The sequence below is a fragment of the Flagellimonas sp. genome (genome assembly GCF_965233845.1).
Lineage (GTDB): Bacteria > Bacteroidota > Bacteroidia > Flavobacteriales > Flavobacteriaceae > Flagellimonas.
Map to the genome: position 1 here is coordinate 3766886 of NZ_OZ247584.1, position 57671 is coordinate 3824556.

54 protein-coding genes (2 of these 54 running past the window's edge) are annotated in these 57671 nt (G+C 42.5%); 29 read left to right on the plus strand and 25 right to left on the minus strand.

The features are described 5' to 3' along the window. Positions 1-999, plus strand: the end of a protein-coding gene (locus ACO6S0_RS16770) for a PD-(D/E)XK nuclease family protein (protein ID WP_422349458.1). The gene continues 1728 nt to the left of window position 1, outside the view; only the last 999 of its 2727 coding nucleotides appear in the window; its start codon lies beyond the left edge, outside the window; its stop codon occupies positions 997-999. Here the strand turns inward: ACO6S0_RS16770 and ACO6S0_RS16775 are convergent, their stop codons facing one another. Then, positions 1000-1710: an SDR family oxidoreductase gene (locus ACO6S0_RS16775; protein ID WP_422349459.1), complete on the minus strand. Its 711-nt coding sequence runs from the start codon at positions 1708-1710 to the stop codon at positions 1000-1002. A 172-nt stretch (positions 1711-1882) separates the two neighbouring features. Between ACO6S0_RS16775 and ACO6S0_RS16780 the strand changes: the two genes are divergently transcribed. Together ACO6S0_RS16780 and ACO6S0_RS16785 are read left to right on the plus strand one after the other, a co-directional pair. Beyond that, on the plus strand, positions 1883-3703 hold the full coding sequence (locus ACO6S0_RS16780) for a sensor histidine kinase (RefSeq protein WP_422349460.1): 1821 nt from the start codon (positions 1883-1885) through the stop codon (positions 3701-3703). Next, positions 3700-4104, plus strand: coding sequence for a response regulator (locus ACO6S0_RS16785; protein ID WP_422349461.1), 405 nt, complete (start codon positions 3700-3702; stop codon positions 4102-4104). The genes ACO6S0_RS16780 and ACO6S0_RS16785 overlap by 4 nt, the downstream gene beginning before the upstream one ends. A 2-nt stretch (positions 4105-4106) precedes the next feature. Here ACO6S0_RS16785 and ACO6S0_RS16790 read toward each other — a convergent pair whose 3' ends face one another. Further along, positions 4107-4862: a sulfite exporter TauE/SafE family protein gene (locus ACO6S0_RS16790; protein WP_422349462.1), complete on the minus strand. Its 756-nt coding sequence runs from the start codon at positions 4860-4862 to the stop codon at positions 4107-4109. A gap of 75 nt (positions 4863-4937) precedes the next feature. On the opposite strand from ACO6S0_RS16790, the gene ACO6S0_RS16795 reads away from it, so the two are divergent. Beyond that, positions 4938-6746, plus strand: coding sequence for a sodium:solute symporter family protein (locus ACO6S0_RS16795; RefSeq protein ID WP_422349463.1), 1809 nt, complete (start codon positions 4938-4940; stop codon positions 6744-6746). A gap of 6 nt (positions 6747-6752) precedes the next feature. Then, complete coding sequence (locus ACO6S0_RS16800) at positions 6753-7841, plus strand: acyltransferase family protein (protein WP_422349464.1); 1089 nt, start codon at positions 6753-6755, stop codon at positions 7839-7841. A gap of 72 nt (positions 7842-7913) precedes the next feature. On the opposite strand, the gene ACO6S0_RS16805 is transcribed toward ACO6S0_RS16800, so the two are convergent. Beyond that, positions 7914-8504, minus strand: coding sequence for a riboflavin synthase (locus tag ACO6S0_RS16805; RefSeq protein WP_422349465.1), 591 nt, complete (start codon positions 8502-8504; stop codon positions 7914-7916). A 58-nt stretch (positions 8505-8562) separates the two neighbouring features. Between ACO6S0_RS16805 and pdxA the strand changes: the two genes are divergently transcribed. The 7 genes from pdxA to ACO6S0_RS16840 all read left to right on the plus strand — a co-directional run bounded on the left by pdxA (position 8563) and on the right by ACO6S0_RS16840 (position 14832). Beyond that, on the plus strand, positions 8563-9615 hold the full coding sequence (pdxA, locus tag ACO6S0_RS16810) for a 4-hydroxythreonine-4-phosphate dehydrogenase PdxA (protein WP_422349466.1): 1053 nt from the start codon (positions 8563-8565) through the stop codon (positions 9613-9615). Positions 9616-9724: 109 nt separating this feature from the next. Further along, positions 9725-10258: a YceD family protein gene (locus tag ACO6S0_RS16815; RefSeq protein ID WP_422349467.1), complete on the plus strand. Its 534-nt coding sequence runs from the start codon at positions 9725-9727 to the stop codon at positions 10256-10258. Positions 10259-10266: 8 nt separating this feature from the next. Then, positions 10267-10467 carry a 50S ribosomal protein L32 gene (gene rpmF, locus ACO6S0_RS16820; RefSeq protein WP_138837132.1) on the plus strand — a complete coding sequence of 67 codons (201 nt, stop codon included), beginning with the start codon at positions 10267-10269 and terminating at the stop codon, positions 10465-10467. A 174-nt stretch (positions 10468-10641) separates the two neighbouring features. Next, the gene (locus ACO6S0_RS16825) at positions 10642-11637 is read left to right on the plus strand and encodes a beta-ketoacyl-ACP synthase III (RefSeq protein WP_422349468.1); all 996 of its coding nucleotides are present in this window, start codon (positions 10642-10644) and stop codon (positions 11635-11637) included. Positions 11638-11664: 27 nt separating this feature from the next. Further along, on the plus strand, positions 11665-12156 hold the full coding sequence (gene accB / locus ACO6S0_RS16830) for an acetyl-CoA carboxylase biotin carboxyl carrier protein (protein WP_422349469.1): 492 nt from the start codon (positions 11665-11667) through the stop codon (positions 12154-12156). A gap of 80 nt (positions 12157-12236) precedes the next feature. Then, positions 12237-13589: an acetyl-CoA carboxylase biotin carboxylase subunit gene (gene accC, locus ACO6S0_RS16835; protein WP_420401289.1), complete on the plus strand. Its 1353-nt coding sequence runs from the start codon at positions 12237-12239 to the stop codon at positions 13587-13589. 127 nt (positions 13590-13716) lie between these two features. Further along, positions 13717-14832, plus strand: a complete 1116-nt coding sequence (locus tag ACO6S0_RS16840) for an NAD(P)/FAD-dependent oxidoreductase (RefSeq protein ID WP_422351843.1) — start codon at positions 13717-13719, stop codon at positions 14830-14832. A 141-nt stretch (positions 14833-14973) separates the two neighbouring features. On the opposite strand, the gene ACO6S0_RS16845 is transcribed toward ACO6S0_RS16840, so the two are convergent. The 10 genes from ACO6S0_RS16845 to ACO6S0_RS16890 form a co-directional block, all read right to left on the minus strand. After that, the gene (locus ACO6S0_RS16845; RefSeq protein WP_422349470.1) at positions 14974-15636 is read right to left on the minus strand and encodes an ABC transporter ATP-binding protein; all 663 of its coding nucleotides are present in this window, start codon (positions 15634-15636) and stop codon (positions 14974-14976) included. A gap of 20 nt (positions 15637-15656) precedes the next feature. Further along, positions 15657-17912 carry an ABC transporter permease gene (locus ACO6S0_RS16850; RefSeq protein WP_422349471.1) on the minus strand — a complete coding sequence of 752 codons (2256 nt, stop codon included), beginning with the start codon at positions 17910-17912 and terminating at the stop codon, positions 15657-15659. 61 nt (positions 17913-17973) lie between these two features. Then, complete coding sequence (locus ACO6S0_RS16855; protein ID WP_422349472.1) at positions 17974-20388, minus strand: FtsX-like permease family protein; 2415 nt, start codon at positions 20386-20388, stop codon at positions 17974-17976. 10 nt (positions 20389-20398) lie between these two features. Next, entirely contained in the window at positions 20399-22798 is a 2400-nt protein-coding gene (locus ACO6S0_RS16860) for an ABC transporter permease (RefSeq protein WP_422349473.1), read from the minus strand. A gap of 25 nt (positions 22799-22823) precedes the next feature. Further along, on the minus strand, positions 22824-25196 hold the full coding sequence (locus ACO6S0_RS16865) for an FtsX-like permease family protein (protein ID WP_422349474.1): 2373 nt from the start codon (positions 25194-25196) through the stop codon (positions 22824-22826). A gap of 61 nt (positions 25197-25257) precedes the next feature. Next, positions 25258-27693: an ABC transporter permease gene (locus tag ACO6S0_RS16870; RefSeq protein ID WP_422349475.1), complete on the minus strand. Its 2436-nt coding sequence runs from the start codon at positions 27691-27693 to the stop codon at positions 25258-25260. A gap of 50 nt (positions 27694-27743) precedes the next feature. Then, positions 27744-30128: an ABC transporter permease gene (locus tag ACO6S0_RS16875; protein WP_422349476.1), complete on the minus strand. Its 2385-nt coding sequence runs from the start codon at positions 30126-30128 to the stop codon at positions 27744-27746. A 98-nt stretch (positions 30129-30226) separates the two neighbouring features. Continuing rightward, positions 30227-30922 (minus strand): ABC transporter ATP-binding protein, encoded by a 696-nt coding sequence (locus tag ACO6S0_RS16880; RefSeq protein WP_422349477.1) that lies wholly within the window; start codon positions 30920-30922, stop codon positions 30227-30229. 72 nt (positions 30923-30994) lie between these two features. Further along, on the minus strand, positions 30995-32245 hold the full coding sequence (locus tag ACO6S0_RS16885) for an efflux RND transporter periplasmic adaptor subunit (protein ID WP_422349478.1): 1251 nt from the start codon (positions 32243-32245) through the stop codon (positions 30995-30997). Positions 32246-32253: 8 nt separating this feature from the next. Beyond that, positions 32254-33594: a TolC family protein gene (locus tag ACO6S0_RS16890; RefSeq protein WP_422349479.1), complete on the minus strand. Its 1341-nt coding sequence runs from the start codon at positions 33592-33594 to the stop codon at positions 32254-32256. Positions 33595-33798: 204 nt separating this feature from the next. On the opposite strand from ACO6S0_RS16890, the gene ACO6S0_RS16895 reads away from it, so the two are divergent. Genes ACO6S0_RS16895 through ACO6S0_RS16905 form a run of 3 tightly spaced genes read left to right on the plus strand, consistent with a single transcriptional unit; the run spans position 33799 to position 36973 of the window. Continuing rightward, positions 33799-35163 (plus strand): sigma-54-dependent transcriptional regulator, encoded by a 1365-nt coding sequence (locus ACO6S0_RS16895; protein ID WP_422349480.1) that lies wholly within the window; start codon positions 33799-33801, stop codon positions 35161-35163. Then, complete coding sequence (locus ACO6S0_RS16900) at positions 35163-36512, plus strand: sensor histidine kinase (RefSeq protein WP_422349481.1); 1350 nt, start codon at positions 35163-35165, stop codon at positions 36510-36512. Before ACO6S0_RS16895 ends, ACO6S0_RS16900 begins: the two co-directional genes overlap by 1 nt. An 8-nt stretch (positions 36513-36520) precedes the next feature. Beyond that, positions 36521-36973 (plus strand): 3-oxoacyl-ACP synthase, encoded by a 453-nt coding sequence (locus ACO6S0_RS16905; RefSeq protein WP_422349482.1) that lies wholly within the window; start codon positions 36521-36523, stop codon positions 36971-36973. Between the two features lie 15 nt (positions 36974-36988). Here ACO6S0_RS16905 and arfB read toward each other — a convergent pair whose 3' ends face one another. From arfB to ACO6S0_RS16940, 7 genes are all read right to left on the minus strand, one after another. After that, complete coding sequence (gene arfB / locus ACO6S0_RS16910; protein WP_422349483.1) at positions 36989-37393, minus strand: alternative ribosome rescue aminoacyl-tRNA hydrolase ArfB; 405 nt, start codon at positions 37391-37393, stop codon at positions 36989-36991. Next, positions 37356-38366: a sulfate/molybdate ABC transporter ATP-binding protein gene (locus ACO6S0_RS16915; RefSeq protein WP_422349484.1), complete on the minus strand. Its 1011-nt coding sequence runs from the start codon at positions 38364-38366 to the stop codon at positions 37356-37358. Before ACO6S0_RS16915 ends, arfB begins: the two co-directional genes overlap by 38 nt. Positions 38367-38425: 59 nt before the next feature. After that, positions 38426-40579: a prolyl oligopeptidase family serine peptidase gene (locus ACO6S0_RS16920; protein ID WP_422349485.1), complete on the minus strand. Its 2154-nt coding sequence runs from the start codon at positions 40577-40579 to the stop codon at positions 38426-38428. A 73-nt stretch (positions 40580-40652) separates the two neighbouring features. Continuing rightward, entirely contained in the window at positions 40653-41666 is a 1014-nt protein-coding gene (locus ACO6S0_RS16925) for an aspartate-semialdehyde dehydrogenase (protein WP_422349486.1), read from the minus strand. Between the two features lie 186 nt (positions 41667-41852). Continuing rightward, positions 41853-42254: a large-conductance mechanosensitive channel protein MscL gene (mscL, locus tag ACO6S0_RS16930; RefSeq protein WP_422349487.1), complete on the minus strand. Its 402-nt coding sequence runs from the start codon at positions 42252-42254 to the stop codon at positions 41853-41855. A 78-nt stretch (positions 42255-42332) separates the two neighbouring features. Continuing rightward, the gene (alr, locus tag ACO6S0_RS16935; RefSeq protein ID WP_422349488.1) at positions 42333-43439 is read right to left on the minus strand and encodes an alanine racemase; all 1107 of its coding nucleotides are present in this window, start codon (positions 43437-43439) and stop codon (positions 42333-42335) included. Beyond that, positions 43432-44076, minus strand: a complete 645-nt coding sequence (locus ACO6S0_RS16940; protein ID WP_422349489.1) for a thymidine kinase — start codon at positions 44074-44076, stop codon at positions 43432-43434. Before ACO6S0_RS16940 ends, alr begins: the two co-directional genes overlap by 8 nt. A 157-nt stretch (positions 44077-44233) precedes the next feature. Here ACO6S0_RS16940 and ACO6S0_RS16945 point away from each other — a divergent pair, with 157 nt between their 5' ends. The 13 genes from ACO6S0_RS16945 to ACO6S0_RS17005 all read left to right on the plus strand — a co-directional run bounded on the left by ACO6S0_RS16945 (position 44234) and on the right by ACO6S0_RS17005 (position 52161). After that, positions 44234-44908 carry a hypothetical protein gene (locus ACO6S0_RS16945; RefSeq protein WP_422349490.1) on the plus strand — a complete coding sequence of 225 codons (675 nt, stop codon included), beginning with the start codon at positions 44234-44236 and terminating at the stop codon, positions 44906-44908. Between the two features lie 60 nt (positions 44909-44968). After that, positions 44969-45325 (plus strand): DoxX family protein, encoded by a 357-nt coding sequence (locus tag ACO6S0_RS16950; RefSeq protein WP_422349491.1) that lies wholly within the window; start codon positions 44969-44971, stop codon positions 45323-45325. A 9-nt stretch (positions 45326-45334) separates the two neighbouring features. Beyond that, entirely contained in the window at positions 45335-46009 is a 675-nt protein-coding gene (gene rsmI, locus ACO6S0_RS16955) for a 16S rRNA (cytidine(1402)-2'-O)-methyltransferase (RefSeq protein WP_422349492.1), read from the plus strand. Positions 46010-46020: 11 nt separating this feature from the next. Further along, entirely contained in the window at positions 46021-46578 is a 558-nt protein-coding gene (locus ACO6S0_RS16960) for a Crp/Fnr family transcriptional regulator (RefSeq protein ID WP_422349493.1), read from the plus strand. Between the two features lie 108 nt (positions 46579-46686). Continuing rightward, on the plus strand, positions 46687-46887 hold the full coding sequence (locus ACO6S0_RS16965) for a tautomerase family protein (RefSeq protein WP_422349494.1): 201 nt from the start codon (positions 46687-46689) through the stop codon (positions 46885-46887). A gap of 1 nt (position 46888) precedes the next feature. Next, a complete protein-coding gene (locus ACO6S0_RS16970) occupies positions 46889-47632 on the plus strand; it encodes an SDR family NAD(P)-dependent oxidoreductase (RefSeq protein ID WP_422349495.1) in 744 nt (247 codons plus the stop codon). Positions 47633-47643: 11 nt separating this feature from the next. Further along, complete coding sequence (locus tag ACO6S0_RS16975; protein WP_422349496.1) at positions 47644-48012, plus strand: nuclear transport factor 2 family protein; 369 nt, start codon at positions 47644-47646, stop codon at positions 48010-48012. Beyond that, complete coding sequence (locus ACO6S0_RS16980; protein WP_422349497.1) at positions 48002-49063, plus strand: NAD(P)H-dependent flavin oxidoreductase; 1062 nt, start codon at positions 48002-48004, stop codon at positions 49061-49063. The genes ACO6S0_RS16975 and ACO6S0_RS16980 overlap by 11 nt, the downstream gene beginning before the upstream one ends. Positions 49064-49141: 78 nt before the next feature. Beyond that, positions 49142-50209, plus strand: a complete 1068-nt coding sequence (locus ACO6S0_RS16985) for a helix-turn-helix domain-containing protein (RefSeq protein ID WP_422349498.1) — start codon at positions 49142-49144, stop codon at positions 50207-50209. 77 nt (positions 50210-50286) lie between these two features. Then, positions 50287-50637, plus strand: coding sequence for a hypothetical protein (locus tag ACO6S0_RS16990; RefSeq protein WP_422349499.1), 351 nt, complete (start codon positions 50287-50289; stop codon positions 50635-50637). Between the two features lie 9 nt (positions 50638-50646). Beyond that, positions 50647-50997 (plus strand): SPW repeat domain-containing protein, encoded by a 351-nt coding sequence (locus ACO6S0_RS16995; protein WP_422349500.1) that lies wholly within the window; start codon positions 50647-50649, stop codon positions 50995-50997. A 26-nt stretch (positions 50998-51023) separates the two neighbouring features. Next, entirely contained in the window at positions 51024-51497 is a 474-nt protein-coding gene (locus ACO6S0_RS17000; protein WP_422349501.1) for a YHS domain-containing (seleno)protein, read from the plus strand. A gap of 88 nt (positions 51498-51585) precedes the next feature. Beyond that, on the plus strand, positions 51586-52161 hold the full coding sequence (locus ACO6S0_RS17005) for a uracil-DNA glycosylase family protein (RefSeq protein ID WP_422349502.1): 576 nt from the start codon (positions 51586-51588) through the stop codon (positions 52159-52161). A 272-nt stretch (positions 52162-52433) separates the two neighbouring features. Here the strand turns inward: ACO6S0_RS17005 and ACO6S0_RS17010 are convergent, their stop codons facing one another. Beyond that, positions 52434-53018 carry a Crp/Fnr family transcriptional regulator gene (locus ACO6S0_RS17010; protein ID WP_422349503.1) on the minus strand — a complete coding sequence of 195 codons (585 nt, stop codon included), beginning with the start codon at positions 53016-53018 and terminating at the stop codon, positions 52434-52436. A 379-nt stretch (positions 53019-53397) separates the two neighbouring features. Continuing rightward, positions 53398-53619 carry a hypothetical protein gene (locus tag ACO6S0_RS17015; protein WP_422349504.1) on the minus strand — a complete coding sequence of 74 codons (222 nt, stop codon included), beginning with the start codon at positions 53617-53619 and terminating at the stop codon, positions 53398-53400. 268 nt (positions 53620-53887) lie between these two features. On the opposite strand from ACO6S0_RS17015, the gene ACO6S0_RS17020 reads away from it, so the two are divergent. Continuing rightward, positions 53888-54373 carry a hypothetical protein gene (locus tag ACO6S0_RS17020; RefSeq protein WP_422349505.1) on the plus strand — a complete coding sequence of 162 codons (486 nt, stop codon included), beginning with the start codon at positions 53888-53890 and terminating at the stop codon, positions 54371-54373. Between the two features lie 36 nt (positions 54374-54409). Here ACO6S0_RS17020 and ACO6S0_RS17025 read toward each other — a convergent pair whose 3' ends face one another. The 3 genes from ACO6S0_RS17025 to ACO6S0_RS17035 all read right to left on the minus strand — a co-directional run. After that, on the minus strand, positions 54410-54982 hold the full coding sequence (locus ACO6S0_RS17025) for a DinB family protein (RefSeq protein ID WP_422349506.1): 573 nt from the start codon (positions 54980-54982) through the stop codon (positions 54410-54412). Positions 54983-55381: 399 nt separating this feature from the next. Continuing rightward, the gene (locus ACO6S0_RS17030) at positions 55382-56911 is read right to left on the minus strand and encodes a dienelactone hydrolase family protein (RefSeq protein WP_422349507.1); all 1530 of its coding nucleotides are present in this window, start codon (positions 56909-56911) and stop codon (positions 55382-55384) included. Positions 56912-57261: 350 nt separating this feature from the next. Then, on the minus strand, positions 57262-57671 hold the 3' portion of the coding sequence (locus tag ACO6S0_RS17035) for a carboxymuconolactone decarboxylase family protein (RefSeq protein WP_422349508.1). Its footprint extends 193 nt past the window's final position; 410 of the gene's 603 nt are visible here — the last part of the coding sequence; its start codon lies off the right edge, out of view; its stop codon occupies positions 57262-57264.

The window sequence follows — 57671 nt, forward strand, 5'->3', positions numbered from 1 at the left end:
CTTGTCTATAATACAGAGCCCGATGTACTGGAGGGTGGTGAAAAAAGCCGATTGATTTCCCAGCTTTTAACGGATAAGAATATTTCGCGCTATATAAGCCACTCCATTGCCTCGCCAGAATTGAAAATCGATGCTTCCCCCATCCCACAAATTGAAAAAAGCAACTTATTGGTGGAAGACATCCGAACCTTTGCCAGTAATGGATTTTCCCCAACGGCAATAACAAACTATATCAGAAATCCCATGGATTTCTACAAGAAGAACATTCTTAAAATCTATGATACCGAGGAGGTGGAACAATCCATTGCGGCCAACACCTTTGGCACCATAATTCACGATAGTTTGGAGGTGCTGTACAGTCCATTGATCAACAAGGTGCTTGAAAAAGCGGACATGGAATCACTCCAAGACCAAATTCCAAAAGTGGTGTCTTCCCAATTTGCAGCAACGCTTCCAGGGGTAGATATCAACAAGGGAAGATACCTTCTAGTTTACCATGTGGTTTTAAAGTACCTTCAGAATTTCGTGGATATGGAAATGGTACAGCTTCAAAAACATGAGGTTAAAATCTTGGCGTTGGAAGAAAAGTACGAGTCAACCTTGCACATCCCCGCTCTTGATTTTCCCGTCAAACTAAAAGGGACATTGGATAGGGTAGATCAAGTGGACGGCACCATTAGGATTGTGGATTACAAAACCGGAAGAGTTGAACCGTCCCATGTAAAAATCAAGGATTGGGACACCCTCATTTCCAATTATGACAAAAGCAAAGCTTTTCAACTGCTATGTTATGCCTATTTATACTTTAGCAAACACGGTACAGAAACTCTTATTGCCGGACTGTATTCCTTCAAAAATTTAAGACATGGGTTTCTCCAATTTTCTACCTCAGATACTTTAATCAATCCAGAGACCATGCGCACCTTCGAAAAGTACCTCCATCAGATTATTCTTGAAATCTGTGATCCAAAGGTGGCCTTTGCAGAAAAGGAATCCTGATTATTTTAGGTCGGGACGAGTTGGTCTTACCTCAATTTTACTAGGCAAGGTTCTCGGATGCATTTGAAGCAGGTCTACCACTAATTTTCCTATGTCCTCAGCCTGAATCTTCCAAGCGTCTTTCTCCGAAGGTTCATTTCCATTAAAATAGGTGGCCACCGAGCCAGGCATAATGGTGGTTACTTTGACATTATATTTTCTAAGATCCAACATGGCAGCCTGGGTAAAGCCCACTACACCAAATTTTGTGGCATTATAGCCAGCTCCTTGAGGGAAAAAGTTAGTACCTGCCAAACTGGCCAGGGTCATATAATAACCTTCAGACTTTTTTAGTGCCTCCACGGAAGCCTTTAACGAATAAAAAACACCATTGAGATTCGTGTTGATCATCTGCTCCCAAGCTTTTTCAGAAAGTTCATCCACAGGTGCAAAATGACCAACCCCGGCATTCGCCAAAGTCAAATCCAATCGGCCCCACCGTTCCAAAATCTGTTCTACCGCCTGCTTCTCATCCAGCAGCTTGGTCACATCAGATGTAACTCCCAAAACATTTTCACCATCTCCCAATACCTCAACGGCCATTTTAACCCCTTCTTGGCTTCTACCACTTATTGCTACCTTCATTCCCTCTTCCAAAAGGCATTTGGCAACGCCAAGTCCTATCCCCTTGGTTCCACCCGTAATGTAGGCCACTTTCCCTTTTAAATCCATAATCATTAGTTTCAACCTTAAAATTAGGACTTGTAATCAAGTTGGAAAAACAATGTTCTTATAAATCCATTCCGCCAAAAATTTAAAAAGGTGCGGATAGGTTTTTAGCAAAGCCCAAAACACAATATTCAGATTTTTCTTACGTTTGAATTTTAATGCTTTTTCCAAGCCAATGAAAATCTCTAAACAGCTTGTATCCACCATCCAAAATCTACCTTTCCCTATTGTCATGGTAGACCAATGCTTGACTATTCAAGATTGTTCCGATAGATTCTATGAATTTTTTGGAATGGATCGCCCCAAGGAAGGCTTTTTGGATTTGGAAACGGTAATTGGCGAACTTCCACAATCCCTACTTGAACTTAAAAAGACGAAGCGCTTTCAAAAAACTCAGGTTAATGAATTCATAACCCACATCACCAGAAAAAACGAATTGAAATGGTACAAGATGGTGTTAAATCCGTCTTCCAAATCTACCCATTACTACATATATTTTGATGATGTCACCAAAAAGAAGATTGCACTAGACCTGTCATTGCAAGCGGAAAAGACCGCAAGAATAGGAAGTTGGGAAGTGGATTTAATCAATAACCAAATATTTTGGTCCGAAATGACCAAGGAAATTCATGAAGTTTCCACGGATTTTGTTCCCGACTTGGAGACCGGCATCAATTTCTATAAAGAAGGGGAACACAGAGATAAAATAATCCAGGTTGTTTCCGAGTCGATTGAAAATGGAACACCTTATGACGTGGAACTGATTATAGTAACGGCCAAAGGAAATGAGAAATGGGTAAGGGCCATAGGCAAAACCGAGATGATCAATGGAAAAGCTGCACGCATGTTTGGTGTATTTATGGATATTGATAAATCCAAAAGAAGCAATGACAAAATCAAAGTGCTTACTGATCGCATGAGGGTAGCCGTTGAAAGTTCCAACATCGGTATTTGGGACTACGATATTGTAAACAATAGTTTGGTTTGGGACGATAATATGTATGACCTCTACCAAATAGATAGAAACGAATTCAGTGGAGAAGTTGCTGCCTGGGAACAGACCATTCATCCAGATGATAAGGAGAAAAGCCTAAAGGAGGTAGAGCTTGCCATAGCCGGTAAAAAGGAATTCAATACTGAATTTCGGATTATCACGGCTGATGGGGTGGTTAAACATATCCATGGTCGTGGTAAGGTTTTTAGGGATGAAAATGGAGCGGCCTTACGAATGATAGGTGCCAACACCGATGTTTCACAAATTAAAAAGGCGGACAATCGGCTTAGACAATTATTGAATACCACGGAAAAACAAAATAAAAGCTTGTTGAACTTTGCCCATATTGTGTCACACAACCTTAGGTCAAATTCCAGTAATCTTTCCATGCTTACCGGAATGTTGTTGGATGATATAGCACCTGCTAAACAACAACGTTTCCTGGAAATGATCCGAATATCCTCTGAGCGGCTGGATGAAACCGTAGTTCAGCTCAACGAGGTTATCAAAATTCAAGGAGATCATAACCAAAAATCCCAATGGGTTTCCATTAAAACAACCTTGGACAATGTGTTACAAAGTATAAATGCCCACATTGCCGAAATCCAACCCAGCATTGAAATAGCGATACCAAAAGACCTCAAGGTATATGGCATAAGCGCCTACATTACCAGTATCTTCTTAAACCTATTGACCAATAGCTTGAAATACCGGGATCCTAAAAAGAAACTGATCATAAAAATAAAAGCCAAGGCCAAGGCCGATCAGACCGTCATTTCTTTCCAAGATAATGGCAAGGGAATCAATTTGGAAAAACATGGATCAAACTTATTTGGTATGTACAAAACGTTTCATGGAAACAAGGATGCAAAGGGTATAGGGCTGTTCATTTCCAAAAATCAAATGGACGCAATGAATGCACAAATATCTGCACAGAGCAAGGAAGGTCATGGAGCCACCTTTACACTAACTTTTCCAAAAACCAAAAACAACAAGCAATGACAAAACCCAAAGTGTTTGTGGTAGATGACGACTTTGTATTTCGTGAAGTTGCGGAGGTATTAATCAAAAGCTCAGGATTAACTGAAGAAATTTCGCATTTTGAGAATGGGCTCCAAGTGTACCAGGAACTGGTACAATTAGCAGAAACGCCTTCAAATTTACCCGAGTTGGTTTTATTGGATATCAACATGCCGGTAATGAATGGCTGGGAATTATTGGAAGAATTGAAAGATGGTCCGTCTGCAATTAAAACGGGAGTCCAAATCCATATCCTAACATCTTCAATTGCCCCTGAGGACCTGAATCTTTCCAAACAGTACGACTTTATCAAGGGATACATAACCAAACCTTTGACCAAAGCAGATTTGGAAAAGCTTTCCGAAGAGTTGAACAACGGGTAATCCTATCTGATCAGCATAACTACAGCACCAATCCCGGTAACAATCAAAATAAAACGTTTGTAGTTTTTGTCATTGATTCTTTTTACCACCAAGACCCCGGTAATGAGCCCTAGTGCAATAGCCGGCACCAACTTTATGTCTATAAGTATGGTTTCCCAAGTGATGGTTTTCCAAACAAAAATATGAAAGGGAAGTTTAAAGAGATTGGTGATGAAAAACAGCCAGGCAGCTGTTCCAACAAATTCGTTTTTTGGAAGTCGCATGGCCAGAAAAAATATGTTGGTAAAGGCCCCTGCCAGATTCCCTATCATCGTACAAATTCCCGCCATAATTCCTATAGGTCCCGCAAACAACCAATGTGTTGGTATTTGGCTCGATTTACGTTTGTCCCACCAAATCAAGAGTCCCAAACTGATAAAAATGACGATGACCATTCCCAGTTTAAATTCTTCTTCCGGCAAGTCCTTCCCAAGTACGGCCCCAATCAAAATTCCAGAAAGCATCCAAGGCAAGAACTTTACAATGTACTTCCATTGGGTGTGCCTATTGTAATAAATGACCGCAAAAATATCTCCTACTATCAGTAAGGGGATAATCAATCCCGTGGACATCCGTGCTCCAAACGCTAGTGCAAACAAAGTCACGTTAAAAGTGGCAAGTCCCTTGAGCCCTGCTTTAGATGTTCCCATAAGGAAAGTGGCACTAAAAGCTAGGCTCCAAGCCATTAAAGAAGGCTCCAATGTTGTCGATAGGGTCAAAGTTGATGTTTAGCGAACAATGGGCAAAGGTATCCCAAAAAATCATACCTTTAGTGGTTAACCAACTTTAACCAAATGGACATACAAACATTAGATTATTTCATAATCTTCGGATTTTTCGCAATTGTACTTTTCATAGGTGTGTACGTTTCCAAAAAATCTGGGAAAAACTCATCAGAATACTTTTTATCGGGTCGGAGCATGCCTTGGTGGCTTCTGGGAATGTCAATGGTGGCTACCACTTTTTCAACAGACACACCCAATTTGGTGACCGACTTTGTCCGGGACACAGGGGTTTCCGGCAACTGGGGTTGGTGGTGCTTTTTGCTCACAGGTATGTTGACGGTTTTTGTTTATGCCAAACTATGGCGTAAATCAAATGTCAAAACGGATCTTGAGTTTTATGAGCTGCGATATGGAGGAAAGCCTGCTAGCTTTTTGCGAAAATTTAGAGCCATTTATCTCGGATTGATATTCAATGTGATCACCATGTCGGCGGTAACCCTGGCAGCTATAAAGATTGGTGGGGTTATGTTGGATTTGGAGCCTTGGGTAACGGTGGTTGGTGCAGGATTGATTACCGTTGTTTTTAGTGCGCTTGGTGGATTTAAGGGGGTTGTTTATAGCGATTTCCTCCTGTTTTTTGTCGCCATGGTTGGTGCTATCGGTGCGGCCTTTTATCTTGTGAACCTTCCAGAAGTGGGAGGAGTCAGTGCCATGATGTCCAATGACTTGGTAAAGTCCAAAATGGATATCCTGCCTGAACTTAGCGATACCAAAATGGTAATTACCTTGTTGGTTATTCCACTGGCAGTGCAATGGTGGAGTTCCTGGTATCCTGGCGGGGAACCCGGCGGGGGTGGATATATTGCGCAACGTATGTTGGCGGCTAAAAATGAAAATCATGCCATTGGTGCTACCTTCTTTTTCAATATCATGCATTATGCGCTAAGACCTTGGCCGTGGATTTTGGTAGCCCTGGCCTCCCTGGTAGTATATCCAGACATCGCCAGTATTGCTGAGGCCTTTCCAAACGTGAGTGAAGATAAACTGGGTCATGATTTGGCGTATTCAGCTATGCTGACCAAGTTGCCCAGCGGGCTTTTAGGTCTGGTTTTGGCCTCCTTGGTAGCCGCTTATATGAGTACCATTTCTACCCAATTGAATTGGGGATCATCCTATATCGTTTTTGATTTTTACAAGAAACAAATCAATCCAGACGCTACTGAAAAACAAATGGTAAACGTAGGCCGTTTGTCCACCGTAATATTGATGGTGTTAAGCGCTTTTTTGGCCTTGGCCATGCAAAACGCCATGCAGATTTTTGATATGCTTTTGCTTTTTGGGGCAGGAACGGGGCTCATTTTTATCCTTAGATGGTTCTGGTGGCGAATTAATGCCTGGACGGAGATTTCGGCCATGTTCGCATCAGGAATCTTGTCCATCCTTTTGAAAGTGACCCCATTGGGTCCCATGTTGTTTGCCACAGATGGTGGTGTTTTTCCTGATTGGGGAGAAATTCCATTTGTAATGATCGTTACCAGTATCATCTGGTTAACGGCCACCTTTGTAACACAACCGGAATCCAAAGAAGTCCTGCAATCCTTCTACAAAAAAATACAGCCAGGAGGCCCTGGTTGGAGTAAGGTGGTTGAGGAAGCAAAAGATTCAGGAATTGAGATTGACAAGGGAGAAAAGTGGACCGTGCCTTCAGGAATAGGCGCCATGCTGCTTGGGGTAGTTTTGATTTACTCCCTAATGTTCTCTACAGGACATTGGATCTATGGCAAAACCACTTCCGCAATGATCATGTCCGTCATCGCATTGGTTTCTGGACTCTTGCTTATTCGAGTCTGGAATAAAATGAAAGATAACATATTATAAGACGGTATGAAGAACAGGATTCTGGCAGTAGATATTTTTAGAGGTTTGACCATTGTCTTGATGATTCTGGTGAACACTCCTGGAACTTGGTCCAATGTATATGCCCCTCTTTTGCATGCTAAATGGCATGGATATACCCCAACGGACCTGGTATTCCCATTTTTCCTGTTTATTGTGGGAACCTCAATTGTGTTCGCCTATAAAAACAAAAAGGCGGAAGCCGCTACGTATAAAAAGATTACCATTAGAAGTCTTAAGCTTATTGGATTGGGATTGTTCCTTGGCGCTTTTACCATAAGTTTTCCTTTTATCAAGGAATTTGCAGCTATCCGTTTTCCAGGCGTGCTCCAACGTATTGGGGTTGTTTTCTTTTTTGCTGCCATCCTGTTTTTAAATCTTGATTGGAAAAAACTTATTGGGCTTTCGGTTGCCCTGCTGTTGGGATACTGGGCCCTGATGACCCTTGTTCCAGTTGAAGGTGTTGCTTCTAGCTTGGAAAGGGCTCCCAACAATTTTGCCAACTATTTGGATGTGCAAATTTTTGGCACCCATAATTACAAACCGGACTATGACCCTGAGGGATTATTGAGTACCATTCCTGCCATTGTAAGTTCGTTGTTGGGAATTTTTACGGGTTTGATCTTGACTTCAAAAAGGGAGGGCAAAACCAAACTCATGTTGATTTTAGGTGCCGCATTGGTAGTTTTGGGACACCTTTGGGATCTTTCCTTTCCTATCAACAAAGCCCTTTGGACCAGTAGTTTTGTACTAGTAACCGCAGGTTGGGCCAATTTGTTTTTGGCTCTGATTTATTTCCTGACCGATGTAAAGAAAATCCAGTTTGGTAGTATTTTCAGATATGCGGGCGCAAACGCAATTGTCGTTTACTTTTTATCCAGCTTTATCACCAAGTTGTTTTATTTGATCAAGGTGGATGGCGAAAACTCTATTCATGGGTGGTTGTTCAACACCGTCTTTGTGCATGATTTCATGTCCATGAAATTCTCGTCCATGCTGTACGGTCTTGCCGTGGTTTCCTTCTACTGCCTATTGGCCTATGTAATGTATAAAAGGAAAATCTTTATTAAGGTCTAGATTTAAGAATCGAAATCTTTAATGGCTCCACTAATAGATGGTGGACTTAGTGTTCTGTCTCTTGTCTTGAGTCTAGCGTCTTACCTCTAACAGACGAGCCACATACTTTCCAATCACATCAAACTCCAGGTTAACTTTGGTTCCTTTTTTATAGGCATTAAATCTGGTATGCTCGTGGGTGTAGGGAATAATGGCCACGCTAAAGCTGTCCTTTTTTGAATCGACAACGGTTAAACTCACTCCATCAACCGTAATGGATCCTTTTTCAATGGTAACATTATTCAAACCGGAATCGTATTGAAAGGTAAATATCCAGCTTCCGTCTTTTTCTTCGGATGCCAAGCACGTGGCCGTTTGGTCCACATGGCCTTGCACAATATGTCCGTCCAATCGGGCACCTAATACCATGGCCCTTTCAAGATTCACCTGATCCCCAACCTTTAGTTCCCCCAAATTGGTCTTGTTCAGGGTTTCCTCAATGGCGGTTACCGTATAGGCATTCCCTTCTTTTTTGACCACGGTAAGACACACTCCATTATGGGCCACACTTTGGTCAATTTTTAGTTCTGGTGTTATTTTGGAGGATATTGTAATATTCAAATTATTGCCCTCGCTTTCCAACTTTTCTACCCTTCCCAAGGTCTCAATAATACCTGTAAACATGAATCTTTTTAATTGAGTAGTTTTGTAGCGTAAATGTAGCCATAACGGCATAAATTATATGAAGGAAAAGGGAAAAATAAAACTTGGAATCTCCATAGGGGATTTAAACGGGATTGGCTGTGAGGTAGCCTTAATGACATTTTTGGATCCCCGTATGATGGATTTTTGCACCCCTGTAATCTTTGCCTCCAACAAGACCATTTCCCAACAAAAAAACGAATTGGGATTGAATGTCGGTTTCAACGGGGTTAGGGATGCTTCCCAAGTAATTGAGGGGAAAATCAATATCGTAAATGTGTGGAAGGAAGTTCCCAAAATTGAGTTTGGAAAGGCAACTGAAGAAGGGGGCAAATATGCAATCAAGTCCCTTCGGGCCGCCGTGCAAGCCCTAAAGACCGATAAAATTGATGTGCTGGTCACAGCGCCCATCAACAAAAATAACATCCAAGCTGAAGATTTTAAGTTTCCCGGCCATACCGATTTTCTGGCCCAAGAGTTAAATGGGGAGAGCCTGATGTTCATGGTGGCAGATTCGTTACGCGTTGGATTGTTAACGGACCATATCGCCGTTAAGGATGTTGCCGAGGCCATAACCCCAAAGTTGATCAGGGACAAGGTTTCTACCATGGTCAATTCCCTTAAAATGGATTTCGGAATCAGAAAACCTAAGATTGCGTTGCTTGGAATCAATCCGCATAGTGGCGACAATGGGACCATAGGGGAGGAAGACGATAAAATTCTTAAACCTGCGGTGCAGGAACTGTTCAACAAAGGAATCTTGGTTTACGGACCCTATTCGGCGGACAGCTTTTTTGGCTCCAACACCCACCAAAATTTCGATGCCGTGTTGGCCGCTTACCATGATCAAGGGCTTATTCCATTTAAAACACTTTCCTTTGGCAAAGGGGTGAACTACACCGCAGGACTGTCCAAGGTGCGTACTTCCCCAGATCATGGAACCGCCTATGAAATTGCTGGGAAGGGAGAAGCAGATCAGAGTTCTTTCAAAGAAGCCGTGTTTACCGCCATACAGGTTTTGAGGAATAGGGAGGAGTATTTAACGCTCAATAAAAACCCCCTGCAAAAACAAAAGACAAAAAAGGCAAGTTAAAATTTACAGAACAAGGCCACAAATATGGTTTTGGAATTGTAGATTTATAAATAAGTAGTATCTTTGCCCCCGCCTTTATAGGGCTGGTACACAAACCTTAAGTGTATATATGATGGAGCTAAAGGAGTTTTTTATTCCTTTTTCAGGATTGAAGTTGGGTAAGCACACGTTTGAGTACAAAATTGACAATACGTTCTTTGAATCTTTTGAATACCAAGAATTTAATGATGCCGCAATAGCACTTACCGCCATATTGGACAAGATGAACAATATGATGGAGTTGGAACTGGAAGCGGAAGGAACAGTTAATGTGGATTGTGATTTAACAGGCGAACCTTTTGATTTGCCCATTGCATCGCATTTAAAACTGGTCATCAAATTTGGGGAGGAGTACAATAATGAGAACGATGAAATATTGATTATTCCCCACGGTGAGTACCGTATCAACATAGCCCAATATGTATATGAAATGTTGGTTTTGGCGGTACCTCCCAAACGCGTTCATCCCGGAGTTGCAGATGGGTCATTGAAATCAGAAATCTTGGACAAGCTGGAAGAGCTCCAGCCAAAAGAAATCAAGGAAGAATCAGATAAAACAGATCCCAGATGGGACGACTTAAAGAAGTTATTAACGGATAAATAGGTTACATAATGGCACATCCTAAAAGAAAAATATCAAAAACCAGAAGGGACAAGAGAAGAACCCACTATAAGGCCACTGCCCCTACCATTGCAAAAGATTCTGTAACAGGAGAAATGCACCTGTACCACAGAGCGCACTGGCATGAAGGTAAATTGTATTACCGTGGTCAAGTGTTGATTGACAAAACCGAAGAGGAAACTGCTGCCTAATGGCAGATTTCTTACAAAGAAACTACGACTCCCGTTGATGTACAGCGGGAGTTTTTTTATGGACCGCACTTAAATCCAAAAAAACCCTTTTTTGCCTAAAAAGTCATATAAAATGACTATTTTTCACAGCTTTTGGGTCAAATTTGGACGTTTTTGACAAAAAAAGACACTAATATGAAGAAAACTACGGCAGCTATTACAGCTGTGGGGGCGTATGTTCCGGAGTTTGTATTGTCCAACAAGGTGTTGGAAACCATGGTGGACACCAATGATGAATGGATTACTACCAGAACAGGAATCAAAGAACGTAGAATCTTAAAAGAGGAGAACCAAGGCACATCCTTCATGGCCATTAAGGCCGCTGAAGATTTAATTGCAAAACGCGGGCTGGATCCATTGGAAATTGATTTTGTGTTAGTGGCTACAGCCACCCCTGACCTCCCCGTTGCAGCAACAGCCGCTTATGTAGCATCCGAAATTGGGGCTACCAATGCATTCTCCTATGACCTGCAAGCTGCATGCTCCAGTTTTTTATATGGTATGTCAACCGCCTCTAGTTATATAGAGTCTGGCAAATACAAGAAAGTACTATTGATCGGGGCAGATAAAATGTCCTCCATTATAGATTATACGGACCGCACCACATGTATCATTTTTGGTGATGGTGCAGGGGCCGTACTTTTTGAGGCCAATGACGAAGGTTTGGGGCTACAGGATGAACATTTGCGTACTGATGGTGTAGGGCGTCAGTTTTTGAAAATTGAGGCAGGTGGGTCCATACTTCCAGCTTCCGAAGAAACGGTGCGGAACAAACAGCACTTTGTCAATCAAGATGGGAAATCGGTTTTTAAGTTTGCTGTGTCCAACATGGCCGACGTTTCTGCCTTGGTTATGGAACGCAACGGACTTACCCATGAAGATGTAAACTGGTTGGTGCCGCATCAAGCCAACAAAAGAATTATAGATGCCACGGCCAAACGAATGGGCTTGGAGCACGACAAAGTAATGATCAACATACATAAATACGGAAATACCACTTCGGCAACGCTACCCTTGTTGTTGCACGATTATGAAAAGCAACTTAAGAAAGGCGACAATTTGATTTTCGCTGCTTTCGGGGGTGGTTTTACCTGGGGGGCCATTTATCTAAAATGGGCGTACAATTCATAAATTGCACAACTAACTAAATCATATTCCATGGACATTAAGGAAATTCAAAGTTTAATCAAGTTCGTAGCCAAATCTGGTGCCAGCGAGGTAAAGCTGGAGATGGAAGACGTTAAAATTACCATCCGAACAGGTAGCACAACCGCTACTCCAGAGACCACCATTGTTCAACAAATTCCAATGGCACAGGCTCCAGCAGTACCTGTTGCTCCTGCTCCTGCAGCGCCTGAAGCATCCGCTCCTGCAGCCAGTTCTCCGGAACCTGCAGTGGATGATTCAAAATACATCACCATCAAATCTCCTATCATAGGAACCTTTTATAGAAAACCTGCTCCGGATAAACCAGCATTTGTTGAGGTAGGTAGCTCCATTAGCCAAGGAGATGTTCTTTGTGTTATTGAAGCCATGAAACTCTTCAACGACATTGAATCCGAAGTCTCCGGTAAAATTGTGAAGGTATTGGTGGAAGATTCCTCACCAGTTGAATTTGATCAGCCTTTGTTTTTGGTTGACCCATCTTAATTTAAATCACAATACCCAAGCTCCAAATACCAATAAACGTTTTGGAATTTGGAATTTGAGCGTTGAAAATTCAAGGTATTATGTTTAAAAAGGTATTGATTGCAAATAGGGGAGAAATCGCCCTTCGAATTATTCGAACTTGCAAAGAAATGGGAATCAAGACCGTAGCGGTTTATTCCAAGGCGGATGAGGAAAGTCTTCACGTGAGATTTGCGGACGAAGCTGTTTGTATAGGACCCGCGCCAAGTCATGAATCATATCTGAAAATTCCCAATATTATAGCGGCTGCGGAAATCACCAATGCCGATGCCATTCACCCTGGATATGGCTTCCTTTCTGAAAACTCCAAATTCTCCAAGATTTGTGCTGAGCACGAGATTAAGTTCATAGGGGCGTCAGGTGAACAAATTGACAAAATGGGTGATAAGGCAACCGCCAAAGAGACCATGAAAAAGGCAGGTGTACCTTGCGTCCCAGGGTCTGACGGTTTGTTGAAAGATGTGGATGATGCTAAAAAGACGGCCAAGAAAATGGGTTATCCTGTTATGATCAAGGCCACTGCCGGTGGAGGTGGTAAAGGAATGCGCGCCATTTGGTCCGAAGATGAGATGGAGAGCAACTTTGAAAGTGCTGTTCAAGAAGCCACTGCTGCTTTTGGCAATGGCGGCATGTACATGGAAAAGCTTATTGAAGAGCCTCGACATATTGAAATTCAGGTTGTGGGTGATCAATTTGGAAAAGCCTGCCACTTATCGGAGCGTGACTGTTCCGTACAGCGCAGGCACCAGAAGTTAACGGAGGAAACCCCATCGCCATTTATGACAGATTCCCTCAGGGAAGCTATGGGAGCAGCTGCTGTCAAGGCCGCTGAATTTATCAAGTATGAAGGCGCAGGAACTGTGGAATTTTTGGTGGACAAACACCGAAATTTCTATTTCATGGAGATGAACACCCGTATTCAAGTGGAGCATCCCATTACGGAACAAGTGGTGGATTACGATTTGATTCGAGAGCAGATTTTAGTAGCTGGAGGTGTACCAATTTCAGGTAAGAACTACTTGCCAAAATTACATTCCATTGAGTGCAGGATCAATGCGGAAGACCCTTATAACGACTTTAGGCCATCCCCAGGTAAAATAACCACCTTGCATACCCCAGGAGGCCACGGAATACGTTTGGACACCCATGTATATAGCGGATATATGATTCCGCCGAACTACGATTCCATGATCGCCAAGTTGATTACCACGGCCCAGACTAGGGAGGAGGCCATCAACAAAATGCGAAGAGCTTTGGACGAGTTTGTAATCGAAGGTGTGAAAACCACCATTCCATTCCATAGACAGCTTATGGAACATCCAGATTACTTGGCGGGTAATTATACCACCAAGTTCATGGAAGACTTTGAAATGGATCCAAAATATCAAGATTAAACCCAACCCCGATGTACATCGGGGTTTTTTATTAATATCAAGGGATAGTGTTTTTTAGATTAACTCTGGGAAGCATATAAAATTGATTCGAGAAAATTTGTGAAATTCGTGTCAAACAGTAATGGGCGTGCAACTTAGTTATTGGGAACATAAAACATGGTTTTCTAAAGTAGACTTTACCATTGTGGGAAGTGGTATAGTGGGCCTTAACTGTGCCTTGCATTTGAGGGAAAAATATCCGCAAAGTAAAATTTTGGTGTTGGAAAAAGGGAGCCTTCCTCAAGGAGCCAGCACCAAGAACGCCGGATTTGCCTGTTTCGGAAGCATCTCCGAAATCCTGTCAGACCTAAAATCACATACAGAGGAGGAAGTGTTTACCCTGGTTCAAAGACGCTACCAGGGCATCCAATTAATGCGAAAGCTTTTAGGGGATGACAATATAGGTTTTCAACAACAAGGAGGGCATGAACTCTTTCTGGACAGGGATTCCGCCTTGTTTGAACAATGCCTGAAAGAAATGGAGAACTTGAACAAGCTGCTTAATCCCATTTTTGGACAAGATCCCTTTGTGAAAAATGACAATCTTTTTGGTTTTGGACAGATTCAATCCAATTACATTACGCAGCAGTTTGAAGGACAGCTGGACACGGGTCAAATGATGAAGACCCTACTTCAAAAATGCCTAAAAAAGAGCATTCATATTCTCAACGGAATCACCGTTAAAGAGTTATCTGATTCAGGGACTTCCGCAATGGTGGGAACAAGTCATTTTGAGTTTAAAAGCAAAAAAGTGCTTGTGGCCACCAATGGGTTTGCCTCAAAACTGCTTCCAACCGAAAACGTGGTTCCTGCCCGGGCACAGGTATTGATCACGGCCCCAATCAAAAACCTAAAAATCAAGGGCACCTTCCATTTTGATCAGGGATATTATTACTTCAGGAACATAGATGACCGAATTTTGTTCGGGGGTGGCAGAAACTTGGATTTAAAAACTGAGGAAACTTCCAGTTTTGGTCAAACCAAACTGGTTCAAGACCATCTTGAAAAATTATTGAACACCGTTATACTGCCCCATCAACAAGTTGAAATCGCCCAAAGATGGAGTGGAATCATGGGTGTTGGAAAACAGAAATCGCCCATAGTCAAACAGCTCTCGAACAACATAAGTTGTGGTGTCCGTTTAGGTGGTATGGGAGTTGCATTGGGAACTCTGGTAGGAAAAGAGCTAGCGGAACTGGTATAGGTCTCATGTTTTTACCAAGGTTAATTTATAAGTCACAGCTTGACACGAATTTCTCGAATTTGCTCGAAGAGTTTAAAACAAGATTGTTGTTGTTTTCCGTGCTTTACCAGATAGATAAGTGTATTCTGCCAGCTTCTACTTTCAAATCATTCTTCCATCTAACAAATTGATGATCCTGGAGCCATAGGCCGCATTTTTCTCGGAATGTGTCACCTGAATGATGGTAACCCCTTCCTCATTCAACTGTTTGAACAAATCCATGATTTCTTCCCCTTGTTTGGAATTTAGGTTTCCCGTAGGCTCATCTGCTAGAATCAATTTAGGATTGGAAATCAAAGCCCTGGCTATCCCCACCAATTGTTGTTGACCTCCACTCAGTTGGGCAGGAAACAAATCCTTTTTACCAACAATATTAAATCGGTCCAACATATCCGCAACCTTGGCCTTACGTTCGGCCCCTTTTAATTTTTTGTACAGTAAAGGCATTTCCAGATTTTCCTGAACAGTAAGGTCATCCAACAAATGGTACTGTTGGAAAACGAACCCAATATATTCCTTGTATAGGTTGGCCCTGTGCTTCTCCTTAAGGCTATGCACCGACTCGTCCAAAAAATGGTACTCCCCTTCTTGAAACCCGTCCAACATTCCGATAACGTTGAGCAAAGTGGACTTCCCTGAGCCAGAAGGACCCATCACAGAAATAAATTCCCCTTCCCGTACTTCAAGGTTAATGTCCTTCAACAGAAAGATACGTTGGCCTCCAGAGTTGACCCATTTGAATATGTTGTTTAGTTGTAATAACATGATTTTATCTTTAGTAATTCTTATTCATCCCTAAGTGCCTCAACAGGGTTGACCGCCGCCGTTTTTATACTTTGCCAGCTAACAGTCAATAAGGCTATGCATAGCGCTGCCAATCCACTCAGGGCAAAAACCCACCAGCTGAGTGTTGTTTTGTATGCAAATCCCTGCAGCCAATTTTGCAGTGCATACCACGATATGGGTACGGCTAAAACAAATGCCACGCCCACCCATTTGATATAATCCTTGTTCAACATGGACAGAATTTGCGTAATTGATGCGCCGTTCACTTTCCTGATTCCCACTTCTTTTCTTCGTTGCTGCATATAAAAAACAGACATTGCCACTATCCCCATTACGGAAATAATAAATGATAATAGGGTAAAATATCCAATGATCTTGCCTGTTCGTTCTTCTTTGAGGTACCAATTGTTGATGGTTTCATCCACAAACTTGACTTCAAATGGAGTTTTGTTCAACAGACCATCGTATGTGGACTTTATCTCCTCCAAGGTTTTAAACATTCCCTTCCCATTAATCCGGACAAAGATGTTTTGGGGGTAAAAGGACTCCCCCAAATGCCTAAGCATTAATGGCCCTATATTCTCGCGCAGATGATTGAAATTAAAGTTGTTGGTAACTCCAATAATGGGGACAGTCAATTGCTCCATCTTGAAGGACACTGGATCATCCGTAATTTCCAATGCACTGATTGCGGCCTCATTGAGATACACTCCATTTTCCGCTTTTGCGACCTGGGTAGGGGTCATTTTAATATTGAAAACATTGAAAAAAGAAGAATCAATAGCGAATTCTTGAAAACTCATGGGCTTTCCATTGTAATCAAAAGTCTGATTGCTGCCTCCATCCAGAGGGCTTTGCCAGGTCAGCGAAACATCTTCAACCCCAGGAATGTTGAGCAGGGCATTTTTAATGGTCGTCTTTTCGTTCATCGTCCCTAAATATTCAATTTGTACGATGTTGTCTTTGGAGAATCCCAACTCCTTGCTGCGCAAGAAATTGGTTTGCTTGACGATGATCCAACTACAGATCAGCAGACCAATGGTAACGGTATATTGAAAAGTGATGAACACTTTGCCATAAACTGTTTTGGCTTTTTTCCTTAGTTGGCCCCGTACAACTTCAATGGGTCTAAAACTTGATATTTTGAGTGCCGGGATAATACCAGAAAATGCCCCAATAAGTCCAAAAACAGATACGATTTTGAGCAGATTCCAAAAACCAATTTTGGCATCCAGGTCAATTTGGGTGTTTAAAAGGGAATTGAAAACCGGTTCCACCAATTTCAATAAAAACAAAGAAAGTATTAGAGCAACGCCAGTGAGGAGCATAGATTCCCTAACAAATTGAAGCAGCAAACTTCCTTTGGAGCTTCCCAACAGTTTTTTAATGGCCACTTCCTTCCCCCTAAACGTTGCCTGGGCTATGGTAAGGTTGATGTAGTTGCCGATGGCCAATATCAGGATGAGCAAAACAATAATGGACAAAACAACTACCAAGGTTTTGCTGTTGCTTTGGGTCCCGTTGCCTTCTTTAGAGCTAAAGTAAAGCTCTTGGAGTGGGGTAAAAACCAGGGAGTGTGCCCAACCATCCTTATAAAGCCAATACTCCTTTTTGAACCTTTCCAAGATTTCTGGCGCTTTGGCTGGAAGGTTAGTGTTGGGTTTTGCCAAAAAATACATGCTCACGGAAGCAAATCCGTATTCTTCCAAAATGTTCTCAAATCCCCATAGCGTTTTGAATGCCTTGAAGTTAACAATGGCATCTTGGGGTTTAAAGTGTGTGTTCTTTGGAAAGTCGTCCATGATTCCAGTAACCATAAACTTGTGCTCTGTGTTAATGGAAACCTGCTTATCAACAACATCAAGGGTTCCAAAAAGTCGCAACGCCAAAGACTTGGACAAGACAATACTATTGGGGGTCTGCAGTACCTCTTTGGGTCTTCCTTTTATTAAGGGAAAGGAGAACATCTCAAAAAAAGAGGCATCAACTCCTAAATAATCAAACTTCATTTTTTGGCTATCCGTAGTGGAAATTCTGGCATCGCTGTCAAGAACCCTGGTAAAACTTTCAATTTCGGGAACACTGTTTTTCAGGTCTTGGGCAATGGGAGGTGAAAAATCAACCGCTTCATTCTCCATTCTATAAATGCGGTCTTTATTGACATGAAATTGATCCACGGCCAACTCCTCTTGAATATAGATGCTCAGAAGCAAAACAAAGGTCATGGAAATGGCAAAACCAAGTACGGTTACCATCCCATATAGTTTATTCTTCAGAAGATGTCGTATGTAAGATCTTATTCCCATCATTAGGTTTTTATTCGGTTCGTAAACTTTTAACCGGGTTTTGCGAAGCAGCTTTAATGGTCTTTGCACTAATTGTCAATAGCGCAATAAGCGTGGCCAGTACTCCCGACGCCAGAAAAAACCAGATGCTTAAATTTATTTTGAACGGATAGTTTTGTAGCCATTCGTCCATAAACCACCAAGCTATGGGCGAGGCAATTAAAAATGCAATAAACACCAGTTTTAAAAAGTCCTTGGTCAATAAAAATGTTATGTTGGCAACGCTTGCCCCAATAACTTTTCTCATACCAATTTCTTTGGTACGTTGCGTTACGATCAACAATGAAATGGCAAAAAGCCCAATACAACTTAGGACTATAGCAATGAAAGAGCCCGAGGTAATCATCGTGTTTATTTTCTCCTCCTTTCTAAAGGTGCGATTGACATTTTCGTCCAAGAAAGAACCTAAAAATTCAGCATTCGGTTCTATTTTGGCCCAGGCGTTCTTTATGGCGTCAAAGGATTTGGCTATGTTTTTTGGAGCGACCTTGACGTAAGCATAGAACAAAGGATAGTCCCTGCTCATCATCATGGATATGGGCTGAATGTTTTTGTCCAATTCTTCAAAATGGTAGTCTTTGACCACCCCAATCACTGGAAATCGTATGGAATCATTAAAACTTATGTAGGCCGTCAACGGGTCTTTTTCGCCAAACTCTTTGGCCATGGCCTCATTGATGACCACCCCTGAGCGGTCACTTGAATAGTCCCTACTAAAATTCCGCCCGGTAACAAGCTCTAAATCCAAAGTTTCCACATAGTCATAGTCTACGGTCAGGTAGTGGGTATTTATGACCCTGTTCTTGTATTCAAAGCCAAACACACTTTTAGAAACACTGCCGTCTTTTCCATAACCCAGATTGTTATCCGCCCCTGATATTTCCAATATGTCTGGATTGCCCGCTAGTTCATGGCGAAGGAGATCTAGGGCATCATAACTATTTTTCTTTCCATCCATGGGAAAAGAAACTACCTGTTCCTTGTTGAAACCCAAATCTTTATTTCGCATGAAATCAAGCTGGCTCCTTAGCACCAATGTCCCCGTAATCAGGAGGATGGCAATGCTAAACTGAACTACCATAAGGGTGTCCCGAACCCGATTTTCGCCTGAAATTTCAATTTTGCCCTTTAGGGACTGTAGGGTTCCCAACTTGCTCAACAGCATGGCCGGATAACCTCCAACAAGTAGTGTGATCAATATAACTGCCCCAGTAAAAATCAAGATAATGGTCGGGGTCATGATGACATCAAATGACACTTCGGAATCAAAAATGGTTTTGAACTGTTCTAGAAACAGGACGCTCAGGAATGCTCCAATACCTAGGGAAACCAAAAAGACAAGAAGACTCTCATTCCAGAATTGAAAGAAAAGATGTTTTCGTTTGGCTCCCAGCGTTTTTCGCATACCTATCTCCTTCAGGCGTTGCCCACTTTGGGCGACACTCATGTTTATAAAATTGACACAGGCAATAAAAAGAATCAAAAGGGCTATCCCTAAAACCAATAAGGGGCCACTTCGAACCACTTCCAAGGCACCATTTTTGAATCTTACGAAATTTTCATCTTTCAATGGTAAAAGTTCAAAGCGATAAAACCTGCCATCTGCATCCGGTAATGCACCGTCGCGTTTGGCATTGGCTATCCGCTGTGCAAAATTGATGTCTATGAGTGAACGCGTGGCAGGGTCAAATTGCCCGGGAGTCATGTTTTTGGATAGTTGTAGATAAACACTATGATATCTGGAATCCCATGCATCCATATTTTCTTGGTAGGAAGCTTCTTCTTCAAATCGCATTGCCACTTCAAAATCAATGCTGCTGTTTTCTGGGATATTGGCAACCACAGCACTAATGTTGAAGGGTTTGTCCTTACCATCAACAAGTACTTGGACCGTTTTCCCCACAGCATTTTCCTGGCCGAACAACACATGGGCCATATCTTCGGTAAGAACAATATCCGAACGTTTTTCCAATGGATTTTCCATTTTCCCCTTGACAACGGGAAAGGTGAACATTGAAAAGAAATCGGCATCCACCCAACTAACCTCCATATTCATTTCTTTCTCTCCATAGGAGATGATAACCTCTTCCTCTAAGTGGCGGGTCGCTTTTTCAATGCCCGGAACTTCCTTTTTTAAGGTTGGCATTAGCGGTACCCCATGGCTTTCACTAACCTGTTGCCCTTTTGGGTTTTGCCATATGGAGTACACTTTATAAATAGCGTCACCGTTCTCATGGAATTTATCAAAAGAGAGGTCAAAAAAACCGGCCATGGACAATAAAATTGCCACTCCGAATGCAACGGACAGACCTAGGATGTTCAATAAGGTGAAGACTTTGTTTTTAAGGAGACTTCTCCACGCGATTTTTAGATAGTTCTTGATCATAACGATGCACTTACTCTGTTCTAAGACTCTTTATAGGATTGGATTTTGCCGCTCTAATAGCTTGAAAACTGACCGTGACCACCGTGACCAGCATAGCCCCAATCATGGCCAAAGCAAAAATCCACCACTTAAGGATCACCCTGTACGGATACTCCTGCAGCCAACCATTCATCACGTAATACGCAATGGGAACCGCAATAAAACAGGAGATGATCACCAGCTTTAAAAAGTCTTTGGAGAGCATATTCCACACGTTGAAAACTGTGGCACCAAGCACTTTGCGCACCCCGATCTCCTTGGTACGCTGTTCGGCCACAAAGGAGGTAAGCCCAAACAGTCCCAAACAGCTGATCAAAATGGCTAGAGCCGTAAAAATTCCCGAAAGCCGTCCCACGCGCTCCTCCGCGGCAAACTTTTTGCCATATTCCTCGTCTATAAACTGATATTGGAAAGGCAACCCCGGAAAATGCTGATTGAATGCCCGCTCAATAATTGCCAGGTTTTGACTTGTGCTTTGTTTGGGATTGAGTCGAAGGTTATAAAAATTGGTGTAATCCTCTTTATTAAAGGCATATACTGCTTGTTTGACCGGCTTGTATGGAGATTGGGCAACCATATCTTCCACCACCCCTATGATCTTTACTGGAGGAGCTGGGTCTGTAGGTGCACTGTCCTTTAAAAGCACTCCAATAGGATTGGTGAGTCCCATATATTTCATGGCCGTTTCATTGATGAGAATAGCAGCGGAGTCAGAAGCAAATTCACGGGAAAAATCCCTGCCCTTGATAATCTTTAGATTAAGCGACTTGGCGTACTCAGGCGAGACGTCCGTCCACGCCAAATCTTCTTGAAATCCTTCAGGTTTGCCTTCCCAATCAAAACCGTTTCGGTTGGACCATACTCTTGTAGTGGGAGAGCTGGAGGATGACATTTCAATTGCTGCACCCGACGCCAAAAACTCACTCCGCATTAAATCGTATTTGCCCGTAAAATCTTCACTAAAAGTTGGGATTTGAATCAATCCTTCCTTGTCATACCCCACTGGTCTGTTCTTGGCAAAGTTGATTTGCTGCATAACTATTACGGTTCCAATGATAAAGGCCACGGAAACCGTAAACTGCAATACCACAAGAATTTTTCTGGGCATACTGGCATACTTTCCAGCCTTAAATGTTCCCTTCAATACGCGTACCGGCTTAAATGAAGACAGGTACAGGGCAGGATAACTTCCAGCCAAAAGAGCGGTCAAAAGCACAAAAATTAGTGAGAAGCCCCAGAAATTGATACTGCCCCATGGAAATTCTATGCTCTTGCGGGATAGATCATTGAATCCATCCAAGGAAATCAAGACAATAAAAACAGCCATGAGAAAGGCCAACATAACCACCAAAAAGGATTCACTTAAAAACTGGGAAATAAGCTGCCCTCTTTGGGAGCCAATGGATTTGCGAACACCTACTTCCTTGGCTCGTTTCTCGGATCGGGCCGTGCTCAGATTCATGAAGTTGATACAAGCCAAGAGCAAAACAAAAACACCGATAATGCCAAAAAGCCAAACATATTTTATTCTTCCACCAACCTGCTTGCCGTTTTCAAAATTACCGCGTAAATACCATTCTTGCATGGGAAAGAGAAAAAGCTGGGGGTCAAACTCGGCAATGTCTTCGCCGCTTTCTTTCTTTACATCCCTGATGGCGGCACTAATGGACGACATCGTCGTATTTTCTGCTATCTGCACAAACATTTGAAAAGAATTGTTCCCCCAATTATCCTCAGAATTCTTCACCCATTCCATGGAGGCCACATACTTGTCCCAGGGAACAATATAGCTTAGGTGTTTGAACGAATTGTTTACTGGAATATCTTCATACACAGCGGTCACGGTCATTGGGGACTCGCTATTTACGGTGATGATTTTACCTATGGGGTCCTCATTTCCAAACAAAACATGCGCTGTGGATTGGTTCAGCATGATGGAGTTTACATCCCTCAACCCATCTTTTTCGCCCTTTAGGATGTTTAGGTCCAGCATTTCCGGAGCCTCGCTTTGCATGAAATTCCCATCCCTGGATATGCTAGTTTCCATGTATTCCAAATACTGGGAAGTGCTCCAGGAAGACATTACAATATGCTTGAAATTTGCTCCGTACTCTTCGCGCAAAGCCTTTTCCAAAGGACGGGGAATGGCTGGCCCCGTGCCAATGGTGCCGTTGAAGTTTTCCGATTGGTAGATCTGTGCAATTTCCTCCCTGTTTGAAAAGTAACTGTTGTACGTAAGTTCATCTTCCATCCAAAGGCCGATGATCAATGTAACTGCCATCCCCAAGGCCAATCCTCCAATATTGATGATGGTATAGGCCTTGTTCTTTAAAAGGTTCCTCCAAGCAATTTTGAGATAGTTCTTTATCATGACTGACTGGTTTTGATTGATTGATTTATTCGGTTTGTATACTATTTACAGGGTTTGCGGTAGCTGATTTAATCGCCTGAAAACTTATGGTGAGCAAGGCCACGAACAAGGTTAGTCCGCCAGCAAGGATAAAGGCAAACATTGGAATGTTTATGCTATAGGCAAAACCATTTAACCAGTTGGTCATAAAATAATATGCCAGTGGTGAGGCAATTAGAATGGCGATGGCAATTAGTTTGAAAAAGTCTTTCGAGACCAACAAGGTTATATTATGCACACTTGCCCCAAGCACTTTTCGAATCCCAATTTCCTTGGTACGTTCCTTGGCAGTGAATGCTGCTAACCCAAATAGTCCTAAACAGGATAGCAGGACAGAAATCAACGCAAAATATCGCGCCAGGGTTCCCGTTAATATTTCCGCGTTGTAATTGGCGGCATATTCCTCATCCAGAAAGTCGTAATGCAACGGATTATCCGGGAGCACTTTGTCAAAAACTGCATGCACCGATGCTAAAGCCGCCTTGGTTTGGTTTCCATCCAATTTTATCATCATCTCTCCGGCATCATTGGGGTCCAAAAGAAATACGGTAGGCTGAATGGGTTCAAACAGCGAGCGGTTATGAAAATCTTCCACAACTCCAATAATGTGCCTTTGACTACCCCATAACTGTACCGTCTTTCCAATGGGACTGTCACCCAGATTCATTAGCTGGGCTGCAGTGTGGTTGACAACCAAATTAAGCGTGTCCTGGGTTCCTTCCCGATAATAGGCTCCATGTTTTATGGGAATTTCAAAAGCTTCTGGAAAATTGTGGGCCGTCCATAGCAAAGCAAATTCAATATTTTCCTGTTCCTGGGTTTTTCCTGGCCAACTTACCCCACTGCTAGAGGCTGGGGTTGATAACGGGGATGGTCCTACCAAGGTTACGTCCGCTATGCCTTCTGAAGCCATGAGTTCATTCCTTAAAGCTTCATATTTTTGGGTCAGGACCTCGTCTTGATGAATGGATATGATATGGTTCTTTGCAATTCCCAAATCCTTCTGATTGACAAAATCCACCTGCTTTTGGATGACCAGTGCCGAAATAATGAGCAACAGGGCCAGAGAGAACTGCAGCACTACCAATCCCTTTCGGAATGAGGTGGTGCTCTTTTGCTCTTTTCCCAATCCCTTTAAAGCGGCCACCGGTTTAAAAGAGGAAATAATGAATGAAGGGTACACTGCGGACAAAAACGTGGTCAAGAGAAAAACGCCTAGCAGAGTGAGCCAAAGCTGAGGCTCGGAAATATCAAGGCCAAGATTCTTATTGGTCAGTACATTTACAAAGGGTAACAGCAGCAAGGTAATCACAATGCCCACCAAAAAAGATGTTGCGGTTATCAATGAGGTTTCCGTGAAAAATTGCCCTATCAGCATGTTCTTTTTGGCGCCAATGGCCTTTCTGACCCCAATTTCGCTGGCTCTCTTGGTGGCATAGGCCGTGGAAAGGTTTATAAAATTGATACAGGAAATGACCAAAAGAAAAATAGCAGCCCAAGTGAAGATTCGAACATATTCAATACGACCTCCAGAGACTTGCGCTCGTTCATCAAATTGGTTGTGTAGGTAGTTATCTGAAAATTTTTGAAGTAAGATCCCTTCCTTAAACTCCCCAGAAATGTTTTCCTTGAACAAGGCCTCCACTTTGGGAACGACCTGTGCAATATTTGAATCTTCTCGCAACAAAAATGCTCCCTGCATGCCATTGTTGCCCCATTCCAATAGCCAATCGTTCTGACTAAGGTGGCGGTTGAATCCGTAGTAGAAATCGTTTTGGATGGAAGATTGACTTGGAAAATCCTCATAAACCATGGCCACCGCATAATCGCCATTGTCATAAATATGCACCGGACTTCCCAACGCTTGGGTCGCCCATTCATCTCCCCAAAATCGTTTGGCCAAACTTTCGGAAATAGCTATGGATTCCGGTTTGTTATCCAAATCATCCACATTTCCCAAAAGGATTGGAACTGTAAAATGTTTAAAAAATGCAGCATTGGTAAATGCGCCTGGTGCCCTAAAATCGGTATCCCCTATTCTCAGGTTGTCTTCAAAGGTGGCACCCAAAGTAATATAGTCCTCCACCTCTGGAAACTTTTCTTTGGCTTCGTTTAGCAACGGATAGGAAATGCCAGCGTACACATCCAAGATGCCATCTTCCAAAGGAATGGTTCGCTTCACGAGATAAAGTTGATCATCCTTTTCGTGATATTTGTTCATGCTGTATTCGTCAAAAACCCAAAGCAGCATGAGCACGGAAACGGCGATGGCGATTGATAATCCCACCGTGTTGATCAAGAAATAAACCTTGTTCTTTAAAAGGTTCCTCCAGGCAGTTTTTAAATAATTCCTAAACATGATTGTCCGATTTTAGACCCTTCGACTACACTCAGGGCTGGTTGATGATATTTTTTCTATTTCATTCGGTACGTAAACTGTTTACGGGGTTAACAATAGCTGCTTTAATACTTTGATAGCTCACGGTAAGCAGCGATATAACCACTGCCAAGACTGCCGCAAGTACCAAAACCCACCACTTAACTTCTATCCGATAGGAGAAATCCTCCAACCATTGGTTCATGGCATACCATCCTATGGGTAACGAAATCACAATGGCTACCGCTACCAATTTCAAGAAATCGGCGGAAAGCTTGTAGGTGATTTGACCTACACTGGCACCCAACACTTTACGAACCCCAATCTCCTTGGTGCGTTTTTCTGCATTAAATGCCGCCAGGCCAAACAAGCCAAGACAGGCAATTAAGATGGAAAGAGTGGTAAAGATGAAAAAGATTCTGCCCAAACGTTGTTCTGCCTTATAGGTCTTGTTAAAGGAATCTTCCATAAAGTAGTAGTCAAATGGCTGGCCCGGGGCCAATCTCCTCCAGATGTCCTGTACGCTGGTCAAAGCTCCTTGAAAATCTGCAGTTTCCAGCTTGATTGCCATAGAACCCGTATCGTTCCTCAGAAAAAGGCTGAGAGCCTCTATATCCTCACGGAATGGAGAGAAATGAAAATCCTTGACCACCCCTATTACAGCATAGAACTTTGGATTTTCCATTCCCCAATCGCTAGTGAAACGCTTTCCAAGTACTTCTTCTGGAGAAAGACCTATAGTGGCCAAAGCGGATTCATTAATGATGATGCTGGTGGAATCATTTTTGAACCGTCTGTCAAAGTCACGCCCGGCAATCAGATCAAATCCCATGGTGTTGACATAGTCTTGGTCCACATACCAGGTCTGCATACTTACGGCGCGTTCTTGATCGGTTACTCCATCTTCCGGGGCAAAAGTGCTATCGCTCCTAGAGGAAGGGGTCGGGAAAAAGCTTGTTAAGGTCGCATTTTTTACAAATCCCAATTTTTTGACCTCCTCCTTAAAGGACTCTGCCTGATCACCTACGGTATATACATCATTTACAACGAGTACCTGTTCTTTGGAGAAGCCCAAATCTTTGTTTTGAATGTACTCCAACTGTTGATAGACCACAAGGGTTCCAATGATTAGGAAGACAGATATGGCAAATTGGAAAATAACCAGTCCATTGCGCACCTTACTTCCGCCAAGGCTATTGCTGTTGGAGCCTTTCAATACTTTTACAGGGATAAACTTTGACATAAAGAATGCCGGATAACTTCCTGAGAAAACACCAAGCAGGATTCCCGCGGCCACAAGACTAAGCCAAAAAGCAGGACTCGCGTACGGGAACACAATTGCCTTGTCTGCCAAATCATTGAAAAATGGCAAAGCAATAACAGCCACCAAAATGGCCAAGAGCAAAGCTCCAAAAGATACCAGTCCCGACTCCACCAAGAATTGACGGATCAAATCAACTTTGTTGGATCCCAATGTTTTTCTCACTCCTACCTCCTTGGCTCTTTTCAGCGATTGGGCGGTAGAAAGATTCATGAAATTCACGCAGGCCAACACCAAGAGGAAAATGGCGATAAAGGATAGGATATAAATACTCTGGATATTGTTGTTTGGGCTTATTTCCGCAACCCGATCCGAATTCAAGTGAATATCCGTAAGCGGAATGGAATGATAGAACAGATGATTTCCCGCGGCCAAAAACTGTTCTTCAGTAATCCCGGGCATAAATTGTTGAACTCCCGGAATAACATATTTTCCTAAAAATGCACGGAGTGGGTTCTCCATATCAGAAGCTTTGGCAGACGGAATCAGCTTAAAAAATGTTTGGTAATTATTGCTGCCCCAATTTACCTCTCGGGAATCCTCATACCCCGACATTGCCATAAAAACAGAGTGATCTCTTAAAAACGAATTTTTGGGCATGTCTTCAACTACCCCAGCCACGGTAAAGGTCTGGGTGTTGTTCAGTTCCAAGGTCTGGCCCACAGCTGCGTTAATATTAAAGTGCTTTTCTGCTGCAGTTTTGGTGAGCAATAGCGTGTTTGGCAATTTTAGAGCGGTGTTGGGGTCTCCTGCCAGTAGTTTTAACCCAAACATTTTTAGAAAGGTGGAATCCACAAAAGTTGATTGCTGCTCTTTTACGTTCACCTCGGTTCCCGTGCGTTTGATCAGGACACTTCCTCTGGTACGAAACCTCGTAGTCAGTTCCACCTCAGCAAAATCATTGTCCAAAGCCTCCGCCAAGGGCGCCGGGGCTACAGCAAACTTGCGGTCCTCGCCTCCAAATTTGATGTCGGCATTTATCCGATGAATGCGATCAGCATCAGCAAACATGGTATCATAACTCAGCTCATCTTGAATGTAAAGGCCAATCAGGAGCGCACCTGCAATCCCAATGGCCAATCCAAACAAATTCAGGAAAGTAAAAAAGGGCTGCTTTTTTAAACTTCTCCATGCGATTTTTATATGATTTTTAAACATGACTGTTCGTTTTTCTATTTGGCCCTTCGACTTCGCTCTGGGCAAGTTGTTTATTCTGTTCTTAAACTTTTAATCGGGTTGGCTATGGCCGCCTTCAACGTTTGGTAACTTATGGTAAGCAGGGTAATCACCATGATGGAGAAAATAGCCAGGGCAAAAACCCACCAATGAATCTCTGTTCTATACGTGTAGCCTTGTAGCCACTGTTCCATTAAATACCAGGCTATTGGGGTTGCAAACAAGCCCGCAATTAGGATAAGCTTAAAGAAGTCCATCGAAAAAAGTGCCAGTATATTGGCAACATTGCTCCCTAAAACTTTTCGAATCCCAATTTCCTTGGTCCGTTGCCCCACATAGAATAGGATGAGACCATATAGACCCAAACAACCTATTAAAATGGCCAATGCCGAAAAGACTTTGGATAATGATAGGTAACGTTGTTCCGTTTCGTATTGTTCTGCCACTCGCTCATCCAAAAAGCGATACTCGTAGATATATCCCGAAAAAGCGTTGGACCATTCTTCTCCTATTTGCTCCAAGGTAAGCGCGGTATTGGTATTATTTATCTTGATGGCCAGTTCAGAAAACCAGGAGTTTTTGGCACCAATAAAAACTGGATTGATCGCATGGGTAAAATCGGTGTCATGAAAATCCTTGACCACACCAACAATGGTAGCTTTTACACTTCCTCCACTGGCTTCAAATTTTTTGCCCAACATCTCCTCGGGCGAATTCAAGCCCAGTTTCTCTCCCAATCTCTCATTGACCAAAACTTCTGCAAGGGAATCGCTTTCAAAGAAGTTACGTCCAGCAATTAAAGGAATGTCAAATGTGTTCAGGTAATTGGTGTCACCCGCCTTAATCTCAATACTAAATTCCTCTGGCTCTGCTTTGTTATGATATCTTATACTGGTTCCCCAATTGCTGTTGGACCCCCCAGGGCTGCTTAAACAAGCCGAAACATTTTTAACTCCCGTAATTTGACCAAGACGTTCCTTTAACCCATTCAGCTGAACCGGATCCAACTCGCTGGGAATGTCCACCATGACAACAAAATCTTTGTCAAACCCTAAATCAGTATTTACAGCATAGTCAATTTGTCTGGAGATGATCAAAGTAGCCGCAATCAAGGTGATGGAAATAGCAAACTGGGCAACTACCAATATTTTTCGGGTAGTTGCTCCCCCAGTATCATTGTGATCTAGTTTTCCTTTTAGGGCAAGGACGGGAACAATGCGCGACATGAGAATGCCAGGATAACTTCCGGAAAGGAAGGAAACTATCAATAATACCAAGGTCAAAAAGACAATAAATTGTGTGTTCAAAAGATTATATGCCGATAACTCAATCTGAAACAATGCATTAAACGACGGTAGAAACAGAATGGCCAATCCTATACCGATAAGGAGTGCAAACAAACCAATTACAAAAGTCTCAGAAAGAAACTGCCAAAACAGATGTTGTTTAAAGCTTCCCAAGACCTTTCGCACACCTATTTCCTTTGATCGGTAGAAAGCTTGGGCCGTTGATATGTTGATGAAATTGATGGAGGCTATGATGATCAAGAAAAGCCCGATAATCCCAAACACCCAAAGAAGGGTTGGATCTAAACCTCCATAGGCTGGATCTAAATGGGCTTCCGCTAAAGGCTGCAACCTATAAATATGTTTGTTTTTACTTTTTGCCCTATGCTTTATTGGGAGTTCCAAAAGCGCTGTTTCAATAGTACTTATATCCTGATTGGGCCTAAGCAGGGAGTAGCACTGAAGATTGGTAGTGATCCCGCCCCAGCTTTCCGAGCCTGCAAACTCAAAGAAATCCTTGACATTGTCGAAGGAAACAAACAGCTCACTTTTAAGGAAGGTTGTTTTTGGAAGGTCTTTTAAAATCCCTGTGATTTGGATTGTTCTATCATTTTCAAGCACAAAAGTTTCGCCAACAATGTCGGTTTTCCCAAATAGTCTGTTTGCAGCAGTTTCCGTTAACACAGCAGTATTGGGCGCTGCAAGGGAGATATTATTACTTCCGTCTACAAGCGGGAAATTGAAGATTTTGAAGAAATCTTCCTCGGCAAAAACAATGTCTTCCTTAAACTTGCTTTCCACCCCATTGATTTCCATGTCCACCACCAACCCATCATAGTTGACAATTTTTGCCACTTTTTCTGCATAATCGTATTCGTTCAAAAAAGTCTTTGCAAAAGCGGGAGGAACACTGGGGTCATATTCAATATCATCCCTGTGTTCCTCTGTGACCATCCTGTAGATCCGATCCGAATTTGCATGAAAATTGTCAAATGAAAGATGGTAGTTTAAGAACAGGTAGATCAGGATACTACTACCAAATCCTACCGCAAGTCCAAGGATGTTGATTGCGGTAAATACCTTTCTCTTGATTAAATTTCTCCAGGCAATTCGGAAATGGTTCTTAAACATGGTTCTCGTTTTTTGATTGTACCTGTGGTTTAACACAGGCTGATTTTTGATGCTGAATCAAGTTCAGCATAGATTGATGAATAAACTCGGGAGCACTTTTAAACCATAGCTCCCATTGGTTTGTTTTGACTTTGGGTTACAATTTGCCCATCGAAGAGGTTGATGACCCTGTGCGCATAATGCGAATCACGATCGGAGTGCGTCACCATAACGATGGTGGTCCCTTCTTGATTCAATTCTGTTAACAGGTTCATGACCTCTATCCCATTTTTGGAGTCCAAATTACCCGTGGGCTCATCCGCCAAGATCAACTTTGGATTGGTCACAACGGCACGGGCAATAGCGACTCTTTGTTGTTGTCCACCGGAAAGCTGCTGTGGAAAGTGTTTTTCGCGGTGCGCAATTTTCATTCGTTCCAAAACCTTTTTCACCTTCTCCCTGCGTTCACTTTTGTTCATCTTTAGATAGATGAGCGGTAGTTCCACATTTTCATAGACGGTAAGCTCGTCAATCAGGTTAAAACTCTGAAAAACAAATCCTAGGTTTCCTTTTCGCAATTGGGTGCGTTGGCTTTCCTTTAGCCCACCCACCTGATGACCAGCAAATTCATAGCTCCCCTCTGTGGGATTGTCCAACATACCAATGATGTTGAGCAAAGTTGACTTTCCGCATCCAGAAGGGCCCATAATGGCAACGAATTCTCCTTCGGCAACGTTGAGGTCTACCCCGTTTAGGGCCAGGGTCTCCACTTCTTCGGTTCTAAAGCTCTTTTTAAGTTGTTGTATTTGTATCATTTTTTGATTGTTATCTGATTTGACTTCTGTATGTAAAGACACCTCGCTTTAGCTTGATGTGACACTTCAACTTTATTTTAATACAATTCTTTCCGCGGTTCCAAAACTGTCATAGTTGGAGGTGATGACCCGTTCCCCCGGCTGCAGTCCTTCCAGCACTTCAAAATATCTCGAGTTTTGTTTTCCTATTCTGATATTACGCTTTAAGGCTTCGTTTTCATTTTCATTGACCACAAAGACCCACTGTCCTCCAGTACTCTGGAAAAATCCGCCTTTGGGCAAAAGCAAGGCCTCATTGGATGCTCCCAACTGCAATCGGATATTATAGCTTTGCCCCGTTCTTATGGTTTCTGGCTTTTCTCCTGTGAAGACCAAGTCCACCTGGAACCTTCCGTTTCTCACCTCTGGATAAACTTTGCGAACTCTAAGCCCATATTCGTTTCCATTTCGTTCCAAGGTGGCGGACAATTCCCGCTTCACCCGATCAATATAATGTTCGTCAATTTCAGCTTCAATCTTGAAATCTGTCAAAACATTGATTTGCCCAATACGCTGCCCTTGTGTAATGTTCTGCCCAATTTCGGCATCCAGAAAACCCAACTGCCCATCTGCGGGAGCACGCACGTTTAAATGATCCAAGCGTTCATAAACCATGGACAAGGTTTGTCGCATACGCTGCAAGTCCGCATCCAAGCTGGTCAAAGAGGTTTTGCGCAATTCATCATCTTGCTCGGTTTGTAGCTTAACAATATCAAATTGTCTTTTGGAGAGCTCATAATTTTCTTTGGACAACAAATACGCTTCTTTCGAAACCAATTCATCTTGATAGAGCGCTTCATTCTGCTCATAATTTCGTTTCAGTCGCTGAAGGTCGTATTCCGCAGTGGCCAAATTTCGTCTCCCCTCCACCTGTCTTGAATCAAAGGTGAGTTTGGTGGAACGAAGGTCGTTCTGCTTTAGGGCCAGGTTGCTTTCACTGGCAAGAATCTGTTCATAAAGCCCAATATTCTCCAACTTCAGAATAATGTCCCCTTTCTTCACCATGGTTCCTTCCTCAATCAGTTTTTCAGCAACACGCCCTCCTTCGTAGGCATCCATGTAAATGGTAGCTATGGGCGCCACATTGCCATTGATGGTAATAAAGTCGTCAAACTTACCTTCACTGACCTGAGCAATGGAAAGTCGTTCCTTTTGGGTTCTATAAGTTGATACCGAAGTGGAGAAAAGCAACTTCCATCCCACAAATAATAGCAATAGCCCCAAGGCGATGTAGCCATAGTGTTTTGGACGCAGTCCTTTCTTTTTTTCGAGTTGTATATCCATTTTACTTCTTAGTTGATATTAAAAATTGGTAGTCCATTATAGAAATCTATCGTGCTCTTGTTTATTTTCAAACGCAGTCCTACCTGTAAGTTCTCATTTTGTGCTACCCCATATAAATTCTTGGCCTGGAACAGATCCAACGCATTGATCAGCCCCTTCTCATATCTTTTTTGGGCTATGGTAAAGGCAAGCTCCTGGGCCTGCACCCTTTTATTGCTCTGCTCATATTCTGCCACCAACGCTCTTTGCGTCTGAACCAATTGTTGTAGCAGCTGAAACAGCTCTTGTTCCTGAATTTCCAAATTGTTCTTGGCCTGCAAATACGCAATCTTCTGTTGCTTTACTTGAGAGCGATTGGACCAACCCAAGCTTATGGGTATGTTGAGTTCCGCTCCTATAAACTTGGAGGTATTGTCCTTGATCTGTGTTCTAAAGGGAATAAGGTTGCCATCAGCGTCCACATTGGTCTCAAAATAACTGGTCCCAATTCCCGCAATGAATGCAAGGGAGGGATACAGGTTTCCTCTTGTGGCCTGCAATTGTTTTTTGGCAGCTTTAAGTCTGAATTCCTGAGATTTTACCAAGGGAACAAATCCTCTAGCCGTTTGGTAAAGTGAATCCAATGATACATCTTCGGTGTTGGCATCTCCAACCGATTCGATAGCAGTTTGCAATGTGATTTCCTCATTTTCCGTATAGTTCATTTCCTGAAAAAGCACCAGTTTGGCATTGGCCAACAAATTCTGGTTTTGTGTCACTAGTAATTTATCCCCCAGTAAATTGGATTCGGCTTCGTAGAGATCAGCTCCGGCCATCATCCCCAACTCCACTTGCTTTTGAACCAAATCGTAATTGGATTGGGAAATTTTCTGTTGCTCCAAGGAATTGGCCACAAGGCCTTCAAAAAATTTGATGTCATAAAAAGCGCTCATTACCCTAAAGGCCAACAAAAACTTTTGCTGGGTCACATCTTCCTGGGCCGCCTTATAAATAAACTTGGAGGCTTTGATTGCATTGATTTTTTGAAACCCTCGGAAAACATCCAAATTGGCTCCGAGCGAATAATTGTTTCTAAAAAACTCGGTGTTGACAAAATCGTTGGTGTTCGGGTCTTCAGACCTACCAAACTGTATTCTATAATCCGAGTAACCGGTGACACTGGGCAACAGATTCCGTACCGATTGTCTGTAACTTTCCTGATTGGAATCCTCAGTATAGGAAGTGTTCTTCACTTGAAGGTTATGGGCAATGGCATATGCCACACAATCATCCAACGACCACGTTTTTTGACTCACGGCGGCTGTTGAAATCAGCAAGGCTAAGAAGAAAATATGATGTTTTAAAGTCATTTTTTATTTACTGTGCCAAACTTATTACTATTCCTGTGCCAAATACATAACATGATGACTTTCAGTTTATTATAAAATTGCCTTTATTCATCGTACTGCTAATGTGTAAAATATTTATACAAAAAATGTCAAATTATTTTACACTTTCCCAAAACTATGTGGGTCAATTTGTAGTTTTAGATCCAAAGTCGAAATAAATATTCCATGACGGATGCCAAAATCTTAGTGATAGACGACAACAAGAGCGTGTTGAGTGCACTCGAAATTCTATTGCAATTCGAGTATAAAAGTGTGGAAACACTTTTCAACCCCAACCAAATTTCCTCTTTTGCCCACATGGATCAAATAGACATTGTGCTCTTGGACATGAATTTTTCGGCTGGGGTCAATACGGGTAATGAGGGGTTGTACTGGTTGAATGAAATCAAGAAAAAATCCCCCCATACCTCTGTAATTATGATGACTGCCTACGGAGCGGTGGATCTTGCCGTTAAGGCCTTGAAGCAAGGCGCATCAGATTTTGTTCTGAAACCTTGGAACAATGAGCGTTTGTTGACCACGGTTAAATCTGCATTTGAGCTCAGAAAATCCAAACAAGAAATTCATCAGCTCAAGAAAAAGGAAAATGAGCTAAAACAGGTCATTAATGAGGACAAGAATTTCATTATTGGAAATTCCCAAGCGTTGACTTCTGTGTTAAACTTGGTCCGAAAGGTGGCCAAGACTGATGTCAATGTTTTGATTACCGGTGAAAATGGCACAGGAAAAGAACTCATTGCCCGGGAATTACATCGACTGTCCATAAGAAAAGATGAACTTTTCATTGGGGTTGACATGGGCTCTATTGCAGAAAACCTGTTTGAAAGTGAGCTGTTTGGACATATGAAGGGTGCATTTACCGATGCCAAGGATGACCGCGCCGGTAAATTTGAAGCCGCCCATCAAGGTACCTTGTTCTTGGATGAAATGGGAAACCTCTCCCTACAAATGCAAGCCAAATTATTGTCAGCCATACAAAACAAATCTGTGGTTAGGGTAGGTTCCAACAAACCCATTGATGTTGACATACGTCTCATTTGTGCTACCAATTGCAATTTGCCACAGATGGTTGCAGACGGATTATTCAGGGAAGATTTACTTTATAGGATCAACACCATCAATATAGAGGTTCCTCCCTTAAGGGAGCGGGAAGGGGATATTTTGATTTTAGCCGATTTTTTTCTGAAGAAGTTCGCCAGCAAATATGACAAACCTGGATTGCGAATCAACAATTTGGCCCAGGAAAAGCTAATGGAATATCCATGGCCCGGCAATGTGAGAGAACTCCAGCACACCATGGAACGGGCCGTGATTCTTTCCGAAGGAAATGTGTTAAAGCCCACGGACTTTTTGCTGCACTCCAAACCCTCACAATCTTTTGATACCGGCCCGGCCACTTTGGATGAAATGGAGCAACAAATGATTTCCAAAGCCTTGGAACAGCACGATGGAAACTATAGTGCTGCTGCAGATCAGCTGGGAATTTCCAGGCAGACCCTGTACAACAAAATGAAAAAAAAGAATAGGTAATGGCCAGTCGGAATTTTTATTTGCAACTCATCTTTAGCGTAATTTTAATTGCGCTAACCGCCTTGCTCTTGGCCTGGTCCATTGTTAATCGCTGGTATTTTACTTTGGGTTTAACCGTAATTTTAATGATTGCCCAAGTGCATACCTTGATTCGGTTCATTAACAGAACCAACCGTAAAATCGCCTATTTTTTTGATGCCATCCGAAATGAGGATTTCACGCTCCGATTCCCAGAGAAGGTTACTATAAAATCGTTCAAAGAGCTCAATCAAAGTTTGAATAGGGTCAACGGGCTAATTCAGGAAGTGCATTTGCAATTACAGATCAGAGAGCAGTATTACCAAGAGATTCTAAAGCAGGCAAGTATAGGCATCATGACCTTTAATGAAAAGGGGCATATCCTTTTTTCCAATCCCACCTTGGAAAAACTGCTGAACTACTCTCCTTTAAACCATATTAAACAATTGGCCCAAGTTGATGAAGGGTTATATGAAGTTTTTAAATCGTTCAAGCCTTTTGAAAGGCGTTTGTTCCAGTTGACCAATGAACGGGAACAAAATCAACTGGCGCTAAAGTCGACTCCTTTGGAGCTGGATGGTCAATCTTTATTGTTGGTTGTGGTGCAAGATATTCATGAAGAGTTGGATGAAAAGGAAACCGAATCCTGGGTGCGGTTAATCCGGGTGCTCACCCATGAGATCATGAACACCATTACCCCCATTGCCTCTATTTCAGACTCTATCATCAAGTACTATCGAAAACAGGGTAAGCAAGTGGCCTTGGAAGATTTGGATCAAACCCAGATCAAGAACACCTTAAAAGGATTGGAGGTCATTAAGGAACAAGGCAGCAATCTTATGGATTTTGTGCAGTCCTATAGGAGCATGCTCAATGTACCCGAACCCAACAAAGCCATCGTTAAAGGAAGTAAGCTCCTGGAGAAAATCCAGGTGCTTATGTCCCCCAAACTGGAACAAGAAACCGACTTTCAGGTTAGCTGTAATCCGGAGAATTTGGAGTTCTTTATTGATGAAAAGCAAATCTCACAGGTACTCATTAATTTGAGCAAAAATGCACTTCAGTCTGTAAAAGAAACAGACAATGGAAAGGTGCGTTTGCTGGCTGGGGAAGATGGTGATGGCAACAAATTTATTCAAGTGGTGGACAATGGGCCCGGAATCCCTACTGAGCTTATTGATGAGATTTTTGTGCCCTTTTTTACCACCAAAACGGAGGGTACCGGTATTGGTCTAAGCCTTTCCAGAAGGGTAGTGCAACTGCACGGTGGAAGTTTAAAAGTGCATTCCATTCCCCATCAAGAGACGGTTTTCAAATTAACTTTTGCCTAAAAGCAACTATGGAAATCAAAGAATCCTTATTGCATTTCTGCCAAGACTATGTACGCCAAAAACAGGAAGTGCTCAAAAAAAGAGGTGCCTCATTACAGGAGTCCTTAAATTCAGAAACCAAGAGCAGTGCTGGAGACAAGCATGAAACAGGACGGGCCATGGTGCAACTGGAACAGGAAAAGTTGGGACAGCAGCTACAGGAAATTGAAAAAATGACCCAAGTCTTAAAACTAGTGGACATAGGCGCATCAACCCAAAAAATAGGATTGGGTAATCTGGTACAAACCTCAACTGCTCGTTACTTCATAGCCATTTCTGCGGGAGCTTTTAGACCCAAAAACGGAAGCCCTATCTTTTGTATTTCGCCAAGCACGCCCATCGCAAAATTGTTGTTGGGCAAAGAAGTTGGTGACACCTTTATGTTTAATGGAAAGAGCCATAAAATCCTAGAGTTGATCTAGGATTACTGTTTTATCCTAGTCCAACTCTGGAGGCTTCCGGTTGGTCTTTTTGTTCGCGGCTATTTTTTTGGATTGTAGCCTTTTTTCCACTGAGGATTTGGTTGGTCTTGTGGCCTTCCGTTTTTTGGTTTTCTTAAGCCCACTTTGCAACAAGTCATAAAAGCGTATCACGACCAGGTTCTTGTTCTGATGTTGGCTTCTGGCTTGGTCGGACTGCAATTTTAAAATCCCTTCCTTAGTCAATCTGGCATCCAATTTTAACAACAGCCTTTCCTTTTCTTGGTCTGAAAGACCCAAGGATTGGTAAATGTCAAAACTAAGTTCAACTTTGGAAGAGACCTTGTTCACATGTTGACCTCCCGCACCGCTGCTTCTTACAGCCTTAAACTGAAGTTCTTTCTGAATCTGTTCCTTGTTCAACTTGGAGTCTGCTATTGATGGTTTCCAAAGATACATTAAGGAAAACTGCTTTACCTGGTTTTATTTTCTTTGGAGAATTGAAATACAGAACGGTGCCCTCACTTTCTTCACATTCATTAAGGTAATGGCTTCCCTTAAAAAAGGAATTGGTCACAACCACTTTTAATCCTGAGGTTTCGGATACCTGGAATTCATGGGGGTAAATCAAAACGGACTTGTCAATTGCCGCATAGGATTTTAACATCCTGATAGGAACTTCGTTGACCTCCCCAAACAATGAGGCCGTGTAATAGTTTGGCGGGTTTTGGTATAGCTTTCTTGTTTTTTTGTCAGCAATGATTTTTCCATTTTCCAGCACTATTGTCCGGTCTGCATAGGGCAAAACATCGTTGGGATCGTGACTGGCGGTAAGTACCGTGATTCCTTTTTCCTTTAAATAGGCAAACAGATTTCTTCGGAGTGAATTCCGTTTAAAATTGTCAATATGTCCAAAAGGTTCGTCGAGTAATAAAAGCTCCGGTTCTTGGGCCAAAACCCTTGCCAATGCCACCCTTTGTTGTTGTCCACCGCTAAGGTTTTTGACCTTGGTCTTGGCACAATCCTCGAGTTCAATGAGCAGTAAAAGTTCTTGTATGCGTGCCGCATGGTTTTCCCGATCAAAAACCGATAGATGTTGGCCAATGTTCTCAGTAACAGTGGTGAATGGCATCAAATCAAAATCCTGAGCCAAATATTTCATATAGGATTCACCTGGCACAAGATTATAATTGGGTCCCAAAGCCTGTTTATCTCCCCAAAGCACATGCCCATTTTCAATATGCAAAAGCCCATATATAATCTTGAGTAATGTACTTTTCCCTGAACCGCTTTCTCCCATCAAGGCCATATGCTCCCCTTTGTCCACTTGAAAGGAAATATCCTTCAATGTGGCTTCATTTTGATAGGAAAAGGCATCAATCTGAACGTTGAGCATAAGGTTGAAAATAAAAATCCGTCTCTAATGAAACGGATTTTAAAGAGGTTACTGTATGGTTAATCCTTAAATTCTTTCAATACTGCCTGATTGGGAAGCTTGTCAAAGCCCATATTGAACAAGGTGAACCCAAAAATATCAGCGTATTGTTCAATGATCTTGCTTACTGGAGTACCTGCGCCATGTCCGGCATTGGTTTCAATGCGAATCAGGGTGGGATTGTCTCCAGCTTGTTTCTCTTGCAGCACTGCGGCGAACTTAAAACTGTGTGCTGGCACCACTCTGTCATCATGATCTCCCGTGGTGACCAAGGTGGCAGGGTAAGCCGTTCCCTCCGTTACGTTATGCACGGGGGAATAGTTTTTCAAATACCTGAACATCTCCTCACTTTCTTCTGCCGTGCCATAGTCATAGGCCCATCCGGCACCTGCTGTAAACGTATGATAGCGCAACATGTCCAAAACCCCAACCGCTGGTAAGGCCACTTGCATCAAATCTGGGCGTTGGGTCATGGTTGCCCCCACCAACAATCCTCCGTTGGAACCGCCCCTGATGGCCAAATACTCCTTGGAAGTATATTGATGTTCTAGCAGATATTCAGCTGCGGCAATAAAATCATCAAATACATTCTGCTTTTGCTGTTTGGTCCCCGCTATATGCCATTTTTTACCATATTCTCCCCCTCCCCTTAAATTGGGAACGGCATAAATTCCACCTTGTTCCATCCAAATGGCGTTGGCAATACTGAACGAAGGCGTAAGGCTAATATTAAAGCCACCGTAACCATATAGGATCGTAGGATTTTTGCCATTGAGCTCCAAACCTTTTTTATGGGTAATGATCATAGGTACCTTTGTACCGTCCTTGGAGTTGTAAAAAACCTGTGTGGATTCATAATCCTCCGGATTAAAATCGATATCGGGATTCCAATACTGCTCGTACGCGCCCGTTTCCACGTTGTATTTATAGGACGAGCTTGGGGTGTTATAGTTGGTAAAGGAGAAGTAGAACTCTTGATCCTCTTTTTTGCCTCCAAAGCCATTGGCGCTACCAACCCCTGGAAGCTTTACCTCGCGAACCAAGTTCCCTTGATAATCGTATTGCATTACTTTGGATATGGCATCTACCATATACTCGGCAAAGAAGTAACCTCCCCCTGTACCTGAGGTCAATACATGTTCAGTTTCCGGAATTACATCTTGCCAGTGCTCCGGTGTTGGATTGGATGCATCTGCAACAACAATCTTCTTGTTTGGGGCGTTTCGGTTGGTCACCATATAGAGTTTGGATCCATCTGTATCAATAACATACGTATCGGATTCGGTGTCGTCCAAAATAGTGACCAATGGATTCTCTAGCGAAGAAAGGTCTTTCATGAACAGCTTGTTCCCCGAAGTTGATGTTGCCGCCGAAATAAAAAGATATTTCCCATCCTCCGACACATTTCCTCCCACATAGCGATGCTTTTCTTCAGAAGTGCCGCCAAAAATAACAGGATCCTCGGATTGGGGGGTACCCAGCTTATGATAGTAGAGTTTATGCTGGTCGGTTTTGGCAGATAATTCACTCCCGTCAGGTTTGTCATAACTGGAATAAAAGAACCCCTCGTTGCCCTTCCAAGAAATTCCACTGAATTTGATATCCACCAAGGTGTCCTCCACAATTTCTCTACTCTCAGTGTCAATCACAATCCCTTTTCGCCAATCGCTTCCTCCTTCGGATATCAAATAAGCGGCTTTGGAACCATCTTTGGTAAAATTCAATGACATTAAAGAGGTTGTTCCGTCCTCAGAAAATTTATTGGGATCCAAAAAAACCTCTTCTTCCCCTCCCTCTTTTTTACGGTAAACTACATATTGGTTTTGCAGACCGTTGTTTTTGTAGAAGTAGGTATAGTCGCCCTCTTTAAACGGGGAGCCCACTTTTTCATAGTTCCACAATTTTTCCAAACGATTTTTTAAATCTTCCCGAAATGGAATCTGATCCAAATAACCAAAAGTTGCGGCATTTTGTTCCTTGACCCAAGCCTCGGTTTCCGAACTTCGATCGTCTTCAAGCCAACGATAAGGGTCTTTGACCTCGGTTCCAAAATAGGTGTCAACAGTGTCCACTTTCTTGGTGTTGGGATATGTCACGATTATGGGTTCTCTTTGGGGTGTGTTTTGACAGGCCGTCATTGCGATTACAGCAGTTAATAGACTGAATTTTTTCATTTTTATCTGATTGATGCCGATAAAAATACGCAAATATGCATTTCCCTTAACGGAAAATCAAAACGCCTGGAATTTAGGATACAGCTTCAGAAGTATTGGCCACCAAATTGTTCGCCACCAAATATTCTGCAATCTGCACGGCATTGGTCGCAGCTCCTTTTCTTAGGTTATCGGCCACAATCCACATGTTCAGTGTATTGCGCTGGGTCTCATCCCTACGGATTCGACCAACAAATACCTCGTCCTTGCCATGTGCATAAATGGGCATGGGATAGGTGTTGGTTTCTGGATTGTCCTGTACGATAATCCCTGGAGTGTCGCTTAGCAGTTGTCTAACCTCATTGAGATCAAAATCCTTATGGAATTCCACGTTCACAGATTCAGAATGGCCTCCTGCTGTTGGGATTCGAACTGCGGTTGCAGATACTGAAAAGGTGCGGTCATCCAGAATTTTTTGTGGCTCGCGGGCCAGTTTCATCTCTTCCTTGGTGTAGCCATTTTCCAAGAAAACATCACAGTGGGGCAAGGCATTTTTACCAATGGGATAGGGATAGGCCATTTCACCTTCTACCCCAGCAATTTCGTTTTCCAATTGTTGAACCGCTTTTACCCCGGTCCCGGAAACAGATTGATAGGTGGAAACCACCACCCGCTTCATTTGATATTTTTTGTGCAAGGGATCTAAAGCCAAAACCATCTGGATGGTGGAGCAATTTGGGTTTGCTATAATCTTATCCTCTGGGGTCAATTGGTCGGCATTGATTTCGGGAACCACCAATTTTTTATCTGGATCCATGCGCCATGCAGATGAATTGTCAATAACGGTGGTGCCCACTTCGGCAAATTTTGGAGCCCACTCCAAAGAAGTGCTCCCCCCTGCTGAGAAAATCGCAATCTCTGGCTGCGCGGCTACCGCATCTGCAAGGCCTATTACCGTATGTTCTTCGCCTTTATACAACAATTTCTTCCCAACTGAACGTTCAGAGGCCACCAACAACAATTCCGTTATGGGGAAATTACGCTCCGCCAATACATTCAACATTACTTCGCCTACCATTCCAGTGGCTCCAACAACCGCTACTTTCATTTTATCTTATTTTGAAGGAACAAATTTAGAACAGAATAGGTTCTAAACAAGCATTTGCACAAGTATTAAGCAATAAATAACAAAATGTTATAAATAAAACAACCATCAAGCTGTTAGCGAAACAACTTGACGGTTTTAGGATTACAAATGTGGTATAGCGGCTTCCCTATTGGGAAATCGTTTCATCTATTTTTTCAAGGCATCCCGAATCTCAACCAGCAATTCTTCCGTGGTTGGTCCTTTTGGAGCTTCAGGAGCAGGTTCTTCTTTCTTCTTCATCTTGTTCACCCCCTTTACAATCATAAACATAACAAAGGCAACAATGATAAAGTCGATTACATTGGTAACGAATTCTCCCCAAAGAACGGCCACTTCTCCTACCTTTTCTCCTGCGTCGTTCATGGTTCCTTCCTTTATAACATATTTTACATCCTTAAAGTCTGCATTGAACAGCAAGCCGATCAATGGTGATACAATTCCGCCCGTAAAGGAGGCCACTACTTTGTTAAATGCGGCACCCATAACGAAACCTACGGCGATGTCCACCAGGTTTCCTTTCATTGCGAAATCCTTGAATTCTTTCAACATAATTTTATAGTTTAAGAGGTTAATTAAGCCACAATGTAACCAAAAAAGAGGGTTTCTGCCAATTTAGTGCGTCAAGATTTAGGAGTTGATTATCACCCGTTTAACCCTTGGGGAAATGGCCGTCAATATTTCATAAGAAATGGTTTGGGCAGAGGAGGCAAATGCTTCAGCAGAGCGGTTAGGACCAAAAACCAACACCTCATCTCCCTCTTTGCAATCAATCCCAGAAACGTCCACCATGATCATGTCCATGCACACATTGCCAATAATCGGTGCTTTTTTGCCCTTGATCATTACATGGACCTTGCCGTTTCCGTAGTGCCTGCCAATGCCATCTGCATGCCCTAAAGGCAAGGTAGCTGTTGTTCTAAATCCTTCGGATTTAAATGCCCGATTGTACCCTACACTTTCGTTGGGTTCAATCCTATGAATTTGGGAAATTACAGTCTTTAAACTAGCAACAGGTTTTAGGTTTTTATCCACTTTATCCTCATTGCCATAACCATACAAGCCAATACCACTCCTGACCATCTCAAACTGAGCTTCGGGATAGTTAATGATTCCCGAAGTGTTGAGCATATGTCTAAAAGGGGTATAACCAAGTTTACCGTTAAGGTGCTCGCAAATTTTTTGGAACGATTGGATTTGCCTTTGGCTGAACTCTTTTTCCTTGGGATCCTCCGAGGCGGCCAAATGCGAAAACACAGAGACTACTTTTATTTCGGTTCGATCTTTAAGCTGTTCCACTATAAAGTCCACATCGTTTTCCCAGAACCCCAACCGATTTAGTCCTGTATTAAATTTAAGGTGAACAGAATACGCAGAGTGCTTCCCTTCAATAAATTGAAGAAAGGACCTTAAAAGATTTGGGGAATAAATGCTTGGTTCTAGATGATGTTGAATGAGTTCTTCAAAGTTGGCTGGTTGCGGGTGCAGTACCAAAATGGGACATTTGATTCCTCCTTCTCGCAGTAAAACCCCTTCCTTGGTATAAGCAACTGCCAAATAATCGACTCCCAAATTTTCCATTTCTTGGGCAATGGCAAGCATATCGCTACCGTATGCAAATGCCTTTACTACGGCCAAAAACTTGGTTTCTGGGTCAATCTTTGACTTTAAATACTTGAAATTATGCTCCAGCGCAGCCAGATTTATTTCCAGGGTGGTCTCACCAATCTTACCCATTGGCCGTTTTCTTTTTGGCATCCACTTCTTCGGCCTCAACTTCCATTTGGCTTACTTTTTCCTTCAACATGGCCTTATAAAAGGCAGCCCTGCTTAGAGGTTCGTACTCTCCAGTCTCTCCCAGAAGCACCAAATTTTCATCATTGGTTTTTCTAAAACTATAGTTAGCCAAATTTCCGGTTCTTGTGCACACTGCATGCACCTTGGTCACGTATTCTGCGGTTGCCATTAGGGCGGGCATTGGTCCAAAAGGATTGCCTTTAAAGTCCATGTCCAGACCGGCAACAACCACACGTACTCCTCTATTGGCCAAATCGTTGCATACTGTAACTATCTCATCGTCAAAGAATTGTGCTTCGTCAATCCCCACTACATCACAGTCATCTGCCAACAAACGGATGTTGGCTGCAGCGGGAACCGGCGTGGAACGTATCTCGTTGGAATCGTGGGAAACTACCCTATCCTCATGATAGCGCGTATCCACTATAGGTTTGAAAATCTCTACTTTTTGCTTGGCAAATTGGGCACGTCTCAAGCGACGGATAAGTTCTTCGGTCTTACCTGAAAACATGGAACCACAGATAACTTCTATCCATCCAAACTGTTCTTTAGGGTTAACCGTATTTTCGAGAAACATACCGTACTTTTAAACGAAATTGGGTAGTTTTTTCGTTTGATTCTAAGAAACACAAAACTACTAAAAAAATATGCCAAGGCTTTTGAATAAAATTTAACCTTTTGTTCGTAAGCTTGTAAGCAAAATCCAACTAAATTTATAGTAAAGAATAATGGCGATGATACGGAAATTAAGGGAGGAGTTGATTAAACTGTCCACGGACATTATAACAGCAAGAGAAGATAAAGAGCTTACAGAACTATATGACAAGGCCAAGGACATCTACGAAAAATTGGCCGTCTTGAAGTTTATAGATGAAAAATTGGCCGATGTTGAAGTGGATGTATCCAAAAATGTGATTGCAAAGCGGTTCGAGAAAATGGCCAATGCCGTTTTAAGTGGCAATATTGCTGTGCCCGAGACCAATCCCCATGAGGAAGACATCATCATTCCCGGAATGGACACCATTAAGGACATGGTTTCCGAAATGCCATCAGATACCGCTGTGGAACATGTTTTTACCGAGTTTGTGGCCAAGCCCGAAACCCTAAAAAATGAGAAGGAAATCCTATCCGCTCCAGATAACGAAGTTAGCGGTGCCAAGTCCTTGAATGATGCTTTGGTAAGGGATTTAAAAATAGGCTTGAATGACAAGCTTGCTTTCGTAAAGCATTTGTTCAATGATAACATCGAGGACTACAAACGGGTACTTTCCCAATTGAATACCATCAATACGGAAGAACGGTCCATTGCCTTTATCGAAAACATGGTGAAGCCGGAATACAGCAACTGGGAGGGCAAAGAAGATTATGAAGCCCGGTTTATGGCCTTGATTGAACGCCGGTTCGCATAAAATCCTTTTTCCATTTACTTTTTTTACTTTTAGGAAGACTTCAATCCTAAAGATTCTCCTATGAAATTCAAAAAAATTGCCTTTTGGTTGTCAACTGGTTTGTTGACCGCCCTAATGTGTTTTTCAGTCTACAATTATTTCTTTAATCATGATGCCATCAAAGGCTTTTTTGAGGCCATGGGCTATCCCACATATCTTATTTATCCCTTGGCCATAGCAAAGCTATTGGGTCTGTTGGCCATCTGGGGCAATTTTTCAAAATGGTTGAAGGAATGGGCCTACGCCGGGTTTTTCTTCAATACGCTACTAGCTTTTTTCGCCCATTATATGATTAGTGATGGAAGTCAAGGGGGCGCGGCAATGGCTCTTGTTTTTGTTTTGACTTCTTATTTCACAGGAAAGCAAGTAAGGCCTTAACTTTGGCCCATGGGAAAATTATTTTTGGTTCCTACCCCAATTGGGAATTTGGAGGATATCACGCTCAGGGCCATCAAGGTACTGAAGGAGGTAGACGTAATTTTGGCGGAGGATACCCGGACCAGTGGAAAGCTCCTTAAGCATTTTGAAATTGACACTCCTCTGCAGAGTCACCACATGCACAACGAGCATAAGCAGTTGAAATCATTGGTTCAAAAGTTGAAAGGCGGTACCCAAATGGCGTTGATTTCAGATGCGGGAACCCCAGCCATATCCGATCCTGGCTTTTTATTGACGCGTGCTTGTGTTGAAAACGGCATTGAGGTGGAGTGTTTACCCGGGGCAACGGCCTTTGTCCCTGCCTTGGTGAACAGTGGTTTGCCCAACGACCGATTTGTTTTTGAAGGGTTTCTACCCGTAAAAAAAGGCAGACAAACGCGATTGAAACTCTTGGCGGAAGAATCAAGAACCATGGTGTTTTATGAATCCCCACATAAACTGGCAAAGACCTTGACCCACTTCGTGGAATATTTTGGGGGAGACAGACCCGCTTCGGTTTCCCGCGAACTGACCAAGATGTATGAGGAAACAGTTCGTGGCACCTTGACTGAAGTGCTTGAGTACTTCACTAACAAACCCCCGAAGGGAGAACTGGTTGTGGTTGTGGGCGGAAAGAAACCCTAGTAAATTTTAGTATGCATCCGTTACGAAGACATATTGAAGAAGTCATTTCCTTGGAAGATTTAGAGTTCGACCATGTTCTTAGCCATTTCACTCCCATAAAAAAACGCAAACATCAGTACCTCATTCAAGAAGGGGAACTGATAGATAGAGAATATTGGGTGGTAAAAGGTTGTCTGCGGGCTTACGTATTGGATGAATCCGGACGAGAACATATCATTCAATTTGCGTTGGAAGACTGGTGGGTTACCGACTATCAGGCCTTTGAAAAACAACTAAAATCCCAAATCTATATCGATTGCCTGGAAGACTGCGAATTGCTTTACATCACTAAAGCAGACAGAGAAAAATTAAGCTTGGAATCCCATAAAATGGAACGATTTTGGGCCAAAAAAACCAAGTTCGGCTATATCGCCTCCCAAAACAGAGTACTTTCATTGCTCAAGAATACGGCCAAGGAGCGGTACGAATTAATGTCCGCCCAATACCCCAATATCATACAAAGAGTCTCCAAGAAAATGATTGCGTCCTACTTAGGGGTATCCAGAGAAACCCTCAGCCGACTTTATTAGACTTTTCTAGCACCCATTTGTGACCTACATCACTTCAAATTAGTGAGATAGCTCATTTCATACAGAATCTGTTGTTCCCAACTTTGCCTTGTTTTTAAAACAAACAAAATGCCTTACGTAAACATTAAGGTGACCGATGAAGGCGTCACCACAACACAAAAAAGGAAACTCATTCAGGGAGTAACAGAACTATTGGTCAATGTCTTGGACAAAGACCCAGAAACCACACATATAGTTATAGATGAAGTACATGTTAACAACTGGGGTGTGCGGGGAGAACAATATGGAGAATTAAAAAAGCACAACTAAAATGAAAGGAAAAACAGTAATTGTAACGGGAGCTTCCACGGGCATTGGATATGCCATAGCGAAGCTATTTATTGAAAAAGGAAGCAACGTTATCATGAATGCCAACAATTCAACACGGTTGGAAAAGGCATATCAGGATTTGGGAAGTCCTTCCAATGCCATTGCCGTAAGTGGCGATGTAGGCCAAAAAACAACAGGACAGGAATTGGTTCGGGTTGCCTTGAGCAATTTTGGCTCTGTGGACGTACTGATCAATAACGCAGGCGTGTTCCATCCGAAGCCATTTTTGGAGGTAGAAGAAAGCGACTTGGATCGCTACCTGACCACCAACTTTAAAGGGACTTACTTTACCAGTCAGGCTGTAATTCCAGAAATGTTGAAACAAGAAGGTGGCAGTATCATCAACATTGGAACTGTACTTGTAGACCATGCCATTTCCGGGTTCCCAGCTAGTGCGGCGGTTTCAAGTAAGGGTGCCATTCACACCTTTACAAGGCAGTTGGCTGCGGAATATGGGAAGGACAACATCAAAATCAACACCATTTCACCTGGAATCATCAGAAGTCCTTTGCAAGGTAAAATTGGAGTGGAAGATGCAGATAGCTTGGCGGGATTGCATTTGTTAAACCGAATTGGGGAGGCGGATGAAATTGCTGAAACGGCTTATTACTTGGCCCAAGCCGAATTTGTAACGGGAGAGACCATTAATGTGGCCGGGGGTCACACAGTGGGGCACGCCATTTAAAATCAGGGTTTATGTTTGGAAATAGTGTCAAGGAAATTGAAGCGGTCGTATCTGATTATTTCAAGGGAGTTTACCAAGGTGATGTTGAACTTTTAAGAAGCTCTTTCAGCAAAAACGCGATGCTTTATGGGGACATCAAAGGGCAACCTTATGAAAAGGAGTTGGACCCCTATTTGGAGTCTGTGAAGCAAAGGAAAAGTCCAAAAGACCTAAAGGAGGATTTTAAAATGGAAATTGTGGGTGTGGAAGTTATGGGCAGATTGGCTATGGTAAAGGCACATTTACCCATGCTTGGCTACAACTATTACGATTTTCTATCCCTATATTATACCGATGGAAAATGGTCCATTGTAAATAAATTGTTCGCCCATGTGGAATAAGACCAAAGTATCAGAGCTTTTAAACATTGAATATCCCATAATTCAGGGGCCATTTGGCGGTAGATTTTCTACTGCCAAACTGGTCTCAACTGTGTCCAATTTGGGAGGCATGGGTTCATTTGGTTTGAATGCCTATCAGCCTGAAGAGATTTTGGAGGTCAACACCGAAATAAAAAAGCGAACAGATAAGCCGTATGCCTTGAATCTATGGGTTCCTCTAAAAAACGACCCCATTAAAACCTTCACCACCGAAAATTTTGCAGCGATAAAAAAACAGTTTTTGCCTTTATTTAAGGCTGAAAACGTGGAAGAACCAGGCACAATCTCCTCAAGTGGGCCTGATTATGAATATCAAATCGAAGCTGTTATCCAATCCAAGCCCCCTGTGGCCAGCTTCATTTTTGGAATGCCCGATAGCGATGTAATCAAGGAGCTCAAAAAAGGGAGAAGCAAAATCATCGGTACGGCAACAACGGTGGAGGAAGCGCAGTATATTGAAGAAAGAGGGGCAGATTTGGTAGTGGCCACGGGAAATGCTGCTGGCGGACATAGGGCTGCGTTCCTGAATCCAGAGGCAACGTCCTTTTTGGAAACCCAAGATTTGCTCCCAAAAACACTTGAAAAAGTAAAAATCCCAGTAATAGCTGCTGGTGGGATTACCACATCCAAAGACATCAAAAATTTGTTTGCCCTAGGTGCCTCCGGTGTGCAACTGGGAACGGTGTTTTTGGCCACCGAGGAATCTGGTGCCAGCGGCGTCCATAAGAATCGGCTGTTTTCCAAAACTGGATATGAAACCACATTGACCAAAGTTTTTACAGGACGATATGGCCGGGTGATTAAATCCCCCTTTGTTGCGGATAATGTGAATACCAAAGTTGCTCCGTATCCCCTACAGAGTTCTTTTTTAGCACCCCTTCGTAAAAAGTATGCAGAAAACGGAAAAATGGATTTAATGGCATTTTGGGCAGGACAACCTACGGAAATTCTTAGACATAAAAGTGCAGGTAAGCTGTTCACTTCCTTGGTGGATGAGCTTAATGTGTCGTAATCAGGCGAGGGCCGAAAATTGCTCAATTTCGTTAGTTAACAACCCCATTTACGACCAAAACAGAACAGCCGCCCAACCATGGTCCAAAAACTAATTCCTGAAATCAACAAGGTATACTTCATTAACCAGTATACCCTCTTCCATATTTTATCGGGTTCCGGGAGCATTCAGGTAGACTTTAAAAATTACAACAATTGGCAGGACAAGGCCATCTATTTGGAAAAAGGGCAATACATCAAATTCCTGTCTGGGGACTTTGTGGTTAGAACCATAGAATTTCCCAATCAAGAAATTTTTGAAAACCAGGAGGTCAGGGTGCTGTTCAAACACCTCATCTCCCTGGGGTATATCAACTTTGATGAATGTGCTGAATGTCAAAAATATCTTTCGAGCACTGTTTTTGCAGAAAACACCAAAGGCATTATTGACGTATCACTAAAACAGTGGTATTGGCAAAACCCCTTTAACGCCAGTCAGAATGAATACCAGGTTATTTTTGATATTAAGGAAGTGGTGGACCAGGAATTTCAGAACCATTTGACCAATAAGGATTTGGTGGCCTTAATTCAAGATAATGGGTTAAATGCCCAAGCGTTGGTTAGGGACAAACTGGGAATCACCATAAAAACCATGTTGGCCAACAAAAGGCTTACGGAGAGCAAAAAGGATATCGCTTTTACCGAAAAAAGCATTCAGGAGGTCTCTTATGATATGGGATTCAAGGATCCTGCCTACTTTAATCGGGTATTCAAAAAGAGCACAGGGCAAAGTCCTTCGGATTTTAGGGAACAATTTGATTACCACAGAAAAGACCCCTTTGTGGAAGACCTTACCCATCTTTTACAACTACACCACAAAGAGGAGCGATCGTTGGGGTTCTATGCAGATAAGATGCACCTTTCGGTCAAGGCACTTTCCAAAAAAACCAGGGACAAAATGAACGATTCCCTGGGCAGATTAATCCGTAATGAATTGATAAATAGTTCCAAAAGATTGTTGGTGGAAGGAGAATCCATCAAAGAGGTTTCGTTGCAACTGGGCTTTGAGGAGCCCAACCATTTCTCCACCTTTTTTAAACTTCACACCGGACACAGTCCGTCCGAATTCAAAAATCAAAAAGTACAAGTAAATACGCCTTTTTTGTAGCTGCTAGGGGCGTTTATCGCCAGACATTTGCCATGTAATTACAACTTAAAATTTTGTTTAATACTAAAACATAGCAAATGGATATTAAAACCTTAGCTACCGAAATGGACAGCATTGTTGCACAAGGTGCAATTGTTGAGGCTGTAGAGAAGTTCTTTGCGGACGATGCAAATACTTCGGACTACAACCAGGTGACCACCTCCGGCAAAGCGCAAATGGTGGAAAAGATGAAGGGTTTTGCGGACGCCATTGCCAAGGTAAATGGCATAAAGCACCACAGGACCATTGTTGACGGAAACGTTACGGCATCAGAATTTACTTTTGACTTTTTGATGAAGGACGACAGTTCTATTTACTGGCACGAAATCATTCGAAGAATTTGGAATGATGAGGGTCAAGTGATCGAGGAAGAATACTTTAACGCTTAATCCTTCAACATGAAACTCAGGTTTATCACGCCCACGCTTCATGGGGTAGCGGATTATTCTGCAGGATTAGGTCTAATGATCGCACCCTTCCTGTTAAATTTGGGAGCATCTTCCCATCTGGCTATCTGGATTTCCGTACTATCCGGGGTTGCTGTTTTTGCAGCCAGCCTGTTGACAGATTACAGATTTAGCTTGTTACGGGTAATTCCGTTCCAAGGCCATTTGGCCATCGATCTAGTGGTTGCCGTAAGCTTTATGATCATCCCTTTTGCCCTAGGTTTTACCGGGCTGGATGCGGCTTATTATTGGTTCAACGCCACAGTGGTCTTTGTAGTGGTATCGCTTAGCGCGAGCAAATAATTCAAAACAATTTAAAAACAAAAACAATGAAAATTTTAAAAAACATCTCATTACTAATGCTTGCAATGGTTACCGTAAACATGGCCGTTGCCCAAGACAAAAAAGCAAACAACATTGACAACAGCAACATTGCCCTTCAAGGGTACAGTCCGGTCTCCTATCTGGATTTGGGGATTGCGCAAAAGGGACTTAAGGAGTTTAAGTCGGAACACGAAAAGGTGGTTTATTACTTCACCAACGCAGAACAAAAGAAAAAGTTCGACAGCAATCCAAACAAATACATGCCACAATATGGCGGATACTGCGCCTTTGGAGTGTATGCAGGTGCCAAGTTTAGACCAGACCCCAACAAATTTATTGTAAAGGATGGAAAGTACTTTTTGTACCTCTACAATATAGAATTGGATGCCCAGCAATTGTGGTTGGCCGAGAATAACCATAAAAAATTGGTTTCCAAGGCCAATACCAACTGGAGCAAGCTTAAAAACACCTATAACTAGTTCTTCATGATTGGTTGTGTGATGAGATACCCCGGCAGCTCTTTTGTTGGGGTATTTCGCACTTTTATGTAATTTCCAAGCTCAAGCAATGAAAACCCTTTTAGCCAACATCCGAGGTTGTGAAATTTGCAAGGCCCACCTTCCTTTGGGGCCTAGGCCCATTGTTGCAGCGCACCCCAATGCCAAAATCCTGATCATTGGTCATGCGCCAGGAACCAAAGTGCATCAAACAGGAATTCCCTGGGATGATCCAAGTGGGAAACAGCTCCGAAAATGGATGGACGTTTCGGATGAAACATTTTATGATGAAACCCAAATAGCCCAAATGCCCATGGGCTTTTGTTATCCAGGGAAAGGAAAATCTGGGGATCTGCCCCCGCGACCCGAATGTGCACCCCAATGGCATCAACAGCTTTTGGATCAAATGCCCAATCTAAAACTGACGATTTTGATTGGACAATATTCGCAACGCCATTATTTGGGAAATCGGATGGAAAAAAACTTGACGGAAACGGTTCGGAATTTTGGCAACTACGCTCCTGAATATTTTGTGTTGCCGCATCCATCTCCCAGAAACCGATTTTGGTTGAGCAAGAACCCTTGGTTTGAATCCAAAGTCGTTCCTGAACTTCAAAAACAGATAAGCGGACAGCTAAACACCTAGATTGTCACTTCGAGATGTCATCCTGAGCGCCCGCCGCCCAGAGTCTTTTGCGGAGGGCAGGCAGTCGAAGGAGCATCGAGAAGTCATTTAAGACTTGTGTCTCGAATTAGGTCTCGACTGCGCTCGACCTGGCAGAAAATAACTCAACCCGACGGAAGCTTTCTTTAGGCCGTCACTTCGAGTATCCCGAACGGATGCTGAGCGTACGCGTGTCGCTGAAGCTTTAGCGTAAGCATAGTCGAAGCATGTTCTGGAAAGTATCGAGATGTCTATTAATAAGAGATACATGCCCGCAACCGACTAAAAGTCTCTGGTTTCATGTTGAGGTAAGAGGCCAAATATTTCTGGGGAATTACCTTAAGTTCATCTGGGCATCGTTGCATAAAAGTTTTATACCGTTGTTCGGCAGATAAGGTCAAAAGCTCTACTTCTCTGTGCAATCTTCCAAACAAGATGTTTTGAAAAAATTCATGCCCCCATACATAAAACTCTTGGTGTTTTTCAAACAAGCTTTGATAATCTTCATAGGAAATAGCCAGCATTTTTGAAGGTTTTAAGGCTTCCAAAAAAGTATCCGAAGCTTGTTTTTTAATGAATGAGTCAAAGGCTCCAGATGGACTTCCCGAGTACGAAAAACCCAAAACCACCTTTTCCCCTTTTTCGTTGAGGATGTAGATGGCTTGCACCCCTTCCAGCACAAAATAGAAATAGCGTTCAATACTGCCTGCTTCGGTGATGAGGTCGTATTGGTTAAATGTTTTCACGGACCACAAAGACCTAAAATGTTCTTCATCTTCTGCGCTAAGTTGAACTTGGGAAAAGAATGCTTTTAATTGGGCAAATGAGGAATCATCCATTGCGGAAGGGTATTTTTCTCAAAAATAAACCAAAATAATCCTGTCCCCAATGTCACTTCGAGACGTCATCCTGAGCGCCCGCCGGCCCAGAGTCTTTTGCGGAGGGCAGGCAGTCGAAAGAGCATCGAGAAGTATTTAGGACTAGTTTCTCGGATTAGGTTTCGACTGCAGTCACACTCTACAGTAACTACATCAAGAAAGGCAGTCCAAAAAGCAACTGAAAACGTCATTCTGAATTCATTTCAGAATCTCACTAGATAGGTACCATTGTTTATGGGAAACTGAAATACTGAACTAAATTCAGCACAAGCTAGTTCAGTTTGACGAAAACCAAACCTTTTGACCACCTTCCTTATACTCATTTTTCATTGAACATTGTTCATTGCCCATTGTTAAAAGTCTCTTCGATTAGCTGCCAAAGCACCTTTACTTGGTACAGCGCCTCTTTTTCCTCGCAGTACAAGGGTTCATTGGAGTCGTAGACCACCACGTCGTGAACCCATTTTAGGGCTTTTACCCTATTGGGCCCATCCAGAGCATCTACATACTGCAACAGTTTTACTTGTGCGGGGGTAAGTTTTGGTACGTTGCCCTTTGTCATCCGCGAATTGCATTTCGGACACCGTTGATTCTCTTCACCATTTCTCATAATAAGGTGATTAAAAAGTTAAACAAAAAGGAAATGGAATTGTAGAATGTATCAAGGTATTGCCTTGCACAGTCCTGGGGTTTGTACCCATTTACCTATACCATATCTAGTTCGACCATGGTCAAAGGCATCTGCAATAATACGTTTCGCACTCTAAAGATACGGCTTAAAATAAAATGGTGGGATTTTTACGTCAAAAACCGGTAACTTCACTTATCGGATGAAAAAGTTGTCATTAACCTTAATATTTGGAATTTTTCTTCTCGGTTGTCAGAAACAGAGAAAAATATCAGAAATTGAAAATTGGATTTCTAAAATCGAATCTAGAACTGATTTAATTGAATCGATTACCGAGTTTGAATCGGAAATAAATGGAATGGATGCAATTGGCGGATTTGATATTTATACGGTTATGGACCAGGACAGCATCATTCTAAAGGTATATGCAAACATTGCTATGTCAAATGACTCGCTCACTGACTACGAGTTTTATTTTCAAAAAGACACTGTAGTATTTGCAAATATTCGGCAATACAAACAAAGTGGGCTAGATAAACAAAAATTGGATACGTTGACCGATAGTGATTTCTATTTTGAAAATGGCTACTTGGTTGAACGAATTGACAGAAAAAAAACAGAGTTAGAACCGCAAACCGTTAAGTGGTTGGCAGAATCTTACTTTGTTTTTGGACGGGATTACAAATAAAAGCTGCTGGTAAAATTAGCTACAACTCATTTTGCTTTACTGTTGCCCCAAAATTTCATCAATCTGCACTATATGCCGTTCCAAATGGCAGAGTAAAAACTCAAAACATTCGGGCAAATAAAAGTTGACAATAGGGCCAATGGCGGAAGTGATCTTGAGTTGGGTCACATCCTTGTTTCTACTTTTAAGAATGGCCTCTTTAAGATGGGCATGACGGGCAAAAAAAGTTTCAAAAACAGCATCTATTTTTTCTTGGGCCAATGGGTTGTCCAGCAAAGGTTCAAATCGTTTTAGGGTCTTCATTTTCCATTTTCGCTTCCCATTTTTGGGCCGTTGGCCGGCAATCACAAACTTTTGCCATGTTCTGGCCTTAAATTCGTTTGGGGCAGCATCTAGGTTGGGCATTTTGGAAAAAGCTTCGTCCAGTTTGGGCATATAAATCCCATAAGCAATGTTCAAATGTTCTATGACCTCAACCACATTCCATGATTTTGAGTGGAGAGCGGTGGTCAGTTGGGAAACATCCAATGCTTGGAGCTCTTTTACCTTGTTTACAATCTGGTTTAAGCGCTGAATCTGGTTTTCGGAAGTGATAAGCAAGCTTGCCATAACTGTTCGTTTTTTGATGCCAACAAAGTTCAGGCAAGTTGGGCCAATAAATGTTGATGCAAATCAAGAAATAGTGCTTTCAGAAATCTGAGACCGGATTTCAGCACCTGAATTACATTTTAACCCAAAACGTCAGTTCGAGTGATTTTGAGGAACGAAAAATCGTACTTCGGCAAGCTCAGCAGAACTATCGAGAACAGTGTTTGTGTTGAAATTCTTGTTTTCGATACGTCCCGGAACATGCTTCGACTTCGCTCAACATCCGTTCGGGACACTCAAACTGACGAATTTCATCAAACTACACCAGAGCCGTAATGTCTAAAAGCGAAGCGGTCTCAAATCTAAAGTCTAATATCTCATGTCTAACATCTTGACCTGTTGCGCTTCCCTATTTCCACATTAATGTTTGAGCTGTCTTAATCGCTCAATCGCATTTTGGTTTTGGGCATTCAACTCCAGCGATTTTTCAAAACTCTCAATGGCTTTTTCCTTGTTTCCTAGATACAGGTAACCTTCGGCCAAGCTATCAAATAAATTGGCAGAATTGGGATACAATTTCGCTGCCAACAAGAAGACATTTATGCCCTGCTCCGAAGTCTCAGGATTAAAAACGAGTTGCAATCCCAGCGTATTTAGATTCCCCTCCGGAAGTTCTAAGGATGAACTCGTTTGCTTCAAGGACTGATATAACTCATAGAGGTTTTCATAGTGCTGTTTTGATGCCAGATCGTTAAAATCCTTAAAGGACAAGGGTTCTGGCTTAGGTTCTCTGTACGTATGGGATATCAATCCTTCCCTAACCCCGTTGTCCGAAGGGTTGTTTTCTAGGAACGCCAAAGCCCTATCATCATTTTTCAAATAGGCATTTAAAAAGTTTAGCGCGTAGGTTGATACCCATTTATAAGACTCCATGATTTCAGCATCACTTTTATCTTGCCTAGTATCCCTTTGCTGAAAAAGAACCCCAAGCGTACTAAAATAGGAGTGGGTCAGATCATGAAATTTTAATCGGTACGCCTTGCTTTTCGAAATACTATCGTACAGGTCAAATCTAGTATTGAGCACTGAATCAATATTGTCTTCTCTAAGCACAATTTCGGGAATGTCCTTTTGGGCCATGTGGATGTACGGCACATCTATTTTGGCAGCATCGAAGAAAGGGGATTTTGTTAGCAGGGTATATTGATACCTTTCCGTACCGTCTAGACTCACAATTACTTTGATACGCTTGTTTCTTGTTTGTGCAAGGATGTTGGCAAGGCCACCAAAGCTAAATCCCATTACAGAAATTTTGTCCGTGTTAGCCAACGGGAATTTGGAAATCTCCTTTACTAAAAACTCCACATCCCTGGCCTGCGTTTCCATTTCTTTAGGGTTGTTGTTACCAAACCAACGATTTTCGGTTCCCCGGCTGGGGCTTGAGATAACAACATAGCCATGACTGGCCAGATATTCACAAAGTGCAAAATTCTCTATGGAAGAGGCTTGGAAACTTGGGGTGTATACCACCACAGGGAATTTGCCCTCGGCAAATCCTGCTTTGAGGTAAGCGGTAGTCTTTTCTTTTAGGTGTTTCTGATTTGCCAGGGTGTTGGCATAGTAAAACCAATTTAATATTTGCTCGTTGGGAAGATGTTCCCATTCCTCCTCTTCCTTTAAAATCTCCAGGTAGTTCAAAACCGTTATCTGTTCGGATTCGTCTTTTACTTGGTCAGCTGGATACCAAATGCTGATGGGAATTGGCCGAGCAATTTGGGTATTGGTGTAATCGTAGATTCGGTTGTAGGTTCTGGTGCTATCAGCCGTGGTGTAGTGTATAAACCCTACTTTGTGTTTTCCGTTGGTTAAGTCTATCTGCTTCAGCGAGGTTTGACCAAATACGTGATTGGTCTGTAACAAAATCAGAATGAGAACAGCTCTAAGAATCATCTTGGAAACTACGTTTCCAAAAAAGATACTGGTTTTTGAGAATTGTTACAGTTTATTCCTCATAATCACTTATAACCAAGAATAACATAAAACGTCAGTTCGAGTGATTTTTGTTGGCTGAGCGTACGTGTGTTGCTGAAGCTTTAGTGTAAGCATAGTCGAAGTCAAAAAAACGTACTTCGGTAAGCTCAGCAGAACTATCGAGACCTGCGGTTGAATTGAAATTCTTGTTTTCGATACGTCCCGAACCCCGTTCGGGACACTCAAACTGGCGGATTTCATCAAACTACACCAGAGCCGTAATGTCTAAAAGCGAAGCGTTCTAATGTCTCAAATCTAGCGTCTAATATCTAGTATCTAGACCCGTCATGCTTTCCTTTTTCCCAACCAATTCCCCCTAAATATTGTTCTGCGCTTTCTACAGCGCCATCCTCTATGGACGTTCCCATAGAATCGTTCCAGCGGTTAAGGTATCCAAACAGGGAAATCACCCCCAGCATCTCCACAATTTCACCTTCGTTCCAGTGTTCGTACAAGCGCGCTTTGATTTTGGCATCAACGGTATTGGGCACTTGGGAGGCTGCCAAGGAAAAATCCAATGCGGCACGTTCCGCTTCCGAAAAAGCAGGGTGGGTGCGGTATTCCCAAATATTGTCCAATTGCTCCTGTTCCGCGCCGTAACGTTCGGCAGCACGAATGGCATGCGCTTGGCAATATCTGCACCCTGTGGCATTACTGCTTACCCAGGCGATCATCCGTT

What these genes read in the sequence shown, in the direction of transcription:
- ACO6S0_RS16995 (WP_422349500.1), top strand. Translation starts at nt 50,647, where the DNA reads ATGAAACTCAGGTTTATCACGCCCACGCTTCATGGGGTAGCGGATTAT.
- ACO6S0_RS16800 (WP_422349464.1), top strand. Translation starts at nt 6,753, where the DNA reads ATGAAGAACAGGATTCTGGCAGTAGATATTTTTAGAGGTTTGACCATT.
- ACO6S0_RS16885 (WP_422349478.1), bottom strand. Translation starts at nt 32,245, where the DNA reads ATGGATATACAACTCGAAAAAAAGAAAGGACTGCGTCCAAAACACTAT.
- ACO6S0_RS16900 (WP_422349481.1), top strand. Translation starts at nt 35,163, where the DNA reads ATGGCCAGTCGGAATTTTTATTTGCAACTCATCTTTAGCGTAATTTTA.
- ACO6S0_RS16870 (WP_422349475.1), bottom strand. Translation starts at nt 27,693, where the DNA reads ATGTTTAAAAATCATATAAAAATCGCATGGAGAAGTTTAAAAAAGCAG.
- ACO6S0_RS16890 (WP_422349479.1), bottom strand. Translation starts at nt 33,594, where the DNA reads ATGACTTTAAAACATCATATTTTCTTCTTAGCCTTGCTGATTTCAACA.
- mscL (WP_422349487.1), bottom strand. Translation starts at nt 42,254, where the DNA reads ATGTTGAAAGAATTCAAGGATTTCGCAATGAAAGGAAACCTGGTGGAC.
- rpmF (WP_138837132.1), top strand. Translation starts at nt 10,267, where the DNA reads ATGGCACATCCTAAAAGAAAAATATCAAAAACCAGAAGGGACAAGAGA.
- ACO6S0_RS16905 (WP_422349482.1), top strand. Translation starts at nt 36,521, where the DNA reads ATGGAAATCAAAGAATCCTTATTGCATTTCTGCCAAGACTATGTACGC.
- ACO6S0_RS16945 (WP_422349490.1), top strand. Translation starts at nt 44,234, where the DNA reads ATGATACGGAAATTAAGGGAGGAGTTGATTAAACTGTCCACGGACATT.
- ACO6S0_RS17025 (WP_422349506.1), bottom strand. Translation starts at nt 54,982, where the DNA reads ATGGCAAGCTTGCTTATCACTTCCGAAAACCAGATTCAGCGCTTAAAC.
- ACO6S0_RS17020 (WP_422349505.1), top strand. Translation starts at nt 53,888, where the DNA reads ATGAAAAAGTTGTCATTAACCTTAATATTTGGAATTTTTCTTCTCGGT.
- ACO6S0_RS16940 (WP_422349489.1), bottom strand. Translation starts at nt 44,076, where the DNA reads ATGTTTCTCGAAAATACGGTTAACCCTAAAGAACAGTTTGGATGGATA.
- ACO6S0_RS16855 (WP_422349472.1), bottom strand. Translation starts at nt 20,388, where the DNA reads ATGATCAAGAACTATCTAAAAATCGCGTGGAGAAGTCTCCTTAAAAAC.
- alr (WP_422349488.1), bottom strand. Translation starts at nt 43,439, where the DNA reads ATGGGTAAGATTGGTGAGACCACCCTGGAAATAAATCTGGCTGCGCTG.
- ACO6S0_RS16975 (WP_422349496.1), top strand. Translation starts at nt 47,644, where the DNA reads ATGTTTGGAAATAGTGTCAAGGAAATTGAAGCGGTCGTATCTGATTAT.
- ACO6S0_RS16880 (WP_422349477.1), bottom strand. Translation starts at nt 30,922, where the DNA reads ATGATACAAATACAACAACTTAAAAAGAGCTTTAGAACCGAAGAAGTG.
- ACO6S0_RS16780 (WP_422349460.1), top strand. Translation starts at nt 1,883, where the DNA reads ATGAAAATCTCTAAACAGCTTGTATCCACCATCCAAAATCTACCTTTC.
- ACO6S0_RS16775 (WP_422349459.1), bottom strand. Translation starts at nt 1,710, where the DNA reads ATGGATTTAAAAGGGAAAGTGGCCTACATTACGGGTGGAACCAAGGGG.
- ACO6S0_RS17000 (WP_422349501.1), top strand. Translation starts at nt 51,024, where the DNA reads ATGAAAATTTTAAAAAACATCTCATTACTAATGCTTGCAATGGTTACC.
- ACO6S0_RS17010 (WP_422349503.1), bottom strand. Translation starts at nt 53,018, where the DNA reads ATGGATGATTCCTCATTTGCCCAATTAAAAGCATTCTTTTCCCAAGTT.
- ACO6S0_RS16850 (WP_422349471.1), bottom strand. Translation starts at nt 17,912, where the DNA reads ATGGTAACCGTACTTGGTTTTGCCATTTCCATGACCTTTGTTTTGCTT.
- rsmI (WP_422349492.1), top strand. Translation starts at nt 45,335, where the DNA reads ATGGGAAAATTATTTTTGGTTCCTACCCCAATTGGGAATTTGGAGGAT.
- accB (WP_422349469.1), top strand. Translation starts at nt 11,665, where the DNA reads ATGGACATTAAGGAAATTCAAAGTTTAATCAAGTTCGTAGCCAAATCT.
- ACO6S0_RS16920 (WP_422349485.1), bottom strand. Translation starts at nt 40,579, where the DNA reads ATGAAAAAATTCAGTCTATTAACTGCTGTAATCGCAATGACGGCCTGT.
- ACO6S0_RS16950 (WP_422349491.1), top strand. Translation starts at nt 44,969, where the DNA reads ATGAAATTCAAAAAAATTGCCTTTTGGTTGTCAACTGGTTTGTTGACC.
- ACO6S0_RS16825 (WP_422349468.1), top strand. Translation starts at nt 10,642, where the DNA reads ATGAAGAAAACTACGGCAGCTATTACAGCTGTGGGGGCGTATGTTCCG.
- ACO6S0_RS16895 (WP_422349480.1), top strand. Translation starts at nt 33,799, where the DNA reads ATGACGGATGCCAAAATCTTAGTGATAGACGACAACAAGAGCGTGTTG.
- ACO6S0_RS17030 (WP_422349507.1), bottom strand. Translation starts at nt 56,911, where the DNA reads ATGATTCTTAGAGCTGTTCTCATTCTGATTTTGTTACAGACCAATCAC.
- ACO6S0_RS16970 (WP_422349495.1), top strand. Translation starts at nt 46,889, where the DNA reads ATGAAAGGAAAAACAGTAATTGTAACGGGAGCTTCCACGGGCATTGGA.
- pdxA (WP_422349466.1), top strand. Translation starts at nt 8,563, where the DNA reads ATGAAGGAAAAGGGAAAAATAAAACTTGGAATCTCCATAGGGGATTTA.
- ACO6S0_RS16785 (WP_422349461.1), top strand. Translation starts at nt 3,700, where the DNA reads ATGACAAAACCCAAAGTGTTTGTGGTAGATGACGACTTTGTATTTCGT.
- ACO6S0_RS16925 (WP_422349486.1), bottom strand. Translation starts at nt 41,666, where the DNA reads ATGAAAGTAGCGGTTGTTGGAGCCACTGGAATGGTAGGCGAAGTAATG.
- ACO6S0_RS16990 (WP_422349499.1), top strand. Translation starts at nt 50,287, where the DNA reads ATGGATATTAAAACCTTAGCTACCGAAATGGACAGCATTGTTGCACAA.
- ACO6S0_RS16795 (WP_422349463.1), top strand. Translation starts at nt 4,938, where the DNA reads ATGGACATACAAACATTAGATTATTTCATAATCTTCGGATTTTTCGCA.
- ACO6S0_RS16965 (WP_422349494.1), top strand. Translation starts at nt 46,687, where the DNA reads ATGCCTTACGTAAACATTAAGGTGACCGATGAAGGCGTCACCACAACA.
- accC (WP_420401289.1), top strand. Translation starts at nt 12,237, where the DNA reads ATGTTTAAAAAGGTATTGATTGCAAATAGGGGAGAAATCGCCCTTCGA.
- ACO6S0_RS16860 (WP_422349473.1), bottom strand. Translation starts at nt 22,798, where the DNA reads ATGATAAAGAACTATCTCAAAATTGCTTGGAGGAACCTTTTAAAGAAC.
- ACO6S0_RS16960 (WP_422349493.1), top strand. Translation starts at nt 46,021, where the DNA reads ATGCATCCGTTACGAAGACATATTGAAGAAGTCATTTCCTTGGAAGAT.
- ACO6S0_RS17015 (WP_422349504.1), bottom strand. Translation starts at nt 53,619, where the DNA reads ATGACAAAGGGCAACGTACCAAAACTTACCCCCGCACAAGTAAAACTG.
- ACO6S0_RS16915 (WP_422349484.1), bottom strand. Translation starts at nt 38,366, where the DNA reads ATGCTCAACGTTCAGATTGATGCCTTTTCCTATCAAAATGAAGCCACA.
- ACO6S0_RS16865 (WP_422349474.1), bottom strand. Translation starts at nt 25,196, where the DNA reads ATGTTTAGGAATTATTTAAAAACTGCCTGGAGGAACCTTTTAAAGAAC.
- ACO6S0_RS16980 (WP_422349497.1), top strand. Translation starts at nt 48,002, where the DNA reads ATGTGGAATAAGACCAAAGTATCAGAGCTTTTAAACATTGAATATCCC.
- ACO6S0_RS16875 (WP_422349476.1), bottom strand. Translation starts at nt 30,128, where the DNA reads ATGTTTAAGAACCATTTCCGAATTGCCTGGAGAAATTTAATCAAGAGA.
- ACO6S0_RS17005 (WP_422349502.1), top strand. Translation starts at nt 51,586, where the DNA reads ATGAAAACCCTTTTAGCCAACATCCGAGGTTGTGAAATTTGCAAGGCC.
- ACO6S0_RS16815 (WP_422349467.1), top strand. Translation starts at nt 9,725, where the DNA reads ATGATGGAGCTAAAGGAGTTTTTTATTCCTTTTTCAGGATTGAAGTTG.
- ACO6S0_RS16805 (WP_422349465.1), bottom strand. Translation starts at nt 8,504, where the DNA reads ATGTTTACAGGTATTATTGAGACCTTGGGAAGGGTAGAAAAGTTGGAA.
- ACO6S0_RS16985 (WP_422349498.1), top strand. Translation starts at nt 49,142, where the DNA reads ATGGTCCAAAAACTAATTCCTGAAATCAACAAGGTATACTTCATTAAC.
- ACO6S0_RS16845 (WP_422349470.1), bottom strand. Translation starts at nt 15,636, where the DNA reads ATGTTATTACAACTAAACAACATATTCAAATGGGTCAACTCTGGAGGC.